General features: G+C 58.2%; 49 protein-coding genes and 3 pseudogenes (1 of these 52 running past the window's edge). 34 read left to right on the plus strand and 18 right to left on the minus strand.

The window, feature by feature from the left end:
- On the minus strand, positions 1-237 hold a 237-nt coding region (locus ASILVAE211_RS19435; RefSeq protein WP_227323025.1), incomplete at its 3' end, for a DUF3175 domain-containing protein.
- A gap of 1,415 nt (positions 238-1,652) precedes the next feature.
- On the opposite strand from ASILVAE211_RS19435, the pseudogene ASILVAE211_RS19440 reads away from it, so the two are divergent.
- The 6 genes and pseudogenes from ASILVAE211_RS19440 to ASILVAE211_RS19465 all read left to right on the plus strand — a co-directional run.
- Positions 1,653-1,859: pseudogene (locus ASILVAE211_RS19440) on the plus strand (IS6 family transposase); the annotation flags it as partial.
- Between the two features lie 522 nt (positions 1,860-2,381).
- The gene (locus ASILVAE211_RS26495) at positions 2,382-2,696 is read left to right on the plus strand and encodes a DMT family transporter (protein WP_227323026.1); all 315 of its coding nucleotides are present in this window, start codon (positions 2,382-2,384) and stop codon (positions 2,694-2,696) included.
- 57 nt (positions 2,697-2,753) lie between these two features.
- Positions 2,754-3,197, plus strand: a complete 444-nt coding sequence (locus ASILVAE211_RS19450; RefSeq protein ID WP_227323027.1) for a hypothetical protein — start codon at positions 2,754-2,756, stop codon at positions 3,195-3,197.
- Between the two features lie 389 nt (positions 3,198-3,586).
- Positions 3,587-4,135 carry a transposase gene (locus ASILVAE211_RS19455; RefSeq protein ID WP_227323028.1) on the plus strand — a complete coding sequence of 183 codons (549 nt, stop codon included), beginning with the start codon at positions 3,587-3,589 and terminating at the stop codon, positions 4,133-4,135.
- Positions 4,102-4,530, plus strand: coding sequence for an IS1595 family transposase (locus tag ASILVAE211_RS19460; RefSeq protein ID WP_264478990.1), 429 nt, complete (start codon positions 4,102-4,104; stop codon positions 4,528-4,530). Before ASILVAE211_RS19455 ends, ASILVAE211_RS19460 begins: the two co-directional genes overlap by 34 nt.
- 28 nt (positions 4,531-4,558) lie before the next feature.
- A pseudogene (locus ASILVAE211_RS19465) lies at positions 4,559-5,701 on the plus strand (ISNCY family transposase); the annotation flags it as partial.
- Positions 5,702-5,920: 219 nt separating this feature from the next.
- On the opposite strand, the gene ASILVAE211_RS19470 reads toward ASILVAE211_RS19465, so the two are convergent.
- The 4 genes from ASILVAE211_RS19470 to ASILVAE211_RS19485 form a co-directional block, all read right to left on the minus strand.
- Positions 5,921-6,550 carry an MlaC/ttg2D family ABC transporter substrate-binding protein gene (locus ASILVAE211_RS19470; protein WP_227323029.1) on the minus strand — a complete coding sequence of 210 codons (630 nt, stop codon included), beginning with the start codon at positions 6,548-6,550 and terminating at the stop codon, positions 5,921-5,923.
- Between the two features lie 373 nt (positions 6,551-6,923).
- Positions 6,924-7,346, minus strand: a complete 423-nt coding sequence (locus ASILVAE211_RS19475) for a response regulator transcription factor (RefSeq protein ID WP_227323030.1) — start codon at positions 7,344-7,346, stop codon at positions 6,924-6,926.
- A 60-nt stretch (positions 7,347-7,406) separates the two neighbouring features.
- Entirely contained in the window at positions 7,407-8,939 is a 1,533-nt protein-coding gene (locus ASILVAE211_RS19480) for a PAS domain-containing sensor histidine kinase (RefSeq protein WP_227323031.1), read from the minus strand.
- Between the two features lie 53 nt (positions 8,940-8,992).
- Positions 8,993-9,616: a response regulator transcription factor gene (locus ASILVAE211_RS19485; RefSeq protein WP_227323032.1), complete on the minus strand. Its 624-nt coding sequence runs from the start codon at positions 9,614-9,616 to the stop codon at positions 8,993-8,995.
- A gap of 183 nt (positions 9,617-9,799) precedes the next feature.
- Here ASILVAE211_RS19485 and ASILVAE211_RS19490 point away from each other — a divergent pair, with 183 nt between their 5' ends.
- Positions 9,800-10,546: a helix-turn-helix domain-containing protein gene (locus tag ASILVAE211_RS19490; RefSeq protein WP_227323033.1), complete on the plus strand. Its 747-nt coding sequence runs from the start codon at positions 9,800-9,802 to the stop codon at positions 10,544-10,546.
- Between the two features lie 311 nt (positions 10,547-10,857).
- Here ASILVAE211_RS19490 and ASILVAE211_RS19495 read toward each other — a convergent pair whose 3' ends face one another.
- Positions 10,858-11,415: a MarR family winged helix-turn-helix transcriptional regulator gene (locus ASILVAE211_RS19495; protein ID WP_227323034.1), complete on the minus strand. Its 558-nt coding sequence runs from the start codon at positions 11,413-11,415 to the stop codon at positions 10,858-10,860.
- A gap of 710 nt (positions 11,416-12,125) precedes the next feature.
- On the opposite strand from ASILVAE211_RS19495, the gene ASILVAE211_RS19500 reads away from it, so the two are divergent.
- The 4 genes and pseudogenes from ASILVAE211_RS19500 to ASILVAE211_RS19515 all read left to right on the plus strand — a co-directional run.
- Complete coding sequence (locus ASILVAE211_RS19500; RefSeq protein ID WP_227323035.1) at positions 12,126-12,371, plus strand: hypothetical protein; 246 nt, start codon at positions 12,126-12,128, stop codon at positions 12,369-12,371.
- Positions 12,372-13,226: 855 nt separating this feature from the next.
- Positions 13,227-14,258 (plus strand): 2-dehydropantoate 2-reductase, encoded by a 1,032-nt coding sequence (locus ASILVAE211_RS19505; protein ID WP_227323036.1) that lies wholly within the window; start codon positions 13,227-13,229, stop codon positions 14,256-14,258.
- 154 nt (positions 14,259-14,412) lie between these two features.
- Complete coding sequence (locus ASILVAE211_RS19510) at positions 14,413-14,655, plus strand: helix-turn-helix domain-containing protein (RefSeq protein ID WP_227323037.1); 243 nt, start codon at positions 14,413-14,415, stop codon at positions 14,653-14,655.
- Between the two features lie 24 nt (positions 14,656-14,679).
- Positions 14,680-15,468 (plus strand): annotated as a pseudogene (locus tag ASILVAE211_RS19515) (IS630 family transposase); the annotation flags it as partial.
- Between the two features lie 105 nt (positions 15,469-15,573).
- On the opposite strand, the gene ASILVAE211_RS19520 reads toward ASILVAE211_RS19515, so the two are convergent.
- From ASILVAE211_RS19520 to yfdE, 5 genes are all read right to left on the minus strand, one after another.
- Entirely contained in the window at positions 15,574-15,867 is a 294-nt protein-coding gene (locus tag ASILVAE211_RS19520; RefSeq protein WP_227323038.1) for a GNAT family N-acetyltransferase, read from the minus strand.
- A gap of 70 nt (positions 15,868-15,937) precedes the next feature.
- Positions 15,938-17,620: an oxalyl-CoA decarboxylase gene (gene oxc / locus ASILVAE211_RS19525; protein ID WP_227323039.1), complete on the minus strand. Its 1,683-nt coding sequence runs from the start codon at positions 17,618-17,620 to the stop codon at positions 15,938-15,940.
- A gap of 93 nt (positions 17,621-17,713) precedes the next feature.
- Complete coding sequence (gene frc, locus ASILVAE211_RS19530; RefSeq protein ID WP_227323040.1) at positions 17,714-18,982, minus strand: formyl-CoA transferase; 1,269 nt, start codon at positions 18,980-18,982, stop codon at positions 17,714-17,716.
- Between the two features lie 58 nt (positions 18,983-19,040).
- Entirely contained in the window at positions 19,041-20,342 is a 1,302-nt protein-coding gene (oxlT, locus tag ASILVAE211_RS19535; protein WP_227323041.1) for an oxalate/formate MFS antiporter, read from the minus strand.
- Between the two features lie 73 nt (positions 20,343-20,415).
- On the minus strand, positions 20,416-21,663 hold the full coding sequence (yfdE, locus tag ASILVAE211_RS19540) for a CoA:oxalate CoA-transferase (RefSeq protein ID WP_227323042.1): 1,248 nt from the start codon (positions 21,661-21,663) through the stop codon (positions 20,416-20,418).
- A 193-nt stretch (positions 21,664-21,856) separates the two neighbouring features.
- Between yfdE and ASILVAE211_RS19545 the strand changes: the two genes are divergently transcribed.
- The 5 genes from ASILVAE211_RS19545 to tnpC all read left to right on the plus strand — a co-directional run bounded on the left by ASILVAE211_RS19545 (position 21,857) and on the right by tnpC (position 27,876).
- The gene (locus tag ASILVAE211_RS19545) at positions 21,857-23,098 is read left to right on the plus strand and encodes a porin (protein ID WP_227323043.1); all 1,242 of its coding nucleotides are present in this window, start codon (positions 21,857-21,859) and stop codon (positions 23,096-23,098) included.
- A 530-nt stretch (positions 23,099-23,628) separates the two neighbouring features.
- Complete coding sequence (locus tag ASILVAE211_RS19550; RefSeq protein ID WP_227323044.1) at positions 23,629-25,311, plus strand: thiamine pyrophosphate-binding protein; 1,683 nt, start codon at positions 23,629-23,631, stop codon at positions 25,309-25,311.
- A 104-nt stretch (positions 25,312-25,415) separates the two neighbouring features.
- Complete coding sequence (gene tnpA, locus ASILVAE211_RS26500; protein WP_406566082.1) at positions 25,416-25,874, plus strand: IS66-like element accessory protein TnpA; 459 nt, start codon at positions 25,416-25,418, stop codon at positions 25,872-25,874.
- On the plus strand, positions 25,874-26,218 hold the full coding sequence (gene tnpB, locus ASILVAE211_RS19560; protein WP_227323045.1) for an IS66 family insertion sequence element accessory protein TnpB: 345 nt from the start codon (positions 25,874-25,876) through the stop codon (positions 26,216-26,218). The genes tnpA and tnpB overlap by 1 nt, the downstream gene beginning before the upstream one ends.
- A gap of 68 nt (positions 26,219-26,286) precedes the next feature.
- Positions 26,287-27,876 carry an IS66 family transposase gene (gene tnpC / locus ASILVAE211_RS19565; protein ID WP_227323046.1) on the plus strand — a complete coding sequence of 530 codons (1,590 nt, stop codon included), beginning with the start codon at positions 26,287-26,289 and terminating at the stop codon, positions 27,874-27,876.
- 454 nt (positions 27,877-28,330) lie between these two features.
- Here the strand turns inward: tnpC and ASILVAE211_RS19570 are convergent, their stop codons facing one another.
- From ASILVAE211_RS19570 to ASILVAE211_RS19580, 3 genes are all read right to left on the minus strand, one after another.
- Positions 28,331-30,763, minus strand: coding sequence for a phosphoketolase family protein (locus ASILVAE211_RS19570; protein ID WP_227323047.1), 2,433 nt, complete (start codon positions 30,761-30,763; stop codon positions 28,331-28,333).
- Between the two features lie 475 nt (positions 30,764-31,238).
- Positions 31,239-32,018, minus strand: coding sequence for an enoyl-ACP reductase FabI (gene fabI / locus ASILVAE211_RS19575; protein WP_456304498.1), 780 nt, complete (start codon positions 32,016-32,018; stop codon positions 31,239-31,241).
- A 1,235-nt stretch (positions 32,019-33,253) separates the two neighbouring features.
- Entirely contained in the window at positions 33,254-34,009 is a 756-nt protein-coding gene (locus ASILVAE211_RS19580) for a Crp/Fnr family transcriptional regulator (protein WP_227323048.1), read from the minus strand.
- Positions 34,010-34,481: 472 nt separating this feature from the next.
- On the opposite strand from ASILVAE211_RS19580, the gene ASILVAE211_RS19585 reads away from it, so the two are divergent.
- Positions 34,482-34,856, plus strand: coding sequence for a hypothetical protein (locus tag ASILVAE211_RS19585; RefSeq protein WP_227323049.1), 375 nt, complete (start codon positions 34,482-34,484; stop codon positions 34,854-34,856).
- Between the two features lie 18 nt (positions 34,857-34,874).
- Positions 34,875-35,519 carry a hypothetical protein gene (locus ASILVAE211_RS26505; protein ID WP_227323119.1) on the plus strand — a complete coding sequence of 215 codons (645 nt, stop codon included), beginning with the start codon at positions 34,875-34,877 and terminating at the stop codon, positions 35,517-35,519.
- A gap of 182 nt (positions 35,520-35,701) precedes the next feature.
- Here the strand turns inward: ASILVAE211_RS26505 and adhP are convergent, their stop codons facing one another.
- On the minus strand, positions 35,702-36,727 hold the full coding sequence (gene adhP, locus ASILVAE211_RS19595; RefSeq protein WP_227323050.1) for an alcohol dehydrogenase AdhP: 1,026 nt from the start codon (positions 36,725-36,727) through the stop codon (positions 35,702-35,704).
- A 191-nt stretch (positions 36,728-36,918) separates the two neighbouring features.
- On the opposite strand from adhP, the gene ASILVAE211_RS19600 reads away from it, so the two are divergent.
- The 9 genes from ASILVAE211_RS19600 to ASILVAE211_RS19635 all read left to right on the plus strand — a co-directional run bounded on the left by ASILVAE211_RS19600 (position 36,919) and on the right by ASILVAE211_RS19635 (position 46,114).
- Complete coding sequence (locus ASILVAE211_RS19600) at positions 36,919-38,310, plus strand: NAD-dependent succinate-semialdehyde dehydrogenase (RefSeq protein WP_227323051.1); 1,392 nt, start codon at positions 36,919-36,921, stop codon at positions 38,308-38,310.
- A 213-nt stretch (positions 38,311-38,523) separates the two neighbouring features.
- Complete coding sequence (locus tag ASILVAE211_RS19605) at positions 38,524-39,798, plus strand: IS256 family transposase (RefSeq protein WP_227323052.1); 1,275 nt, start codon at positions 38,524-38,526, stop codon at positions 39,796-39,798.
- A gap of 212 nt (positions 39,799-40,010) precedes the next feature.
- Positions 40,011-40,730: an IS6 family transposase gene (locus tag ASILVAE211_RS19610; RefSeq protein ID WP_227323053.1), complete on the plus strand. Its 720-nt coding sequence runs from the start codon at positions 40,011-40,013 to the stop codon at positions 40,728-40,730.
- 112 nt (positions 40,731-40,842) lie between these two features.
- Positions 40,843-41,241 (plus strand): ISAs1 family transposase, encoded by a 399-nt coding sequence (locus ASILVAE211_RS26100; RefSeq protein WP_264478995.1) that lies wholly within the window; start codon positions 40,843-40,845, stop codon positions 41,239-41,241.
- Positions 41,193-41,711: an ISAs1 family transposase gene (locus tag ASILVAE211_RS26105; RefSeq protein ID WP_264478987.1), complete on the plus strand. Its 519-nt coding sequence runs from the start codon at positions 41,193-41,195 to the stop codon at positions 41,709-41,711. Before ASILVAE211_RS26100 ends, ASILVAE211_RS26105 begins: the two co-directional genes overlap by 49 nt.
- A gap of 188 nt (positions 41,712-41,899) precedes the next feature.
- Positions 41,900-43,096 (plus strand): FAD-dependent monooxygenase, encoded by a 1,197-nt coding sequence (locus ASILVAE211_RS19620; RefSeq protein WP_227323054.1) that lies wholly within the window; start codon positions 41,900-41,902, stop codon positions 43,094-43,096.
- Complete coding sequence (locus ASILVAE211_RS19625; RefSeq protein ID WP_227323055.1) at positions 43,093-43,758, plus strand: acyl-CoA-like ligand-binding transcription factor; 666 nt, start codon at positions 43,093-43,095, stop codon at positions 43,756-43,758. The genes ASILVAE211_RS19620 and ASILVAE211_RS19625 overlap by 4 nt, the downstream gene beginning before the upstream one ends.
- A 167-nt stretch (positions 43,759-43,925) precedes the next feature.
- Positions 43,926-44,534, plus strand: coding sequence for a PAS domain-containing protein (locus tag ASILVAE211_RS19630; protein ID WP_227323056.1), 609 nt, complete (start codon positions 43,926-43,928; stop codon positions 44,532-44,534).
- Positions 44,535-44,581: 47 nt separating this feature from the next.
- Positions 44,582-46,114 carry an IS3 family transposase gene (locus ASILVAE211_RS19635; RefSeq protein WP_227323057.1) on the plus strand — a complete coding sequence of 511 codons (1,533 nt, stop codon included), beginning with the start codon at positions 44,582-44,584 and terminating at the stop codon, positions 46,112-46,114.
- Between the two features lie 66 nt (positions 46,115-46,180).
- Here the strand turns inward: ASILVAE211_RS19635 and istB are convergent, their stop codons facing one another.
- Positions 46,181-46,984 carry an IS21-like element helper ATPase IstB gene (gene istB, locus ASILVAE211_RS19640; RefSeq protein ID WP_227323058.1) on the minus strand — a complete coding sequence of 268 codons (804 nt, stop codon included), beginning with the start codon at positions 46,982-46,984 and terminating at the stop codon, positions 46,181-46,183.
- Positions 46,974-48,494: an IS21 family transposase gene (gene istA, locus ASILVAE211_RS19645; RefSeq protein ID WP_227323059.1), complete on the minus strand. Its 1,521-nt coding sequence runs from the start codon at positions 48,492-48,494 to the stop codon at positions 46,974-46,976. The genes istB and istA overlap by 11 nt, the downstream gene beginning before the upstream one ends.
- 285 nt (positions 48,495-48,779) lie before the next feature.
- Between istA and ASILVAE211_RS19650 the strand changes: the two genes are divergently transcribed.
- The 7 genes from ASILVAE211_RS19650 to ASILVAE211_RS19680 all read left to right on the plus strand — a co-directional run bounded on the left by ASILVAE211_RS19650 (position 48,780) and on the right by ASILVAE211_RS19680 (position 56,934).
- The gene (locus tag ASILVAE211_RS19650) at positions 48,780-49,013 is read left to right on the plus strand and encodes a hypothetical protein (RefSeq protein ID WP_227323060.1); all 234 of its coding nucleotides are present in this window, start codon (positions 48,780-48,782) and stop codon (positions 49,011-49,013) included.
- A 157-nt stretch (positions 49,014-49,170) separates the two neighbouring features.
- Positions 49,171-49,716, plus strand: a complete 546-nt coding sequence (locus ASILVAE211_RS19655; RefSeq protein WP_227323061.1) for an ImuA family protein — start codon at positions 49,171-49,173, stop codon at positions 49,714-49,716.
- Positions 49,713-51,218, plus strand: a complete 1,506-nt coding sequence (locus ASILVAE211_RS19660) for a Y-family DNA polymerase (protein ID WP_227323062.1) — start codon at positions 49,713-49,715, stop codon at positions 51,216-51,218. Before ASILVAE211_RS19655 ends, ASILVAE211_RS19660 begins: the two co-directional genes overlap by 4 nt.
- Positions 51,215-54,466, plus strand: coding sequence for an error-prone DNA polymerase (locus tag ASILVAE211_RS19665; RefSeq protein ID WP_227323063.1), 3,252 nt, complete (start codon positions 51,215-51,217; stop codon positions 54,464-54,466). Before ASILVAE211_RS19660 ends, ASILVAE211_RS19665 begins: the two co-directional genes overlap by 4 nt.
- Before the next feature lie 200 nt (positions 54,467-54,666).
- On the plus strand, positions 54,667-55,497 hold the full coding sequence (locus ASILVAE211_RS19670) for a hypothetical protein (RefSeq protein ID WP_227323064.1): 831 nt from the start codon (positions 54,667-54,669) through the stop codon (positions 55,495-55,497).
- A 119-nt stretch (positions 55,498-55,616) separates the two neighbouring features.
- Entirely contained in the window at positions 55,617-56,411 is a 795-nt protein-coding gene (locus ASILVAE211_RS19675; protein ID WP_227323065.1) for a DNA/RNA non-specific endonuclease, read from the plus strand.
- Between the two features lie 10 nt (positions 56,412-56,421).
- Complete coding sequence (locus ASILVAE211_RS19680; protein ID WP_227323066.1) at positions 56,422-56,934, plus strand: hypothetical protein; 513 nt, start codon at positions 56,422-56,424, stop codon at positions 56,932-56,934.
- A 246-nt stretch (positions 56,935-57,180) separates the two neighbouring features.
- Here the strand turns inward: ASILVAE211_RS19680 and ASILVAE211_RS19685 are convergent, their stop codons facing one another.
- A protein-coding gene (locus ASILVAE211_RS19685; RefSeq protein ID WP_227323067.1) for a LysR substrate-binding domain-containing protein crosses the window boundary here: on the minus strand, positions 57,181-57,671 show its 3' portion. It continues 481 nt past the right edge of the window; 491 of the gene's 972 nt are visible here — the last part of the coding sequence; its start codon lies off the right edge, out of view; the stop codon is at positions 57,181-57,183.

Below are 57,671 nucleotides of genomic sequence, written 5' to 3' on the forward strand. Positions count from 1 at the left end.
CGTTTTACGTCTTGAGGCTGGCAAATTTGTACCAGCACGATTGATATAAAATGTCAGCATCGATAATGCGGAGCGAAACGGATTAGCTTTGCGTCGATGGCTGCGTTGTGCTGAAATTTTTAGTGACTGTGCAATATTCTTCGGATTATCTGATTTAAAAATGTCTTTTTTTAAATCGAGAGCATCACTGTGGTCGGTTACATCGCTAGACCATTTTTTGCCTGTTCTCGTGTGCATCGCACTCTCTCGCAAGGTTTAACAAGGCCGCTAATTGGTAAGATGGCACTCAAATTCCAAGAGAGTTTGACGTTGATCAAAACGTTATATCGATGAAGTGATGCAAACAACGATCTCTTCGCATTCTCTGTGTTGAAGCTTAACCGTGAGGTGCTATCTCACGTGAGGCTTGAAGGGGTATTTTACTGTGGTCAGCGATCGATTTCTCCAACGTTGGACCAATATGATGTGGACAAAATTTGCTGAGATGCTGTCGTTATGGGGACGTCGAAAACCCAAGCGCGCAAGTAAAGGGGATTAATTTATGCCAAAACCACAGCGCAAGCTTTCCGAGGCGCAGCAGCCAGAGCTGAAATCGCTCCAAGATGATAATACTGCTTTACTTTACGAGGTCTCTCGGCTGAATGCTCAGCTAGAGTCTGTCAGGATCGGGATGAAAGCGATATTGGACACGCTTGTGGAGCCATCCGATGAATTTGAACCCTAAGGATAAAGCTGGAGTTTGTTGCTTTTTCTGATGACTGGAACGTAAATCTAGACAGGATTCCCCATGTTCTCGGCATGGGGTGAGTGGTTCTGATTGTGACGCGGGGAGATGGGATCGGGCGCCAGGAAACGCAGACGGGTCTGAGGAGGTGGCGACGTAGCTTGCGCCGTTCCGTAACGCTTTCACTTCATAGCGCCGACATGGCACCGTGTACTGGTGCATATGTCGGCGCAATTCTTTCTTTGGACGCAGGACTGTCTGTTTAGCGTTACGATCGACGGGATTGTCAGATTACGTAGGACTTTTCATCGTTCCACCGGATTCTCAACTGCAATCGCTGGAACGTAAGTGCTCTCGCTCGGCCTCTGTTCGTTTGGCTAGTTTCCGTCTTTGTTCTCGATGGCCGGTCATCGGGGATGGACGACACATTTGATCGATGAAAGGGCCGCCAGATCGCGGCACACGGAATTTATCGTGACCGGTTCGCCCCTCACGCAGACATTTCGTCGAAGCCAGTGGCCTGCGTGGGCAAGTTTTCATGCCGCTCACATCCGTCCCACTGACCGGACGGACCTGGCGATTGCCGTTTTTGACACTGCTATGCCCTTCCGAGCGTTACGCACGCGAACGTGGCAGTCCACTCAAGAAGCTGACGGACCGGACGCGGAAGGGCCTTCTGCAGTTCGCGCGATGGCTGTCGGATCTGCAGATCGTCGTGGTGAGCGACAGTTCTTATGCGTTGATTGATCTGCTTAATGGTATGAGGCATTGTGTCTGTATGATCAGCTATCTCTGCCTCGATGCGCCTGTTTGATCCTCCACCAATCCGCCGTGCCGGGACAGTGGGGCGTCCCAGGCGAACAGAAAGCAGACAGCGGCATTGTCACGTTAACTGGTGGTTTGCGGTTAACTCGGTGAGGATAGGGAGATGAAGAAGCCACCGAGCCCTCACTATCGCCACCGCTTCCCGGCGGAGCTCATCAGCCACGCGGTATGGCTCTATCATGTATTCAGCCTGAGCTTTCGGGACGTCGAATTGCTCCTCGCTGAGCGCGGTATCATCGTCTCCTATGAAAGTTTTCGGCGTTGGTGTGGGAAGTTCGGCTCGAGCTTTGCAGCCAACCTACGTCGCCGCCGGCCACCTCCAACGAACGACACCGTGGATGGCAGGCGTCGGGCCGCTCTCGATGATGCCAATCAAGGCCTTGCGGTGGTCGTCGTTGAGCAGCGGTGCTTTCCCAGGAGCCTTCCGGTCGATCAGCCCATCCGGCCATGTGTGTTGAATTTCTCTACCCAATCGCGAACGATCTGCAGCGTCACGCCACCGATCACCGCAGCCTCCGACCTTGTCGCCCCATCGTAAATCGCAGCCACGGCCAACAGCCTTCTGGCCTGGGGACCATCCTTGGTCTGGCGGGCAGCGGCCCGCGTCTTCTTCGCGTCATAATCAACCCGCAGAGGCAAGGGAGGCATGGCGACATCCTTCGTTCGCCATGTTGAATCAGGTCAGCCGCCCTTTGGAAAGCCTCCTGAGTCACGCTCTATGGACCTTGGTATAAGTAACCCAATTCAGTCAGCGGCTAATGCCGCGGCCAATAAAGTTCTTGGCCAGCCGATCGCTGCGGCCATACTTGTTTAGGCCGTAGCTATCGCCGGATTGATTTTCTGTGCTGCCGGTGCCGCACTGACCGGAACATCCTTCGGAGCAATCGCCGGCAAAATTGGCGGATTGCCGTGGTGGGCCGTCGTCGGTGGGCTTTGTCAGCTCATTTTCACGATAACCGCAGCATCGGTTACACAAAAAATCGGTTCCGCCGGATTTACCGTCACTGTGCTAGTCGTTGCCGTGATCCTGTCCCTCTTCCTTGATGCATTCGGCGTAATGGGTTTGCCGGTTCGAGATCTAACCTGGCCTAGGTTGGTTGGCGCTGCGCTCGCCGTTTGTGGCGTAACGTTAGTGTCGATTTTTTAGGCAGTGACCACGCTTAATCGACATTTCAAGCTTGCCACTCACCAATTGCGTAGCCGGATGACAGCGCCCGGCGGCCGGTTCCTGGATCAGTGGCGCGTCACCCAGGCTGCTTTCAGCGAGACGGAGCAGGGTCGGGACGTCTCGCTCAATCGCTTTGGCATCCTACAATGCGGCGCGGCGGCTCTGTCCGTTTTTCTCGATCGCAATTTCGTCATTTGCCGGATCCGTGATCGGGGTTTGAAGGTGATGGGGAATGTCGCGAAAGGCCGCGTTTATGGCCGATTTACAAATGGAGGGCTGCCGCTGGCTGCCCGCCATGTCTTTGTCGTGGAATACGACATCCAGATTGGTTGGCTGATCGAGAACATTCTCGACGATGCCCATTGCGCCATGATGGGTCCGGTCACGACCTTGACTGAAATAATCGAGACGCCCCGGGTTCAGAAGATGGATCTGGCGTCGCTGGATGTAGATTGGGAGATGGTGCCTTCTATCCGATAGCGGAGGTCTTAGAGGCGCGAGACGTTCCATTTCTCTTGATGTCTGGCGTGGCGCCGCTGCTGTGGCACCCGAGCATCCAGCTTGGCCTGTATGTTCAAAACCATTCCGACCTGGAAAATTGATCGAGCATATGCAGGAATTACTAGGACAGGGACGTCCACAGCTAATTTGCTTGAGACAATACCTACGCGACCATCCAATAAATGTTTGCATAATGGGGCTCGCGATTAGCGCGTCCGTGCCTAGCACGAGGTTGAGGTGCAAGTCCTCATAGCTCCACCAATTCCTTCCCTTGAAATCAAGGCTCTTATTGGGTTCCGGGGTGGTGGCTCGGGAGGCTTGTACGAGGGCTCGGAGGGTGGGATAAGTGAGGGCGCATCACGGATCACATGGCTGTCTCTGAACTGGTCAATTTGGCGGGTCTACTGGATGACCGGAAATGTTTTGCTCTCGTTCGAGAGCATCGCTGGCCGGAAGGCATTCGCTGTCCTGGTTGCGACGGTGATGCCATCATCCGGGATGGCCATGACGATACCCAGCCGGAGCGGCAACGGTATCGATGCAAGACATGCTCAAGACGTTTTGACGATCTCACGGGAACGGTTCTGGCTGGCCAACATCAGCCGCTGCGCGTTTGGGTCCTCTGCCTCTATTTCATGGGGTTGAACTTGTCGAACCGGCAGATTGCAGCGGAGCTGGGTGTGAATACCTCCGACATACATATGATGACCGAACAACTACGTGGAGGACTTGTTGCAAATATGCCCACGACCACGCTGCACGGCAAAGTCGAAATTGATGAAGTCTACGTCGTGGCCGGGCACAAAGGGCAGCCTGGACAAGTCTCAAAAAGGGGCGCCGTGGCCGCCGCAGACGGCTGGCAGGTGCGCCGGGACGCGGCACGCTGGAAAAGGAGAAGCCGCCCATCCTCGGTTTGATCGAACGTGGCGGCCAGGTGATCCTGCATATGCTGTCAAACGTGCAGCAGCGCACCATCGAACCACTCATCCGTCACGATATTGCACCGGGCACCCTCGTTCACACCGATGAGTATGCGATCTACAGCCGTCTCGAGCAATGGGGTTACCCGCACAAGACGGTCTGTCATGGACGGGGTGAATATGCCCGGGACGAAGATGGCGATGGCTTCTGTGAGGTCCACGTCAACACAATCGAAGGGTTCTGGTCGCTGTTACGCTCTTGGCTCCGTCCCCATCGCGGCATCTCCCAGGAAAAGCTCCCTCATTATCTCGGCTTCTTCCAATTCGTTCACAACGCCCGCCGCCGCGGAAAAGCGCTGCTCAACGCCCTCATCGCAGGTATCGTATCCTGACGGAATTTCACCACCCCGGAACCCAATAAGAGCCTTGAAAGATATCAGGATCAGCGCCACGGGACCGCGGCGGCGTAAAGCCTCCACGGCAACCCGGCGCAGCGTGCCGATCCGTACATTCTCTGATTGGGATAACCCCGCGCCCGGGTTTGTCGAGGCCGATTTGGTATCGCATTCGGGCCCGTTTGCTAAAGGGGCCTTTACGCAGACGCTGGTGTTGACCGATGTCGCCACCGGTTGGACGGAGTGCGCGCCGTTACTGGTGCGCGAGCAAACCGTATTGACGACAGCGCTGACCGAGCTCCGAAAATTGTTGCCATTTCCGCTGTTGGGCTTCGATACCGTCAACGACAGTGTCTTTATGAACGAGACCGTCCGAGACTATTGCCTTCGTGATGGAATAGAACTGACGCGCTGCCGATCATATAGGAAGAATGATCAGGCTTTTGTTGAGCAAAAGAACGGCGCGATCGTTAGAAAAATGGTCGGTTATCGGCGGTTTGAGGGCCTGAAAGCGACCCGCGAACTTGCGCGGCTTTACGCTTTGACGCGCCTGTTCATAAATTTCTTTCAACCGTCCTTCAAGTTGAAGGAAAAACATCGGGACGGCGCCAAGGTGGTCAAACGATATCATCGCCCTGCGACGCCTTATCAGCGGCTGCTTGCAGACGAGCGCACTTCAGAAAAGACTCGCAGTTGGCTGAAGGCTCTCTACGTGACGCTGGATCCGGTCCTTCTTCTGCGAGACATTCGCCGTGCTCAGGAGAAGTTGGTTGCCATTGCAGATACAGCCCCTGGGGATGCTGTGGTCGAGAATGGGGCGATTCCCCTCGAAGCGTTTCTTGACGGGCTCCGCGTCGCCTGGCGTGGTGGCGAGGTCCGGCCCACAGCGCTCGTCAAACCAGCAGCAAAGCGTGAACGCCGGCGCCCCGATCCTATTCTCGCAGTCAGCGCAGAACTCAAAACCTGGTGGGATGCTGAACCGTGGCGAACATCGAGAGAGTTGCTCGAACGAATGCAAGCCGAATACCCGAACATGTACCCCGACGGATTAATCCGCACCGTGCAGCGCCGCGTCAAAATATGGCGTGCAGCGACAGCGCATGAGTTGGTGTTCGGTCCCTTCGCAGGATCTGAACGGACAATTGAAGCTGTCGATGCTCCGTTATGACGGCTGTCGGCGCCGGAGTGGGGGGCTGCTTCGCTTCGCGCAGCCGATGGCTACGCTACGCAGCCCCCACTCCGGCGACATTCGGGTGACAAATGAATGGACGTGGGCCGAATCTTCGGGAACATTTACATGAGGCAGCCGGCTCAACGTTCGGGAGCATTGCTGGATGAGGCAATACGTTTCCGGTCCAGAGCGCCGCGCCACAGGAGAGGCCATTGCTCAGGAACCAGATCGAAAGCGCGCCAGCTGATGATGCATGGCATCCAGCAGCGCCTCAATTTGTCCACCATGCTGGGAAATGACGCCCGCGTAATCGTTGCGCTCCGTCAAACGCAGGCTTGTGCCTTCAGCGATGATGTCGATGATCTTCGGCTCACCGCCAACGGTCGCCACGACCCACTGCACTTGCGCCTCCGGCTTGCCGGGAACCAGCACATCGGTATCGACGACGATGCCAGCGTCACGCTGGGCGGCTTCGCCCACGTTGAACTTCGCGCCCTGGAAGGTGCTCGCCTGGCCAGTGACGGCATAGACCAGCAGCTGGCGGAAGGTCTGCATATAGTCCTGCTGCTGCGCCGGGGTCGCGACACGCCAGTAGCGGCCGAGGACGAAGCGGGCGACCCCGTCGACGTCCACCGCGCCCCGCACCAGCTGCTGCATCTGCACCTGTTTCTGCGCATCGCTCTGGGACGAGTTGATGACGCCCAGGAGCTTCGAGGCCGTCGTTTGGATCAGGCCACGCGCGTCGGACACATCGTCGGCCCGGGCCTGAACGGTCAGGCCCACAGAGCTGACGAGCAGTATGGCAGTAGCAAGGAAGGTCATTACTCCACGGCGGCGGATGAGCATATTCGTCTCCGAGTCTAAAAGCGCGGTCCGGTTTTAGTTCTGCGCGGCCGGCGTCGCCGGCTGCGGGAACCAAGCTGGAATCGTATGGCGGTTATCATCGCGGGCAGCCTGGATGGCGGCTTCACGATGCTGGTGGTACAGGCTCCTGAAAGTCGCATAGCGATCGTGCGCCCAGCCCTTGACCTCGTCGGTCGGCTTCAGAGATTGCCACCTGACTCACCTAGAAAAGAGTCGATCTTTATCACGCGGCTTTCAGTGTGTGCAATCTACCTGGGATCTCAAACAGCCCTGAATACTCCGCACTATGCTTCGATACAGCTATCGTTTACTAAAATCCTGTCTCAAATGCCCTAATCCGTTCTCACCAACTAGTCTAGCTTTCTAAACTGACGGTAACAAATTGTAGAAGCTCCTCCTCATTGGGGGGCTTTTCGAGAACCTCGGTGATGCCAAGTTCGGCTGCCCGTGCCCGAATGGCCGGCGTTGGCACAGCCGTTATAAGCATGATCGGAATCTGGCTCTGCTGCTCTCGCAACGTCTGAGCAAGTTCTAACCCCGTCATCAGTGGCATATGCTGGTCCAGAATCATGCAACGTGGCGGGGCAGCAGTAGCCTCTAGAAATTCAAGCGCAGACGTAAAGGCCGCGACCTGAAAGCCCGCGAGTTCAAGCATGAACTGGTAGGATTCGAGCACGGCGACATCGTCATCCACCACAGCGATCTTGCCTGTTGTTGCTCTGACCATTAGCCTGTTGGTTTTCCGTGGAAATGCGAAAAGTGAATTGAGGGTATTCAATTACAACAACTTCCGCGAGCCAAGCGCTTTGATCTAGATCAGTCCGGGCTGGCAAAAAGATCAAGTGGGCAGGTCGAACGCGGGAGCGGGTGGGTTTACGGGAACACTGAAGAGGAAGGTTGTGCCCTTTCCTGCTTCGCTCGCCACGGTCAGCTGCCCATCATGGGCTTCCACAATTGTGCGACAGATCGAAAGTCCGACGCCCAGCCCCTCTGCCTTGGTCGTGACGAAGGGTTGGAAGAGACGGGCGCGCACCGCATCGCTCAGCCCAGGTCCCGTATCGGTGACGGCGATCTCTATCCGTTCGCCGATGGCCTGGGCGCTCACCTTGAGGCGCTGTTCGGGGGAGCGTTCCATCGCCTCAATTGCGTTACGCATGAGATTGAGTAGGACTTGCTGCACTTGCACCCGGTCAACGAAAGCAATCTGTGCATCTGACGCAATATCCAGGGAGAGCGCCACGCGGCGGTTCTTCCCCGCGAGCACGAGAGCTGCCGTCTCGATGACCAATGCCTCTAGATCCTCCGCCGTTCGGGGATGCTCCTCCTTCTTCACCAGTCGGCGGAGGCTCCCAACGATACCACGCGCACGCTCGGCCTGTTCGGCAACCTTTTCGAGGCCCTGGCGTAACAGTGGGTGCGAATTATCGTCCAGCAGTCGCCGCATGCCGCGCAGATAGTTCGCGACGGCGGTAAGCGGCTGGTTGACCTCATGGGCAAGTGCCGATGCCATCTGGCCGAGTTCGCTGAGGCGCGCAACGTGCATCAGTTCCGCCTGGAGTTCGGCAAGCCTTCGGTCGCGATCCTCGCGATCGGTCAAATCGCGGACAAAACCTGTAAAACAACGTTTACCCGGAACATTCGCCTCCCCAATCTGCAGATCCATGGGAAAGGTCGTGCCGTCCTTACGCCGCCCGGCCACTACGCGGCCGATGCCGATGATCCGCCGCTGCCCTGTATCCCGATAGCGCCTGAGGTAACCATCGTGAGCTGTGGCATATGGCTCCGGCATCAGCATCGAGACATTGCGCCCGATGACCTCCGCGGCCCCATAACCGAACATCCGCTCGGCGGCGCGGCTAAAGAATTCTATCATCCCGCTCTCGTCGATAACGACCAGACCATCTGGGTTACTATCGAGGATCGTGCTTAGCAGCGCTTCCCTCTGCTGCAGAACCCCATTGAAATGCTGCGTCTCACTTAGGTCACGGGCGATGTCGGAAATGCCGATGACTGTCTGGTCGTGTCCCAGGATCGGCGAAAGGGTCAGCGAAACAGGGATAGTTCGACCGTCCTTGGTGATCCGCTCGGTCTCAAAATGGGCGAGATGCTCACCTTGGCCGACCCGGTCCAGGATCGACATCTCCTCAACTATACGATGCGGCGGTATGATGCGGCGGATGGACTGGCCGATGATCTCTGAGGCTGGATAGCCGAACAACCGCTCTGCGGCTGCATTCCAGTAAGTTACCTTTCCTGTCCGATCCTTGCCAACGATCGCATCATTGGATGACGTGGCGATGGCTGCCAGAAATGGCCAAATGTGATCTCCAATCGGCCCTCGCGGCGCTGTCGGATCATCGAATCGCGGCATGCAATACCTTTCCTATCGGCGGGTCGCGGCCAAGGCATAAAAATGTCGGGGGATCAGCTTGACTGGCCTGACGATCCGGCGGCCAGCACCAGTCGCACCAGATCCGGGAGCGTCTCCACGTTAAGCTTTCGCAGGACGCGAGCGCGATGGACGTCAATCGTCCGCGGGCTGGTTCCCAGCAAACGGGCCATCTCTTTATTCGAACGCCCCTCCGACAGAAGGCCGAGCACCTCCCGCTCGCGTGGGGTGAGCGCTGCGATGAGGTTGGCAGCCGTTTTCGTGATACAGGCGCTGCCCAGCGCCCGCCGATTATCCTCCAGCGCCCGCTGCAACGCCGTCAATAGCTGATCGTCGGCAAAGGGCTTTTCGATGAAATCGAGCGCCCCGGCCTTCATTGCTTGGACCGCAGCGGATACATCCCCAAATCCAGTCATTACGATGACCGGAAGATGCACGCCATCTTCCGCCAGCCGAGCTTGCAGCTCCAGGCCGGTCATCCCGGGCATGCGAAAGTCAGTCAGAATGCAGCCGGCAGGGGATAACGGAGCATTTAACAGTTGTTGCGCACTCGCATAGATCGCGGTTGCCATGCCCTCCGACTTCAACAAGAAGTCGATCGAGAGCCGGACTCCTTCGTCATCATCGACGATATGGACCGTCTGCGCCACTTCCATCATTACCTCATCGGTGACATCCGCCGCATGAGCCGATGTCTTATCTACGGAGGGCGGCAGAGCGCCATCCGCGTCGCATCATCAGAATGAGAAGACCATAGGTAATTTCACGTACGCGACCAAACGAATTTTACCCGAAGACCCACAAGTGCATCCTCCTTCTGCCAGCAGCATTCGGAGCCCATAATGTTTGCATCATTGCCCGCATCCACGATCATTTACAGCCCTGGCCGCCACAAGGCCGATCAAGAAGCAATGCCTTTGTCTTCTAGCGGGACATGCATTGCTAAATCAGCCTCCCCGATCGACAACGGTTATCTCAGGGGACGACTGGATGGCGTCGGCTCCTCAGTCGAGGTCGCCAAGGGCCAAGAAATTGTCGGCCAAGGTGACAGGGCAGACTCCTGTTTCGAGGTGATCCACGGCTGTGTGCGAACACTGCAGCGTCTAGAGGACGGACGCTCCCAGGTGAGCGAGTTCCTTTTGCCGGGCGACATCTTTGGGCTTGATGCCAGCGGCGAGCATGAGTTCGCCGCCGAGGCGGTGACAGCCGCGACTATTCGTCGCGTGCGCTTATGCACGATTGACCTTCTGACGCGGGAAGACGCAGCCTTTGAACAAGATCTGCGCCACCACCTGTGCTATCAGATCAAGGCCGCTCGCCGGCGCCTCGTGGCCCTCGGCCGCATGACGGCCGCAGAGAAAATCGCAGGCTTCCTTCTCGAGATGAGCGGGCGCCTGGATGCGTCAGAGCAGGGAGCGGTGAAGCTGCCGATGTGCCGTGGGGACATTGCGGATTATCTCGGTCTGACAATCGAGACCGTTTCCCGTTGCATGACTGACCTGAAGCGCCGGAATGTCATCAGCCTCCACGGATCGTTGATCGCAATCCTTGATCGGCGGCTGTTGGCGACGAAAGAGACCCTTCACTGACCTAAAGCACCGATAGCTAAAGGAAAATCCCGCTTACCCAGCAAAATCGCCTTTTGCTCACCGACGACCGATGAGAACAAAGCACTGACCTTTCTGTCAAGAGATCCTGCAAGTCGAGCAATTATCAACATCAAGGACGCGCGTTCTGTCCTATTTCAGATGATCTATGCGATTGTGCCCTCAGCGAACGCATCTGCATAGTCAGCCGAAAACCGACTGTCCTTATGCTTATGCTCGACCAACCAGCCCCGCCGCACAGGTTCGAGCGCGCCTCGAACGGTCCCCCCTGCGGTTAGGCAGGAGCGTCGTCTTCAGGTGACTTTCTTACGAGAAGGCAATTTCGGCACCGTGTCCTTCAAACTGGCCGTCGACCGCGCGAGGGCCGTCAGAAGGCTGATCAGGCTATCGACGTCCTTAACAGAGAACTGCGAGAGAAGCTGTTCTTCACGGACCAAGGCGACCTCCGCGATACGATCATACAAGCGACGTCCCTTAACGGTCAGGGATGTCACGCGTGAACGGCCGCTGCCATTCCGCGAAGCCACAAGCTTCTGCTCTTCCATCCGCGTCAATCCGCGACTAATCGCCGCCTTGTCGAGCCCGGCCGCCTTGGCAATCTCAGGCGATGAGATCCCAGGGGCCGCGGCGAGCGCCGCCAGCATGTACCACTCGCTCAAGCCGATGCCATAGTGCATACGGAGAAAACGGGATGTTCCCCCTTCCAACTTGTTCGCGACGGCTCGAAGCAGACCCGGCACGTAACGGTCCGCGGAAATGACCGGACCCGTTCCCGCCTTGCTGGAGACCGATGTTCCATCACCTTGCGATGGCGCATGATGCTTTGCTTTAGAAACTTTGAGAACCGCCACGGGCCTAATCCTTCACGCTTTCGTTTATCCCAAACGGATGTGTTTGGGTGACATCGGCCTTGGACTTGGCAGTTCAAGCTCCGAATTGCTTTCACATCCTTGCGCCTCACGGCAAAATTATGGCACTCGGGACGTCCATTCCCGACATCTGGGCTACAGCCCACCCCATCAGCCTCGTCCGAGGTGCGCGCCGGCTATCTCCTGCAAAGACATCGCCTATACGGGACGCCATCCTCCTGATGCCCTCGCGCTTCGGTGGTCGCAGAGTAGTGTGCAGCAACGGACCTGCTGCTCGAGCAGCAGGTCCCACGAAAACCTCCATCCGAGTAGCTCGTCCAAACTCACTTAGGCCAACTCAACGACACAAACGGCAAATTCCTTCCGTCATTTCTATGTGGCGGGGTGTCGCACTTCCTAGCTGCTCGTGCCATCATCTCCAGGCGGTTCAGCTGCGACGCTCCCGAACGGCCGCACGCCGAAAAACCAACAAAGGGGATCTGGGTGCCGATCTCTCGCTGCAACCGAACCTGTTGGTCGATCGGCAGTATCCGACCTCAGAGCAGACAGGATTGATCAACGAAACCTCTTCCATGCATGTTCGCGAGGACATTTGCTATCTAAACCGTAACGACCGTTCCAAAGGTGCCCGGCTTCGGTCTGCCGATTAGTCTGACAAATCTCCGATGATCCTAGGGAAGACGGTGCAAGCCATGAACGTGATGGACAACAAGCGACTCGCTTGTGAGCTTGTCGAGGCAGCAGCCCAAGCCATGGCAACGCTCGACGGTGGCCCTCCGACCGATCGTGTGCTCCAGGCCTATCGCGGAGACGCGAAGGCGATAGCAACGGCTGTGATCGTGCGGCTCGCAGGATCGAGCAGGGCGTCTGGTTTTCCGAAGGGTGCCCTTGTGGCCAAGGCTCTCGCATTCCTGGCGGAAGAGATGAGAAAGCTTTAACGGCAAATGTAAACTTACTGACCCCGCTCGCCTGGGCTTTGCTCAATATGACGACAGGCGCTCTGTCCGACCAGGACGAGCCGACGGAACAAATCCCGAGAAACTTCCAAGAGGACGTCTGGAGACGCCCCAAAGGAGGAACGCGTAAAAGGCGGCAACAGCGCGTGTCCCACACTGATCAAGAGGGGGCGGTCAAGCAGAAGTGCCCATTCCTGCCTCGTTACCTCGAGTTGATGCCGGACGATCTGCCTTGGCCTCACTATTCGATGGTCGTCTCCATTTTCTCTTTGTAACGCTGACGTTACCAGATCATCGCCCAGAGTGCACCGTCACTGGTTTGGCACTCGCCGCTGCCATGCCCCACCGTCTTGTTGTGGCCCCGGCAAACGATCTGGATGTGCGGCCCAGTGGCAAGAAACCAAGCAGACCCATCCGTGGTAGCTGGCGTTGGGGTTGACTGACCATCGAAAATGGATCCGCCATTCCTGAAGGCCACACGGTAGCGACCCTTCAGGATCTCTCCATTCCTCATCGTAATTGTGACTGGCCCGCTTCCCATTCCCGTTCGAATAAATTCAATCTTAAGCGGTCCGAACTGCTTGGCCTCCGCGTTCAAGGGAAAGGTAGTCGCCGTGTCAGTACAAGCGCACAGGATGACCATAAGAGCAGTGACAGCCGATTCAATGGCGGCCCACATCGACGTCTCCCTCAAAGGACGATACGATCACACGCTCATCCCGCATAGGGAAGCCGTTTTTCATCCACGCGAGTGTTCGGGGCATAATCAGCACTCGGGCCCTTCAGCACAAGCAGTTACACATGTATGGCTCACTGCGAACATAAGGCCGGAACAGAATGAAAATCTGTATTTTTGGTGCTGGCGCGATCGGTGGCTACCTGGCGGTGGAGCTGTCCCTTGCAGGACATAACGTTTCAGTCATCGCCCGTGGCGCGCACCTTGCGGCGATCCAGCAAAACGGCCTGACATTACTGACGGGTGACGTCACAAAGCATGCTGAAATAGAAGCGAGTGATAATTCAGGGCGGTTTGGTCCGCAGGATCTCGTTATCTCCGCGCTTAAGGCCCATCAAGCGCATGCGAGCGTGACACAATTTCTTCCGCTTCTGGGGAAAGAGACACCTATCGTCGCCGCGGTGAATGGGATTCCATTGGATTCCATGTGGTACTTTTATAAGACCGGCGGTCCATTCGACGGTCTCCCTGTCGAATCAGTGGATGCCGGCGGACGCCAGTGGACGATCCTTGGTCCGGAGCGAGCCATCGGATGTGTCATCGATCCCGCCTGCGAGGTCATTACACCAGGGATCATAAAGCACACTATGTTCAATCGATTCACGCTTGGAGAGCCTGACGGGACACGGTCCGAACGCGTCCGGGTTCTAAGCAAGATATTGTCCGAAGCTGGGTTTGACGCGCCAATTCGTGACAATATTCGCTGGAATGTTTGGCTCAAGCTGTGGGGAAACGTATGCTTCAACCCGATTAGCGCTCTTACCTACGCAACGCTTGATCGAATAACGACAGAAGCCGGCCTATTAACTTTATGCAAAGCCATGATGGCTGAAACTCAGTCTGTCAACGAGGCGCATGGCATTCATATTCCGCACGAAATGGCCGATCGGCGCTTAGCCGCTGCTGGCTTGGTCATCGGGCATAAGATGTCCATGCTCCAAGATCTCGAGCGCGGCCGGTCGATGGAAATTGATGCACTCGTGACGTCCGTTCAGGAGCTAGGCCGCCTTGCGGGATTGCGAACACCGTTGATTGACACCGTACTATCCTTGATACAGGAACGCGCGAGAACCGCGGGACTTTACCCCACAGATAGTCCGAAATCATCGTCAATGTCACTTCGGAATGAATGACTACTGGAATGTCGCGGCCCCCTTTCCCTTCATGGCAGCAAACGCCGACTTTTCAGGAGCGACATTCCAAGACCAAAACCCCGAAAGCTGCGATCAACTATCAACCTTTCCAAAATAGATGCCATGACCGCAGGTATCTGCTAAAGTTGTGGGCATGAAGAGAGACGGTCGTGCCCTGGATCATTCGATATTGACGGAGCTGCGCAAGCGCGGCGTTGCCGCGGTACAGTCGGGTGAAAGCCCGGTGCAGGTCGCTGCGGCGTTGGGCGTCAATCTTCGGACTTTATTTCGTTGGCTGGCGCTGTATCGGCGTGGTGGGTGGGATCAGCTCGACGCCAACAAGCGTGGCGGTCGCCCACCCAAGCTTGACGGGCGTGCGCTGCGCTGGATTTACTAGACCCTTTCGACCAAGAACCCGTTACAGCTGAACTTTCCGTTTGCCCTTTGGACGATCGCGATGGTGCAAGCACTGATCACCGAGCGCTTTGGCGTGAAATTGGGGCATAGTTCCGTCGCCCGTTTGCTGCATCAGTTAGGCCTGAGTGCTCAGCGCTCTCTGTGGCGCGCCTATCAGCAAAATCCGGAAACAGTGAAACGGTGGCTGGAAACAGAATATCCCGACATTCGTAGGCAGGCGAAGCGTGCAGGCGCGCAGATTTTCTTCGCCGAAGAGGCTGGTGTGCGTTCCGACTTCCACAGTGGCACGACCTGGGGGCCCCGTGGCCAGACGCCAATCGTATCCAGCACCGGCGCGCGCTTCGGTGTCAATCTGATCTCGGCGATCAGCGCTCAAGGGCAACTTCGCTTCATGCTGACCGAGGGCCGGGTAACCGGGGCCGTGTTTATCGAGTTTCTCAAGCGATTGCTGGCCAACGCAACCGCTCCCCTCTTCGTCATTGTCGATGGTCACCCCACACACCGCGCGAAAGCGGTTACCCAGTTCGTGGCGGCCCAACAAGGTCGGCTGGCCTTGTTCCACCTGCCACCCTATTCGCCGGATTTGAACCCGGACGAGTTGGTACGGAACGATCTGAAAACCCACGGCACGGGGCGGAAGCTGATCACTTCGCCAACTCAGCTGCGCCAGGCAGTCCTTTCCCAAATGCGGCAGTTGCAGAAGCACCCGCGTTGGTGCGCAGCTTCTTCCATGCTCCGACCACGCTATACGCCCGGCTTTGATGGCAACTATTATGGGAAGGTTAATAACTAAGTTCTTCCCTTGGTTCCAGAAAAGCTTGCCACAAGCCGAGCATTCTGGAGTGGAATGCGGAGCGCATAGAGCGTCAGTCATGGCGTGCTCTCACACCCCAACACCTCAAGCGCGATCTTCACGCGGCTGCGCGACGAGATCCTCATATTCCGGATGTCGTCTAATGAACCCAGCGATGAACGCACATTCCGGCACCACCAACTGGTGCCGGTGTCGTACCTCGTCCAGGACCGCCCGCACAAGCGCTGAACCCAGCCCTTGGCCTTCGAGTGCACGCGGAACGTCGGTATGTATCAAAACCAGCTGGCCTTTCTCTTGCCGATAGCTCACGAAGGCTGTCGCTCTATCTTTGGTCAGCTCAAACCGGCGGAGATGGATATTGTCTGTCACGTCATTCACGAACTGTCTCCTGGCGCACAAGGCGATGCCGCCGAGGAGGAGTTGCTCCCTCACCCAGCCGGCCGCGACATTACGTCTTCAAAGCGCTTTTGGGATTGAGGTTCTGGATATGGCCGCTTTCTGTGCCGGCCGTCGGATCAATGACACAGTTGATCAGCGCCGGTGTGCAGCTGGCCAAAGCCTCGGACAACGCTTCGCCAAGCCCTGCCGTATCGGTGACATGATATCCCCCGCCGCCGAAAGCCTCGATCATCTTGTCGTAGCGTGCATTCTGCACAAAGCCGGTCGGTGACGGCCGCTCGCCAGGCTTGTCACCGTGATAGATGCCGCCATTATTGAGGACGATGGTAACGATCGGCAGCTTGTAGCGGCAGATGGTCTCAATCTCCATGCCGCTGAAGCCGAAGGCACTGTCGCCCTCGATAGCAACCACGGGCTTGCCGCTCACGGCGGCCGCCGCAATCGCATAGCCCATGCCGATGCCCATGACCCCCCAGGTGCCGCTGTCCAGGCGCTTGCGCGGCACTGTCATATCGATGATGTTCCGCGCAAAATCGAGCGTATTGGCGCCTTCATTAACGATGGTGACGTCTGGCCGATCCGCCAGCACGTCGCGCACCGCACGAAGAGCACTTGAGAAATTCATCGGGCTGGGCTCAGCCGCGAGGCGTGCTGCCATGCGCTCAACATTCTTCTTCTTATGGACCTCAAGCACGTCCAGCCAATCGGCTGGCGCCTTGACCTGTCCGGGCTGAATGGCGCCAAGCAAAGCGGCGACAGCAGATTTGATGTCGCCCACCACCGGCGCCGCAATAGGGCGGTTGCTGTCGATCTCCGTGGGTGAAATATCCAGCTGGACAAATTGCGTCGTCTCAGACCAGAGCGGCGGCTTGCCATGAGAGAGTAGCCAATTGAGGCGTGCGCCGATCAAGACTACGACATCCGCCTGGCCGATGGCGAGAGAGCGCGCCGTGGCGGCCGATTGCGGATGGCTGTCCGGCAGCAATCCTTTGGCCATGGACATGGGCAGAAAGGGAATTCCGGTTGTCTCGATCAATTGCCTGATCTCGGCCTCCGCCTGCGCATAGGCGGCCCCCTTGCCCAGAATGATCAACGGGTGCTTCGCATGCGCCAAAAGATCAATCGCCCGCGCGACCGCATCGGGCGCCGGGATCTGGCGTGGTGCCGGATCGACGACCTTGACCAAGGACCTCCGCGCGCTGTCCAGATCCAGCGTCGCGCTCAAGGCCGCGGCTGTTAGGTCCAGATAAACCCCGCCTGGCCGCCCCGACAGCGCCGCGTGAATGGCCCGCGCGATGCCGATGCCGATATCTTCCACCCGATTGACACGGAAGGCCGCCTTGGCGAAGGGCTTAGCCGCGTTCATCTGGTCCAATTCTTCATAATCCCCCTGCTCCAGATCGACGATCGCGCGATTGCTGGAGCCACTGATCAGGATCATCGGAAAGCAGTTGGTCGTCGCATTCGCCAGCGCCACCAGACCGTTGAGAAATCCCGGGGCCGAGACAGTCAGGCAAATGCCCGGTTTCTGCGTCAGATAACCCGCGATGGCCGCAGCATTGCCCGCGCTTTGCTCGTGACGGAAGCCGAAATATCGCAGGCCCTCGGCCTGGGCCAACCGCGCTAGATCTGTGATCGGTATGCCGGCAACCCCGTAGATGGTGTCGAGGGCGTTTAGTTTGAGGGCGTCCACCACCAGGTGGAAGCCGTCCGTCATCATCTCGCTGTTCATGTCTCTCTCCGTCCTGCCGATGCCGGACGGCGTCCGGCCAGGCTCACCAAGCTTGACCGGCCCGCCACCAGCAGGTGCCGGGCCGGCTTGTCGTCACACCACCTTAGTCTCATGCAGTTTCGCGATTGCCTCGGCGCTGTAACCAAGCTCGCCAAGCACTTCGTCCGTATGCTCGCCCAGCAGGGGCGCACCGGTAATTGCAGGCGTGAAGTCCGAGAATTTAATCGGGCTGCCGACGGTCAGATAGGTGCCACGCTTTTTCTGGTCCACCTCGACGATAGTGCCGCTGGAGCGCAGCGTCGGGTCCTCAGCGATTTCCTTCATGCTCAGCACGGGCGAACAAGGAACCTCATACTTGCGCAGGATATTGACCGCCTCGAACTTGGTTTTGTCCGCCAGCCACGTTTCGATATAGGCAAAGATGTCGAAGATATGCGGCTGCCTCGCATGGGCGGTGTTGTAATTCGGGTCATGCGCCCATTCTGGCTTGCCTATCGCCTCGCAGGTCGGGCCCCAATCCTGCTCCTGAATAGTGAAGTAAATATAGGCATTGGGATCCGTTTCCCAGCCCTTGCATTTGAGCACCCAACCCGGCTGACCACCGCCGCCGGCGTTACCCCCACGCGGCACGACATCCGTGAACTTGCCGTATTTTCCGTCTTCACGGATAGGATATTGCGGATATTCCTCAAGAAAGCCCACGCGTTCGAGGCGCTGCTGATCCCGCAGCTTGACGCGGCAAAGGTTGATCGTCGCGTCTTGCATCGACACCGACACTTTCTGCCCTTTTTCAGTTTTTTGGCGCCCAATCAGCGCGGTCAAAATCCCAATGGCGAGATGCATGCCGCTGTTGCTGTCGCCAAGGGCGGCCGCGCTGATCGTTGGCGGCCCATCCCAGAAGCCAGTCGTAGAGGCTGCGCCCCCCGCACATTGGGCAACATTCTCATAGACCTTGATATCTGAGTAGGAGGATTGGTCGTTAAATCCTTTGACCGATCCGAAGATGAGTTTGGGATTGAGCTCCTGGATATGCTCCCAGGTAAAACCCATGCGGTCCATAGCGCCGGGGGCGAAGTTCTCGACTAGGACATCCGCCTCCCGGATTAGCTTCGACAAGATCTCCTTGCCTTCCGGTGTCTTGGTGTTCAATTCGAGCGAACGTTTGTTGCTGTTCAACATCGTGAAGTACAGCGCGTCGAGATCCGGGATGTCACGCAACTGGCGACGCGTGACATCACCTACGCCCACGCGCTCGACCTTCAGAACCTCGGCACCAAACCAGGCAAGAAGCTGGGTGCAGGCAGGCCCGGCCTGGACGCCCGTAAAGTCGATCACTTTAATTCCAGCGAGAGGTAAGCTCATGGGTCAGAACTCCATAATGTCGATTATTGAAATTGTGAGCACTGTTTGATCAAGCATTTTATGGAGTGGCCGATGCTGCGGTCTTGTCCATCTCATGATGCCGATTAGCAGCTGGGCGAAGCACCGTCAGAACCAGGACGAAAGCCACCAGATTGATGCCGGTCGCAAGGAACAGCACGTCATTCCAATTGCCCGTCAAAGTCGCGGCAAGCGCACCAAGCGGCACGAGAAATGCCGCGGCGCCCTTCGCGGTATAAAGCATGGAGGTATTTGTCGTGGCGTATTTCGAACCGAACAGATCCGTGCACATCGCCGGAAAGAGGCTGAAGATTTCGCCCCAGCAGAAGAAGATCATGCCCGTGAAAAAGACGAAGCCCGCGGGAAAGCGCCCGAAGAGATAAAGACAGAAATAGCTGATAGCTCCGAGTGCGAAAGCAATCGCCATGGTCTGCCAAAGACCAATTTCATCCGACACCCAGCCGAAGAAGGGCCGCGCAACGCCGTTCATGACATTGGCGAAAATCAGGGCGACGGATAGTGTGCCGGCGCTCATGAAGACCGCAACATTGGCGATGTGATAGGAGGTCGCAATGGGTGCGAGATAGGCCGTGACGACCAATCCGCCCGCACACATCAACAAGTCCAGTATATAGAGAACCCAGAAGACGCGGCTGACGATGACTTCACGCGCCGTATAGCTGCGCGCCGTCTGCTGGAGCTTTGCGCTTTTGACGCTCGGCGCTTCCCCGGGATGCGGATTGCGGATGAACTGCGATACCAGCAAAACCACGCCACCCTGGATCAGCCCGAACCAAAAGAAAGCGGCGGCATAGCCGGCTTGCGCGATTACCATCTCGATCGGGATGATCGTGATCGCCGCACCGGCGCCAAATCCGCCGGCCACGAGGCCAACCGCGAGACCTCGCTTGTCCTTAAACCATTTGACCGCGGTGCCAACTGCCGTACAGTAGACGGCACCGGAGCCAAGGCCGGAGAGCGCACCCCCGATATAGAGAGCCGTCAGCGAGCCCGCATAAGCATCGAGGAGCCAACCAAGGCCAACCAGAATGCCGCCAACGCCCATGACGGTACGCGGACCTAAGTTAGGCCCCAGCCTGTCAGCAATCCATCCATTGATTGGAGTCGCCCAGGTTTCCAGCGCCACAAAAATCGTAAAGGCTATTTGGATGCCCGAGACCGGCCAACCATGAGCCTTTTGTAGGGGCAGAACAAAGACTGACCAGCCATATTGGAGATTGGCGATCATAATCATACAGACGACGCTCAAAATGAGATGTCGCCATCGCTGATTGCTAACGTGGCCTGTGGCAGCGGGGTTTGAGGTCGTCGTCGCGCTCATTTTACTCTCCGAATGCTCATTTTCTTACGCCGGTTTATTCGGTAGAAACTCCGTGCATTGCGAACACCATAGACTAATGATCAGCCAAACTGACTGCGACGGCGAATTCCCGCCGCAACGCATCTCCATGTTGGTTGAGCGACGGTGCTCCGGTGCGAACTGTCGGGTCCGGGTAGCCGGAAAGTTTCACGGGGTTCCCAGGCATTTTTATGCCGCCAGCCTCAATCAGCATGTTCCGTGCCTTCGCCTGTGGATGCTCCACCGCTTCCGCCACGTTCAACAGGGGGGCGACTGGAACACCTGCTTCATGGATTACCTGCAGCCAATGCTCCGCGGCCTGGGCCTTCAGTGACCGCTCAAGTTCCACCTTAAGCTCTCTTTGGTGTGCCGTTCGCATTTGGTTGGATGCGAAGCGAGGATCTTCTGGAAGATCCGGGCGTCCGAGCGTCGTACATAACTGAGCGAAGAGGTGATCGTTTCCCGCGCACATGACAATATCTTTATCCTTTGCGCTGAACACGTCGAAGGGCGTCATGAACGGGTGCCGGTTACCGATCCGTTCGAGCGGCTTTCCTGTCGCAACATATTCCATAACGCCATGCTCCAGGAATGCGAGGGTCGCATCGAACATGGCGACATCCACTTGAGCACCTTTTCCTGTCTTTTCGCGGGCATAAAGGGCACTCGCAATGCCACAAAACATAAAAACCCCCCCGCAGAGATCGGAAAGGGATGTGCCAACGCGCGTAGGCGGCCCATCGGGAAAGCCTGTCATGCTCATGATACCGCTCATTGCCTGAATGATCGTGTCATAGGCTGGATAATGGGCGAGCGGTCCTGTCTGTCCGAAGCCGGAGGATGAGGCATAAATCAAACGTGGGTTGATTTCGGAAAGTGTTTCATACGACAGGCCGAGCCTCGCCATGGTCCCAGGGCGAAAGTTCTCAGTAAGAACGTCCGCCTGCCGGACCATGTTCAAGAAGAGCGCGCGATCTGTGTCCTCCTTCAGGTTGAGAACGATGCTCTCCTTGCCTCGATTCACAAAACTGAAATAGAGTGACTGGTCGCCGACGAAGGGACCATAGGTGCGGGTGTCATCGCCATGGCCTGGCGGCTCGATTTTGACAACCCGTGCACCGAGATCCGCCAAGACCGTGGTGCCAAAGGGCCCGTTCAGAACATGTGTCAGGTCAATGACGAGCAATCCAGAGAACGGCCCTGAAGCTGCAGAACCTTCATTTTTTGTCACAATTGTCTCCAACGGATGCCAATTCACCGGGAATTCCAGTAAGAATTTTGTCTGGGCAACAGCTACGAGCAAGTTCGATCTCGGTAAATGATTTGAATCAATTTTCCGCCACCAAAAGTCGGCTATGGCAAATGTACGCACTGATGCTCGATATTGCTTTATCGCAATCTCTGGTGCACTCGGTTCGACTAGTAAATGGTTACATGACTCGTCCCTCCGCAACCGCTGTACGGCTGCGACTTTTCAACCGGAGGATATCTACTCGATGCGACAGTTTGTTCTGGTCAGTGCCGCGACGCTGACGGCTGCAGTCGGTCTCGCCGCCATCGCCAAGGCTCAGGTCACCACCCCCGACTTCACCCAGACGATTTCGCCCGGCTCCGTCGTGGCGCGTCTCGACGGCCGGGTGTCCCAGTGGTACGGCGTCAGCGGTTTCACGGGTCAGAGCTATGGCGGGACGAAATACTCTGGCTCAGGCTTGGCCGGTTATATGCGGCTCTTTCCAGGCTTTGACGGCGTTGCCGCCAACGGGTTGCAATATGGTGCCCAGGCTGAAATCCGTGAAAATACCGAGACCAGTGCTTCTGCAGGCGCCAGCACCGAAACGCTCTATGTGCTCCGCGACTTTGGCTATCTCGGCCTTCCGCAACTCGGTCTCGTCCGCTTCGGCCAGCAAGAGGGCGCTCTCTACCTTAACGATGCCGGCCGCTTCGAAAGCGGCAATGAAGCCTTCGATGACGGCGGCTGGAACGGTGATGTCGAAAATTTCTTCGTCAACTCCGCGCAGCGGCCGATCTATCCCTGGACATGGAGCAATAGTACCCGTACGGCGGACAAGATCGACTACATTACGCCAACTTGGAACGGACTGAATTTCAGCGCGAGCTTCGAACCAAACCAGACTGGCGAGAACTACAGCCCGGCTGTCACCTCGACCACGACTTCGACCGACATGCGTCGCAATACGTTTGAAATTGGCACCACTTACAAGACCAAGCTCGATGGCTTCGGCATCATCGTCGATGGCGGCTATATGAACGCCGGCGCAGTCGCGTACAACTCGACTGCGAATGGCCAATCATACCAAGGTCTGAGTGTCGGCAGCCTCGGCGCCACTGTGACATACGGTGGCATTACCGTCGGCGGAAATACCAAGTTCGGCAACATGAACGGTCAGTTCGAGCCTAACTACAAGGGAGGAGCAAACGCGATAGCCTGGCTGACGGGAGGCGTCTACACGATTGGCGCGCTGAGCGCCGGCGGTAGCTATTTTGTCTATGACAGCCAGGGCGACTATTCCACTCCAACCACCGAAGGCACGCGCCGCGAAATGGGTGCAGCTGCCGGCGCAACCTACGTGCTAGCCCCTGGTGTAAAGCTCTTCGCCTCCTATCTCTACGGCACGCGTCATCAGGATGGCTACGACTTCCTCTCCGGCACCGCCGGCAGTGCTAACAACAACACGATGGCCCAGGTCCTCGCGCTTGGAACTTGGCTCTACTGGTAAGAGCCGCGACGTCAAAGGATGGCTCGATAGCGGCTTGGTCAGGGGTAATTACTCAGAAATCGGTAAGTAGGCCGACACGTTAGATCCTACCTACAAGATATAATCAGCACTTTTCCCGTTGCTTGTCGGACAAATTGCGGCCCGCTGAGTAAAACAACTGGCGCCCCCGTATTGCCATCGGTTGTCAGCCTTATTGCCATACGCCCGGCTTGCCTGGTGCCATTTTATGCTGCGTCGCATGCAGTAAGGGCGGCGGCGCGACATTTTCTTGTGCGCGACGAAGACCAGGAGGCTGAAAATTGTAGCTAAGTGCGACCATGCTCTTACGCAGACGTCGGGCAAATATGACAATACACACCTTCAAAACTGGCCTGTCTGGCCAAAGACGCCTGCCTGACGGCCAACAGCTTACCATCCTCCAACTATTAGCAACATTAAGTTGCTGCCAACTGGCAGGACGCGCAGGCTATCAGGTATCAAGATGAAGGCCTGCCCTTTCCCACGTTCGGTAAAACGAGGAGTGCACTTTTGTGAATGGAAGCCAAGACAGGCATGAGGTATCCGGACTGCCCACCACCGCGAGGGACCTGCGGTATGGTCGGAGCGACGGCGCAACGCTGCTCGCTAAAACTTTAAGGAATCAAGCAGTCGACATAGTCTTCATTATGGAAGGGTGTGAGAATGCAGCGGTGCACTTCGCCTTCTCGGGGGTTGGTATCCGACTAATCGCTTTGCCGACTGCAAGCCTGGTCCTCAGCGTTGCCGATAGCTATTCGCGTATCACCGGCCGGCTGGCCTGCGCTCTCATTTACCGCAAACTTGATATTTCCACTGCTCTTTCTGCTATGGTTTTTGCATCGTTAGCTGAGAGTTCAATATTAATTTTGACTGGACGCGCCTTCCTCAATCGGCCCGAAGATGCTGCAACAGGAGATGCCCGACAGACGGATGCAATATCTGCTCTAACGAAATTCAGCGGGGTGGTCGCTACCGTTGATGCCCTGGCGAATATTATCACCCGTGCTTCTCTAGAAGCACTAAAGGATAGGCCGGGTCTAGCTTATCTTGAACTAGAGGCGGGGCTGTTTAATCAAGATGCTAGTGTCGAGCCAGCTTTTTCGGCTGATAAAATAGCAAGCTCTGAAACCCGATTGTACGACGAAGGCGCCGCTCAAACTGTTGCCATGCGTATCATGTCATCGATGCGCCCCTGCATTCTATTCGGCCAAGGACTTTGGAACCCTGAAGCAAGAAAGACCGCCCAGGAGTTTTGCCGCAAACTGAATGTGCCGGGTTATGCGTCCAGATTTGCGGGGGAGATTTTTCCTCCCGATGATCAATATCAAATTTTCTATTCTCTCCATCATGCTCTGACAAGAGCGGACCTTGTCATTGTTCTCGGTGCTCTGCCAAACCTTCTTTCCTCCCGAGGAGACACAACTATACCTGGACCCTCTTTAGTCCAGATCTCTCATGGCAACGAGGTATTCGATCCGGCTGATGATTTCGCCTTGCCACTCTTTGATGAGAGCAGGCTTCTGCGGGCTACTCTGGAAACTCTTGGCTATGCTGAAGACGATGGCGGCGCAGAACGTGAGCCATGGCTAGACGAACTTCACGAGGCTGAGCAACAGACACGAGCAGTTTTGACATCGACTTTTCAAAGTCACGCGCAGTCCATTCACATCAACGATCTTCTCTCTGAGATAACAATCTTTGCTAAGTCTACTACGACCCTCATCTATGATCCCTGCTTGGGACTTGAGCCTGTAGATATCCGCGCTGCACCAGGGCGATTTAACGTAAAACTCGCTCCCGTTCCTGGCATGGGCGTTCCACTTGTGCTAGCGGCGGATCTTGCGAGGCCTGGAACCGAGATCCTTTGCTTGACCAACGCATCGTCTTTCCGCGCATCCGGCTTCGATCTCGAACTTTGCGTTCGTCGGTCCATAGCAGCAATCTTTCTGATCTACGAGTCACCGGTCAGTAATGCCGGTGGCCGACCCGATTTCACCAACGTTGGGAAAGAAAGACCCCCTCACAATGCAATCGCCCGCTTGCCCGTGGTTGAATTCGCTCGCCTTTTGGGTGCTTCTGGCGAAAGAGTGCATGATTCTTCAAATATCCAGGCAGCTCTGCAACGCGCACGCTCCTACGGGAAATGCACGGTGATATATATAAGTGCAACTTCTGTTCAATTGAACACGCCATAAAGCAGGGCCATTCGCAGAAAGTTCTCGCGCTGGGCTCTTTTTGCGTAAGCGTCACGTGACCACCACCTTGCGTGCGGCCTGGCGAAATGGTGACGGTGCCGGTCATGGAAGAGATTCTGATTTCCGGTGATCGAACCGAGCGCACGAACGACGGTCGTAAGAGCACTCTTACGGATGATATCGAATTGCGGGTGCGACGAGAGCGACACCGCCGGTGGCGCCCGGACGAGAAGCTGCGGATTGTGCAAGAGACATTGCATCCTGGGGCGGTGATCGCGGCGGTCGCGCGGCGACATGGAGTTGGGACCGGTCTTCTCTACACTTGGCGCAAGGACATGCTGTCGACGGCGATGGCAGGCTTCGTCCCGGTAGAGGTCAAACGGGATATGTCACCAGAAGCGCCTACGCCAGCTCCTGTGGCGACGCTGCCGGTTCCGGCGAGGCAGAAGGCCGTGTTCGGGCGAATTGAGATTGAGTTTCCAAGCGGCATTCGTGTGCGGGTTGAAGGAGCGGCCGACGAGGTCGTTTTGCGGGGCGTCTTATCAACGCTGAACGGTAGCTGATGCTGCCCGCGGGAGAGGTCCGCATTTACCTGGCCTGTGGCGTCACGGACATGCGGAAAGGGTTCCACTCCCTCGCTGCGCAGGTTCAGACGGTGCTTCAGCATGACCCGTTTAGCGGGGCGATTTTCTTGTTCAGAGGTCGCCGGGGTGATCTCATCAAGTGTCTGTTCTGGGATCGTCAGGGCTTGTGCCTCTATGTGAAAAAACTGGATCGGGGGCGCTTCGTATGGCCGCAGGCCAAGGACGGTGTTGTGTCACTCACCATGGCGCAGTTCTCGATGCTTCTGGAATCGATCGATTGGCGCAACACGGCCTGGACCGCCCGGCCAGAGGTCGTGGTCTGATCGAAAACTTTGGCGGCTAGGTCTATCGAATCTTTGTACCGCGATGCTGGATCTGATAAGCTCGGCCCATGTCGGAGGTCGAAGCTCTTCACGAAGAGATTGCAAAGCTGCGAGGCCAACTGGCAGAGCGCGATGCCAAGCTGGTGGAACTCGCCGCCTCTGAAGCACGGCTGAAGGTGGCGCTGCTCGAGATCGAGCAGATCAAGATGCAATTGGCGGTTCTGCGGCGGCAACGGTACGGCCAATCCTCCGAGCGGCTCGACGGCGAGATCGTGCAGTTGGAGTTGCGCCTCGAGGATCTCGAAGAAACGGTTGGCGAGCAGATCGCGGCCAGCCCGAGGCCGCGGGAGGCAAAGGACCACGAGCGGAAACCCACCGGGCGCAAGCCCCTACCGCCGCACTTGCCGCGGGAGGTGGTGGTGCACGAGCCAGAGATCATCTGCCAGTGCGGCGGCTGTGACCCTGGCCGCCTGACCAAAATCGGTGAAACCACGACCGAGGTGCTGGAAAAGATCCCGGCCCGGCTGAAGGTCATCCGCCACGTTCGGCCAAAATATGCCTGCCGCCGCTGTGAAGCGGTGTTCCAGGCCCCGGCGCCGGAATTGCCCATCGAGAAAGGGCGGCCAGGCCCAGGGTTGTTGGCCCATATCGCCGTCTCGAAATACTGCGACGGCCTGCCTCTCTATCGCCAGGCGGGTATCCTGGCGCGCGAGGGCATCGATATCTCACGCGCCGTGCTGGCCGAGTGGGTTGGGCAAGTCGCCTGGTGGCTGGTCCCCTTGGCGGAGAGGATCGGCCAATACGTCATGGCTCAGTCTGTGATCTGGACCGACGACACACCCATCCGCACGCTGGCGCCAGGCAAGGGCAAGACGAACTTGTCGCGGTTCTGGTGCTATGCCGTGGACCCGCGACCCTATGCGGGGCCGGGGCAGCCCGCCGTGCTGTATCGCTACAGCGCCGACCGCAAGGGAGAGCGACCTCGAACGCATCTTGAGGGCTTCCGCGGCTATCTGCATGCTGATGCCTACTCCGGGTATGAAGCCCTTTATCGGCGAGTCGGCCGTAATGCCCCCCAGGTGCAGCACGTCGCTTGCTTAGCCCACGCCCGCAGGAAATTCTTTGAAGTCTTCGACGCCAGCCAGTCCGCAATCGCCGAGGAAGCCCTGCGACGCATTCAGGATCTTTATGTCGTCGAGGATGACATCCGCGGCCAACCGGCAGCGCACCGCCGATCTGAGCGGCAAGCCTGGGCCAAACCGCTGCTCGACGCCTTCCACGCTTGGGCGATCGCACAACGGCGGCGCCTCTCGAGCAAAGCGCCCCTTGCCAAAGCATTCCAATACGCCTTGAACCGTTGGGATGCCCTGACGCGCTACATCGAAGACGGCAGGCTCAGCATTGATAATAATCTATCCGAGCGACTGCTCCGCGGCATTGCCGTCACAAGAAAGAATTTCCTGTTCCTCGGCTCAGATCGCGGCGGCATCCGTGCCGCCACCATCTACACCATCGTCGAATCCGCAAAATTGAACGGCCTTGATCCCGAGGCCTATATTGCTGCCGTCCTCGATCGGCTTGCTCGCGGTCATCCCATGAACCGCATCGACGAGTTGCTGCCGTGGAACTTCAAATCAGCTCCTGCAGCCCCATCCTGACACGTCGATCAGCGTCAACCGTGCAAGCCACATGACGCTTACCTTTTTGCTGATCTAGAGGAGACGCCTGTTCGTCGCCGCGTTTTCCAATACGGTATGACAGAGACCAAGTCGCTTCCAGGAAGCGCGCCGTTCAAGTTTGCGTATCGTTAATGAGCCGATATCCCGGCTCATTTGTCCGACGTTTGCTATCCACAACGAGAGAGGGGGATTGGACACTCCATAGCAAAAGTGTGGGCTAGCATGCAGCATCCAAAATGAGACTGGTGCGCGCCATGGCCGTTAAGCATGCGCGGGCACCATAGCCTATTGTACGTCGCCGGATGACCGACTACCTCACTTCGATCGGTGCAACAAGTCTCAAGAGCAAAGTCGATGCAGATAATTTTCGTATTCGCTCTATCTCCTCAGTTGGGTGGGTGGCGAGCGCTGCTCATCCACCCAATCTAATCAATCAGATCGACCATTTCCAGTTGACGATGTCGGGCGCATCAATGCCCTCGGCGTACGCATAACGCCGACATTCGAGCTGCTCATTTTTTAGTGTGTCCCGAGTATGGGCGCCACGAAGCTTCAATGAAGGCACCCGATCGATGGCATCCATGGCCAGGGAGAACCGGTCAACTTGGTTCTGGATAGCGAGCTCCATGGGCGTGTTGATGTTACCTTTTTCTTTATAACCCCGGACATGAATATTGTGGTGATTAGTGCGACGGTATGTCAACCGATGGATCAACCACGGATACGCATGGAAATTAAAGATGACCGGCCTATCGGTCGTAAATAGAGCGTCGAAATCTGGGTCGGAAAAGCCGTGCGGATGCTCCGTATCTGGTAGCAGGCGGAACAAGTCCACCACATTCACAAAGCGCACCTTAAGGTCAGGAAAATGCTGGCGCAGGATCTCTGTGGCCGCCAAGGCCTCCATCGTCGCGACGTCGCCACAACCAGCCATAACCAAATCGGGCTCGCTGTCTTGATCACTGCTCGCCCACTGCCAAATCCCAGCACCCTTTGTGCAGTGCCGGACGGCCGACTCCATATCCAAATAGCAAAGATGGGGCTGCTTATCCGACACAATGACGTTGACGTAGTCATGGCTGCGTAGACAGTGATCAGCGACCGAAAGAAGACAGTTCGCGTCCGGCGGGAGATAAATACGAGTTACCTCGGGGCTTTTATTCGCCACGACGTCTAAAAACCCCGGATCTTGATGGGTGAACCCGTTGTGATCCTGGCGCCAAACAGTCGAGGTAATTAGAAGATTAAGCGACGACACATCTGCGCGCCAAGCAAGCTCGCGCGACTTCTCCAACCATTTCGCATGTTGGTTGAACATCGAGTCGATAACGTGAACGAAGGCTTCATACGTTGAGAAAAAACCATGCCGGCCCGTTAGCAGATATCCCTCGAGCCAACCCTCGAGCGTATGTTCGCTGAGCATCTCCATGACACGACCATCCGGCGTGATTTCCGTGCCGTCTGCGTCTTCGGGGAAATATTCGCCCATCCAGACCTTTTTCGTCGCTTCATAAATAGCCGTTAATCGGTTTGAGGCATTTTCGTCCGGACTAAAGACACGGAAATTGTGCACATTATCGCGGGCGATATCGCGCAGAAACTGGCCCAAAATCTCTGTTGGCCCGGCAGAGATCGTGCCTGGCCGCTCAACTTTGACCGCATAGTTTCGGAAATCGGGGATACGCAGCGACTTTCGGAGAAGCCCACCATTAGTATGAGGGTTGAGGCTCATCCGCCGCGTGCCCCCCGGTGGCAACGCTCGGAGCTCCGAATCCAGGCGCCCCTCCTTGTCGAAGAGCTCTTCCGGCTTATAGCTGCGGAGCCAAGCCTCAAGTTGAGCTAGATGTTCTGGCTTCTCATGCACTTCAGCAAGCGGCACTTGATGTGCGCGCCAAAAGCCTTCGACCTTGTGACCGTCGACTTCCTTAGGTCCGGTCCAACCCTTGGGGCTGCGCAGCACGACCATCGGCCAGCGTGGCCGGGTCACCTTCTCCGGGGCGGCGGACCGGGCCTCATTCTGTATGTGGCGTATCACCTGTACGCAATGTTCCAGTGTCGCGGCAACGGCCTGGTGCATAGTCTCCGGATCAGACCCCTCGACGAAGTAGGGCTCATAGCCATAACCACGAAAAAGATGCTCGATCTCGTCATGAGGGATACGTGCAAGAATAGTGGGATTTGCAATCTTGTAACCGTTCAGATGCAGAACCGGCAAGACGGCGCCATCGCGAACGGGATTAAGAAATTTATTCGAGTGCCAGGCCGTGGCCAAAGGGCCCGTCTCGGCTTCGCCATCTCCAACCATCACCGTCACGATCAGCTCTGGGTTGTCGAATGCAGCGCCGTAGGCATGGGATATCGAATAGCCAAGCTCGCCGCCCTCATGGATTGAACCTGGTGTCTCCGGGGTGCAGTGGCTTCCAATGCCGCCCGGGAATGAGAATTGCTTAAAGAGACGCCCTAGCCCCTCGGCACTCTCTTCGATGTCGCTGTATATTTCAGAGTATCCGCCCTCAAGATAGGCGTTAGAGATCAATGCTGGCGCACCATGCCCAGGTCCGGCCAGAAATATGGCGTCGAGGTCATACTTCTTGATGAGGCGATTAAGGTGAATATAGATGAGACTCATACCGGGATCTGAACCCCAATGGCCCAACAACCGGCGCTTGATGTGCTCGGGCTTTAACGGCTCCCGCAGGAGGGGATTATCCCGGAGATAAATCATGCCTGCGGACATGTAGAGCGATGCTTCCCAATAGCGATGCATAAGCCGAAGTTCCGCCGAGCTAAGCGGCTGATCAAGGATCGTTGAACGAGCTGGCCCGTAGGCACTGATCGATTTCGGTCTATCGGAAGTGGAATTCATATCTACCTCGGAGTTTGCCGGCCGGGCACTAATAGGTCCGGCCGCTTGTGCACTCATATCTGATCAGGCGTAAGGTCTACGATCTTAGCCCACAGAGCGGCAGCAATCAAAACTAACAGGGAATAATGCTAACAACCGGTTATGTCTCAATCGCAGAAGTACTTACTGGTTGGAACGGGCCGGCCGTTATACCAATCAAGTGTCTTTTGGATGGGAAAATCGGGACACCTCAATGAGCCTCCGATATGCAAGCTCACGCGGATATGTTTGTTTATGCACACAAAGTCTATGCCAGTTGTCAGATCGGAGGCCCGAATATTGGATCACTCCCATATCGAAGCCCCGCAATCCGGTTTCGTAATTGGATCGTAGCATAAGCAATAGGAGCGGCATGCCAGTCCATCCTAAGTTGAGTCAATCGTCTTGAACGGGAATCTATGGGCGTGCGGCGGCACTACCCCCGATCGCTCATTCGCTAAGCCAGAAGATGCTCCCCGCCGTCGACAGGAATAATCGTACCGGTGATTCGCTGTGCTGCGTCGCTCACCAGGAAGGCCGCCAGATTGCCGACATCCTCTATATCGACGAGATGATGTTCAGGAGCGCGCGCCGCAGCCGCATTCAGCAGATTGTCGAAGTTCTCGATGCCACTTGCGGCCCGGGTGCGAATGGGCCCGGGAGAAATCGTATGCGCTCGGATACCTTTCGGACCGAGTTCTGCCGCCACATAGCGCATGCTGCTTTCAAGAGCGGCCTTCACCGGCCCCATGATATTATAGTTGGCGACGACGCGTCCGGAACCAGAGAACGTCACACCAAGGAGACAACCACCGTTCGGCATCAACGGCTCCGCGAGGTGTGCCATGCGGATGAACGAGTGGCAGGAGATGTTCATCGCGATGTCGAAGCCCAACGCAGAGTAATCGGTCACCCGCCCATGAAGATCATCGGCCGGTGCGAAAGCGATGGCGTGAAGCAAAAAATCGAGTGCACCCCACCCTGCCTGCAACCGGTCGAACACGGCCTCCAATTGGCCCGGCTCGCGTACATCGCAAGGTAGAACGATAGGACAAAGAAGCTGATCAGTCACTTGCCGCACGAAAGACTCCGCCTTGGCGTTCAGATAGGTCGCAGCAAGCGTCGCTCCGACATCCGCGAAGGCGCGCGCACAGCCGGCCGCAATGCTCAGTTCATTGGCAATGACCCACGACCAGGCCGCGCTTCCCCGTAAGATCCACGATGTGTTTCCTTTGATCGGGCATAACGACTATCGCATCTTTGCCATGTGAGGAGCGAGCACCCAGGCATGTATGCGGACGTTTATGGCGTCCGCGATTTCTTGGGGGGTTTCAGGTTTCACGGCGCCCGTCTTCTCAAACGGCTGCGGTATGTATTCATGCAAGTTGCTGAGAAGCTTATCGCCAAATTGATGAAAATCGGCCAGCGCGGGTTCCGAGCGATCATGCCAGGTGATTGAGCGGCGGAAGCGGGCTTGCGTTAGGCTTGGTTTTGGCAGCGCCGGTTATGTCCTCGGCAAGATTGCAGCCGGAGCCAAACTGGGCCTTCACCCCTGAGGATAGGAATTTCACCAGGTCCTGATGTCGCCCGATCGAGTTGCCCAGCAATCTTTGAGTCAAAGCTGCCAGTAGGAGCCTAAGATCACTAAAGGGACTGCCTATCATATTGATCGGACTCCTTTTCGATATGAGCTTCAGAGGAGCTCCAACGCCCGTTAAGATGAACGGGCTGAGAGGCATCACCGCTGAGACTTCGGATAACGTAGCGACGAACCTAACCTGCAGTCTTACCCTTGCTTCCAGCCCGAGCCGGATTGCCGCCATCATCCCACTGAGGCCGCGTGGTTGAGATACGCTGCGACGACAGTTTCCGACGGCAAACCTGCTGCCCTCGGCAGATTGAACCGAGGGCGTTGATGATGGTTCCACTGGACCTATGGCAGTTCGGCATGCGAACAGCACAATTTTTCGCGGGGTGCTTGCACTTTGATGGTGCCGGCGGTGACCCTTGCCCATCTGATCGACGCGACGACCGTCAAAGACAGCGAGCTTCCTCTCTGGCTGCTTCTCTCTTACGATAGGGGTTTTCCCACGGCGACCAAAAAATACTAAATTGGAAAAGAAAAACACACTGTGCCAAATCATTTGTTCCCCAAGTTGGCGGGGGTCAGCGCATCGCCCCAAATGCCATGGATGGTGATCTTGCGGGTCAAGTCGGACTCAGCAAAAACAGGACCCAAAGGTACGTGGGATCGGTGTCTCCGGAGAGCTGAGCGAACAGCTTAACGTCCTTCTGAGCAATCATTCGAACGCTCCGAGCGCTATCTCCGGTTGCGACTGCTCGACGACGTGGTTTCCGTTCACGCGGGTGGTTACAGCGTTAGATCCATGGTCTCCTACTTCAACGCCACAGATGCCGGTCATAGCACCCAAGAATTCATGTACCTTCAAGAGCAAATTGCAGACTATGAGATCAGATCTCTCGAGCGGCACGGCGTAACTCTTGAATATTAAGAAGCTGCAACGCCCGAGGCCCCCGACGCTGAATGAGGCCGCCTGTCTCAAGTTGATGGAGAGCACGACTGATAGCTTCTGTACTCAATCCTAGGTAATCCGCGATATCGTGGCGAAGCATCGGCAGCGTCACTGTGGTGTCGTCTGTTAGGGCGGTCACTTCGCTGCGCCAAAGCCATAGAATGAATCCAGCAACTCTGGCTCGGGCATCATTGTGTATCGCGGTCACAGTATGTCGTTCCGCCTGGCGTAGTTCGTGACACAGTTTGCAAAGAAATACGACATCAAGATCTGGATCACGCCGCACCAGCCGCGCGAGATCTTCAAAGGGCATCTTGTAGGCAGTCAGTGGCGTCAGCGCCTGAGCCGTCGCAACATATTCGCCGTTCTCGCTTAAGCCAAGCAAATCAGAGGGAAAAAGGAAGGACGAAACTCGCCTCTCACCGTCCGGTAGAAGGCAGTATGTCTCTGCAACTCCAGAGATTACGTTATAAACAAAGCGCGACCGACCTCCTTCCGGATAAATCACAGTATGCCGGCGAAACTCCACGACCCGTGAGATCGCGATAAGCGCTGCCTGCTCATCCTCTGTTAGGAGCTGCACGACGCCAGGATCCGTCGACCGCGCAAACGGCTTCGCGAAAATGGAGGGCGGTGGGATTTTCGGCTTCGCGGCAACCGGTTGGCGGATCGTCAAATCATTATCCTTGTCCATGGCTGGGTATTCTCATAGCTCCGCCGCATAAAAGTTATCTACACGTACTCTCCTTGTCATAAATTGATTCAGGTCAGTTTTCTTCATCTCGATCTGTTCTAACCCGAGAAAAGAATAGTGCCTTGACCTATTCGCCTGTTAGCCGGGACGCCGCTATCGATTAAGGCTTCTGGCATTGCCTAGTGTCGCTGGCGGAGTAATGTGGGTTCTCTCGAACATTGCGTGCTGTTTGCCCTTGTACCAGGATGGCGGATGGGGGAGATGATGGATTCACGTTTATGGTGGTCCACCTCGTACCGTCTCCCTTGCTCTCCGTTCTACCCCGCTCGCTCGAACTGATTCGCGTATCAGCCTCGCCCGAGCACGTCACCGTTGAGGCCGTATTGCCCCGAAGCGTAGTGAGTTGCCCAGCCTGCGGCTTACCGTCACGACGCCTTCACAGCCACAATCCGCGCAAACTCCATGATCTGCCTTGGCAAGGGGGCCCGGCGACGATCTGTATTTAGGCGCGGCGGTTCCGCTGCCTAAACACAGCGTGTGCCCGCAAAACGTTTGCCGGACGACGCGGCTCGGTGATCTGCAATGGCAGGTTGCATTGGCTCTCGGTGGCGAAGCCGCCGCGAGCCTTGCAAAGCGGCTTGCCATTCCGGTCAGCCCTGACACGCTGTTGCGCATGGCAGCCAGAGCAGTTGAACCCGAAATGCCGCCGCCAGCTCCCAGGATTCTGGAGGTAAATGATTGGGCCTGGCGGCGCGGCCACCATTACGGTACCGTCCTCGTTGACCTGGAACGCAACGAGGTAATGGACCTGCTTCCAGATCGGCAGGCGGAGACTCTTGCCTCTTGACTGCGCCAGCATCCCGGCATTGAGGTCGTCTCCCGCGATCGTGCTGGTGCCTATACGGACGGAATTCACCAAAGCCCGCCGGAAGCGGTCCAGGTATCAGATCGCTGGCATCTATTGCGCGATCTCGGCGATGCAATCTGTGCCGTTGTCGATTGCCACCACAGCGCGATTCAACGCGCGGCCAAGCAGATCGGTGAACAACCACCCAGATCAGTTGCCGACGCCGGGCCGCTGGAAACAGCTATTGTAAAGATGACGACAGCTCAACGTCGGAGCCGGCACGCCCATGCTCGCCGCCACGAACGCTATGAAGAAGCTGCGCGTCTGCGGGCAGCGGGTGTTTCCATCTCAAGCATCGCCACGTCGATCGGGGCCGAACGCAAGACGATCCGTCGTTGGCTTCGTGTTGGCACGGCACCAGTCTGGACCAAGCCACCACGGGAAACTACCTTGACACCCCAAGAGAGCTATCTAGACGGCCGTTGGGCCGAAAGCTGCCGCAATGCCGCTCTGCTATGGCGCGAGTTAATGACCCGGGTTTTTTCTGGTCGGCCTGGGGTGATTCGTAGATGGGCCGGAACGCACCGCAAAAGCGAACCGCTGAATTGTGCGAAGCCAACCCCCCGTAGCCGGGAAGATTTCGCCTGGACGCCATGCGGCTAATAGAGCTGTGACGGAGCTGCAACGCGTTGCTGGCGCTCTCCGTTGGCAGCACAGCAATGAAGAAGGTCGTTCTTTGGCGTCCGAGGTCACAGGCGCGATCGCCCGTTCAAAATGACTCGCATAGTCCAATCTGCTCTTGCGATGAATTAGTGGTCCCCGCGACCCTGGCAACACTCTGGGCCTCAGAAGGTTAGGACCACGCGGCCTTCAACCTTACCCGCCCGCAAATTGGCAAAGATGGTGTTGATGTCCTCCAGGGGCGCCTTGGCAATATCAGCCCGCACCTTGCCCTCTACCGCGAAAGCGATGGCCTCATCGAGGTCACGACGGGATCCAACGATTGAGCCTCGTACGGTGATGCGCTTCAGGACCACATCGAAAATCGGGGTCGGGAAGTCACCGGGCGGCAGGCCGACGAGCGCGACAGTTCCCCTGCGGCGGACCATATGCAGGGCCTGGGCGAAGGCTGGGGGCGAGACGGCGGTGACCAGCACACCGTGGGCGCCCCCGCCCGTGGCCTTCAGGATGTCGGAGACGGCTTCGGGCGACCGCGCATCGACAGCAAAATCGGCGCCGGCCGACCGGGCCAGGGCGAGCTTTTCGGGCGCTATGTCAAGTGCCACAACATGAAGGCCCATCGCCTTGGCATATTGGATCGCGACGTGGCCAAGGCCGCCGACACCGGAGATGGCGACCCATTCGCCCGGTCGAGCCTCCGTCTCCTTCAGTCCTTTGAAGGTGGTAACGCCGGCACAAAGGATGGGCGCCATTTGGGCGAAATCCACGCCAACGGGCAACCGTGCGACGAAGGATGCGGCGGCGATGACATATTCGGCGAAGCCGCCATCGCAGCTGTAGCCGGTGTTGTGTTGGCTTTCACACACCGTCTCCCATCCCGTTTCACAAAATTCGCACTGCATGCACGCATCGTGCAGCCACGCGACACCCACCGGATCTCCTTCCTTGAACCCTTTCACGCCAGCACCGAGCGCCGCGACGACGCCGGCCACCTCATGGCCTGGAATGAAGGGCGGAGAGGGTTTCACGGGCCAATCCCCGTCCGCAGCATGAAGGTCGGTGTGGCAGACGCCGCAAGCGATCACCTTCACCAGGATCTCGCCAGGCCCAGGTGCTGGCACCGGCACGTCTTCAATAGACAGCGCCCCTCCGAAGGTATGGACCACCGCGGCCTTCATCATCTTCACCATGTTCGCATCTCCTGCGCGGGATATCGACGCGAGACCAAGATAGCCCGGCGCCTGCAAGCGTCTTTGATCGAGGTCAAGGCCATGACAGGAAATTAGTGTTGTTATGCAATTCGAAGCGATGACGAGTCGCGAAAAGGCCGCCGCGCACATTCGGCTGCGTTAGGCACGACCAAACCAAGGAAGGGCTGTACGTGACTTATGCAACGACTAATCCTTATACTGGCGAAGTCTTGAAGACCTTCGCGGATGCGACGGATGCCGAGGTCAATCAGGCGTTGGACGACGCACACGCTGCTTTTCTGGCGTGGAAGAACGTCAGTTTCCCCGACCGCGCGGCGGTGATGCAGCGCGCTGCAGATATCCTGTGCAAGGACAGCGAGAGCTTCGCGAATCTCCTGACCATCGAAATGGGGAAGGTCTTCTCCGAGGCCAAGGCCGAAGTCGAGCTATCCGCAAGCATCTTCGAATATTACGCCGAGAACGCAGAGAAACTACTCGCATCGGAGAAACTTCCAGTGCGCAGCCCAGCGGAAGGCGAGGCCGTTCTCGTCCACGACCCGCTCGGTGTCCTGCTGGCGATCGAGCCCTGGAATTTCCCCTACTACCAGATCGCTCGGATCATCGCGCCGCAGCTTTCAGCGGGCAACACCATCTTGCTCAAGCACGCATCCAATGTTCCCCAAAGCGCGGCCGCCTTTGAAAAACTGATGCTGGAGGCCGGCCTGCCGAAGGGCGGCTTCAAGAATCTTTATGCGACGCGGTCTCAGATCGAACTGATCCTCAATGATCCACGCGTCCATGGCGTCGCCTTGACCGGATCGGAAGGCGCGGGCGCGATCATCGCTGCGCAAGCGGGCAAGGCGCTCAAGAAATCCACCATGGAACTCGGCGGCGCGGACGCCTTCGTGGTATTGGCAGATGCCGACATGGAGAAGATCACGAAGTGGGCAGTCTTCGGTCGCCACTGGAACGGCGGCCAGGTCTGCGTGTCGTCCAAGCGCATGATCATTATCGACGACATTTATGACCAGTTCCTCGAGCGCTACACGGCGGGCGTGGGCGCCCTGCGCGCCGGTGATCCCTTTGATCCCGCCACAACCCTGGCGCCTCTTTCGTCGCAGGGCGCTGCGGATGAGTTGAAGGATAAGATACGCCAGGCCGTTAGCCACGGGGCCAAGGCGACCGAGGTTGGACCGCGCGTGCCGAACCAGGGGGCGTTCGTGCAGCCGACGATCCTAACCGATGTCTCCGAGGACAATCCCGCACGCTACTGGGAGTTTTTCGGACCGGTATCGATGCTCTTCCGCGCCAAGGATGAGGACGACGCCATTCGCATCGCAAACGACTCACCTTACGGCCTGGGTGGATCGGTCTTTACCTCCAACACCAAGCATGGCGTCGAAGTGGCGCGAAAAATTTCTACAGGCATGGTCTTCGTCAATCACCCGACGATGGTCAAGGCCGACCTGCCTTTCGGCGGCGTCCGCCGCTCGGGGTATGGTCGCGAATTGCTCGGACTCGGTATCAAGGAATTCGTCAACCACAAGCTCATCGACGTCGTCGATATAGACGCCGAATTCTGATGGCGTCCATTGGACCCCGCGACGCGAGTTGCGCGGAGATCGTGGTTTGATGATGGATCAAGTAGGCTTCATGCCGATCAAAATCGCGGTCCTCAAGGAGACAAGGGCTGATGAGGAGCTATGGCGGAATTTGGGTGATGGGGTGAAGTGAGAGGGCGGCGTATCGTGGCGGGTGAGAAGCCTGCCGAACCTCCAGAAGGAGCCGATACGCCTATGGACGACAATAGCAGAATCACCGCGCTGGTGCAGCCGGGATTGATCATAGACCCTCTGACCGAGATTGCCCGTGAGGGTGCCCGGCGGATGCTGGCCGAAGCCCTGCGGCGAGAGGTCGATGAATTCCTCGCTCTCCATGAGGGCGAACGGCTCGAGGATGGCCGGGCGCGGGTCGTGCGCCACGGGACTGGGCCGGAACGCGCCATTCAGACGGGCATTGGGCCGATCGCCGTGGCCCGTCCCAAGGTCCGGGACCGGGGACAAGGCGACGCGGCATCTGGAGAGCGGGTCCAGTTTTCGTCGGCCATTCTGCCGAAATGGGCGCGGCGGACGCGCAGTATCGATGCGCTGCTCCCAGTCCTTTATCTGCGCGGCGTCTCAATGGGGGACTTCCAGGAGGCGCTGACGGCCCTGCTGGGCAAGGACGCGCCGAACCTGTCGCCCGCGGCGATCAGCCGGCTCACGGCAGGCTGGCAGGATGAATATGATCGCTGGCAGAAGCGCGACCTTTCCGCCCGGCGGTATGTCTATATCTGGGCCGACGGCATCTATCTGCAGGCCCGGATGGAACCGGCGGCCGAATGCATCCTCGTGCTGATCGGGGCCACACCGGAAGGCAAGAAGGAGCTCCTGGGTTTTCAGGTGGGCGTCCGGGAAAGCGCCCAAAGCTGGCGGGAATTGCTGATTGGTCTCAAGGACCGCCGCCTGCACATTGCCCCCGAACTGGCGGTGGGCGATGGGGCGCTCGGCTTCTGGAAGGCCCTGGAGGAAGCCTTTCCCTCGACCCGGCATCAGCGCTGCTGGTTCCATAAGATCGGCAATGTTCTCAATAAATTCCCCAAGGCCATGATCCCGACGGTCAAATCCGATTTGCAGGATATCCATCACGCCGAGACCCGGGCGGCGGCGCAGAAGGCCATGGCTCTCTTCACCGATAAATACGGCGCGAAATATCCGGCAGCCACCCAGTGCCTGCAAAAGGACGCAGAGGCCTTGCTGGCTTTCTATGACTTCCCGGCGGAACACTGGCAGCATTTGCGCACGTCCAATCCCATCGAGAGCGTCTTTGCCACCGTGCGGCATAGGACCACCCGCACGAAGGGGAGCCTGTCACAGAAGACTGCAATACTGATGGTGTTCACGCTCGTGCAGGCCGCCTCGAAAACCTGGCAGCGCCTGCACGGCTCAAACCAGTTGCCTCGCCTCATCGAAGGCGTCATCTTCACCAATGGCGTCGCATCCATTGACGCTTCAACTCATCACGCCGCCTGATCGCGCCCGTCACCCCAATTCACACATAGCTCCTGATGAGCGGCGGGTGGCACTCGTGCCCGCCGTCGTCGACAAACTCAACAGGCTCTTATTGGGTTCCGGGGTGGTGGCTCGGGAGGCTTGTACGAGGGCTCGGAGGGTGGGATAAGTGGCTCTGGTGCAAACCTTAAGTGATTGATATTGTATCCCTAATTACGCACTGGATCACAGAGATGACGAAGTCATTTGTCGGCCTTGATGAGCTATTCAAAGGGCGCCACTTTGAACGCGAGATCATTATCCTGTGCGTCCGCTGGTATTTGCGGTTCAAGCTAAGCTTTCGGGATCTGGTGGAGATGATGGCCGAACGGGGTCTGTCTCTTGCCCATACGACAATCATGCGCTGGGTCCAGGGTTTTGCGCCGGAATTTGAGCGCCGTTGGAACCGTTTTGCCAGCCAATCAGGGGTTTCTTGGCGCGTTGACGAAACCTATATCAAGATCCGCGGTGTCTGGACGTATCTTTACCGTGCCGTGGACCGGGAAGGCCGGACCGTCGATTTCAGATTGAGTCGCCGGCGCGATGTAATGGCTGCCAAACTCTTCTTCCGTAAGGCGCTAAAGACACAAGGTCGCCCTCCTCGTGTCATTACCCTTGATGGCTATGCCGCCTCTCATAGAGCCGTCCGCGAATTACCTGACGAGAAGGACGTTTGGAAAGATACCAAGCTAAGGTCTTCAAAATATCTCAACAACATGATTGAGCAGGATCATCGAAGCGTGAAAGCCAGGATCGGTCCTATGCTCGGCTTCAAGAGATTTAAACGGGCAAAAATCACAATCGCCGGTATCGAACTCCTCCACCGTATTCGCAAAAACCAATTCGACCTCAGCAGACTTCAAATTCAGACCAAGTCCGCACCCGCCCTATGGACTGCTGCGCTTGCCGCATAAAAGCTAGCCAGAACATAACGGAGCACCAACCACTTCAGAAATTTGCACCAGAGCCCGTGGTATCGTCACCTTTATCGACGTCCACCGTGCCAAGCTGAACGCAGCCTTCGGGCTGACCTGGCGGCGCGCACCTGCGCACACCGCAATCCGCTACATTCTTCAGGGCCTTGATCCCGTCGCGGTGGAAGCCGTGTTTCGCCGCCATGCCGTCCAACTCCATGCAGCCTGCACCAAGCCCGGCCAGAGCCACATCGCGCTCGATGGCAAAACCCTGCGCGGCAGTTTCGACACGTTTCACGACCGGGCGGCGGCTCAGATCCTCAGCGCCTTCGCCACCGACACGGCCTTTGTCCTCGCCCATGTCGACATCGCCGAGAAATCTAATGAGATCCCCGCGGCCCAGGCCCTGCTGGCCGAACTCGGCGTCGACCCCGCTACCATCGTCACGCTCGATGCGCTGCATTGTCAAAAAAACTGTTCGAATGCGCAGCCGAAGCCAAAGTCACTCTGATCGTTCAGGTCAAAGACAACCAGCGCACCCTGCTCCAGAACTGCCGCGATATCGCCTCCGCCAGCAAGCCGCTCACTGTGGACCAAAGCCGCACCCGAGGCCGCAACCGCGACGAGCGCCGCACTGTCAGCGTCTTCGACCTGGTCAATGATCTCGCCGGCACACCGTGGCAGTTCTACGTTACCACCGTCATCCAGGTCGAGCGGGAGGTGTTTACCCGCAGTGCTGCAACTGGCCTGCTAGGCAGGACGACAGAGAGCGCCTTCTTCATCTGCAACGCGCCAACCGACGCCAAGCGCGCCGCCGCGGCCATCCGAGCGCACTGGGGTATAGAAAACACCTCGCACTACACCCGCGACGTGACCTTGGGTGAGGATAGCTCCCGCATCCGCGCACCAAACCTGGCGTGTTCGCCCGCCTGCGCAGCTTCGCGTTCAACATCAACAAAGCCAACCGCTCCGGAACCATGAACCAGGATCGCTATCGAGCCGCCCTCGCAGGCATCGAAAACCTTCTTCAGTTCAGAGGCGTGGCGGGGCGTTGAACAGCCCTGCACGTTCCTCGCTGGTACGGGGGCGTCGGAGAATCTTGCTTAACAGGCAATATTGCGCAATGCGCAAGTTTGTGGCACGGATCAATTAGCTAGTCAGAGAGCCGAATGTTGATCCCAAAAGCCCTAGTTTCTGGCGCCAGTCTTGCTGGGCCCGTGGTAGCCTTCTGGCTCCTCCGGGCAGGTTTCGAGGTAACGGTCGTAGAGCAAGCGCCGGGACCTCGCCGGGGCGGCAACGGAGTGGATATTCGCGCGGAGGCGTTGTCGGTGATCGGTCGCATGGGACTTAGCGCCGCGGTTCGGACGAAGTCGGTCGTCACGAAAGGTATGCGGTTTGTCGATCGTGATGACCGCCAGCGCGGCCGCATCGACAAGGCAGGTATGGAGAGGATGGTGGGGTCTGAGGATGTGGAGATCACGCGCGGCGATCTCGCGTCAATACTGTATGAGGCGACCCGGAATGACGTCGAATACGTCTTCGGTGACACCATCAAAGCGCTTGCCCAGGACCATAGCGAGGTCGATGTCATGTTTGCGCACGGCCCACCTCGACGCTTCGATCTGCTCGTGGGAGCCGACGGGTTTCATTCAAATGTCCGCCGTCTTGTGTTCGGGCCGGAAGAGCGCTTCAGCGTATTCAAGAACCACTATTTCGCCACCGCTGGCGCCGATTTCTTCATCGGCGAACCCTATTGGACAACGAATTACAGCGAGCCTGGTAAGTCGGTATCAGTATTTCGAGACGAGAATGGACGCGGGCAGGTCAATTTCATCTTCCGAAGCCAGCAACCTCTTGTCTACGAATTTCGTGACACCGCCGGGCAGAAACGTCTGTTGCGCAAAGCGTTTGCAGGTCTTGGCTGGCATGTTCCAGCTCTGCTCGATGCCGCTGAGGCCGCCCCGGACTTCTATTTCGACGCAATCGGCCAAATGCAGATGCCGTCGTGGTCGAACGGGAGGATCGCCCTGGTAGGGGACGCCGCCTATTGCGCATCGCCAGCGTCAGGAGCTGGCGCGCTGCTCGCGCTTACGGGCGCATACCGACTTGCAGGAGAATTGGCGGCAGGCGGCGATTTTGAGGCGGCCTTCGCTCGCTACGAAGCTGCTCAGCGCCCTCTGGTGGCGCGGAAGCAGGCGAATCTCTTCACCGGCATCTCGGTCCCGAGGACGCGGTTGGCCATCGCCGCCCGCAACCTCTTTGTGTCCTCGCCTCTCGTGCGCCTCGTATCGGGGCCCCAATCGGATAAGGGGGCTCGGCTTAAAGAGTATGCTTTTCCTGGTGACCGACTTACGTCTGCCGAATGACCGCTGACGAATCACAGATCGGACTGCGCGAGCGTAAAAAACGCGCCATGCGCGCCAGCCTGAGCAACATCGCGCTACGGCTCGCGATGGAACGCGGCGTCGCGCAGGTTCGCGCCGAGGACATCGCTGCTGAGGCTGGGGTCTCGACGCGCACCTTCAATAACTATTTCCCGAACAAGGAGGCCGCTATTGTCGGTATCGGGGTAGTTCGCGCCGATCTCTTTTGCATGGCCCTCCGGGCACGGCCCGCCAGCGAAGCACTACAGGATGCAATTTGCGCCGCCGTTCTCGCGCTGTTTGTAGATGAGCCTGACCGGGAATGGATTGTCCGCGCACGCCTGATCCGATCCGAGCCGTCTGTTTTTGCTGAGGAACGAAAATCCGACATCGAGATCGAGCAGATGATTGCGGCAGAGATCGGTCGGCGGACGGGCGCGGACCCCTCCGTCGATCTCAGCCCACGTCTATCGGCAGCCATGGTCCTGACAGCGATGCGCACGGCCATTCAGTTCTGGCTCGACACTCCCGTCGGTGGAACGCTGCGCGAAACGCTTATCGCGACGATGGGGAAGCTCTGTCTGAAGCGAGTGCTCCAACGGGCACCCGATGGAAAGAAAACCCGAGGTTTAACCGACCAATCCGCAATTCGAAGGCGAGCGTAGGCTCGCTGACGAGGGAGAATCATCAGGTCCTATCGTGGCCGCCGAGTTGCCGGGCTGGGCGTCGAATGGCATACCGATAACATGCGGCGACGGCGGGCGAATGCCTTACTGACGCGTGTTGGCGCGAAATCGAGCGTCAAGCTTTGATAACGAAGGATCCGGCCGCCTTGACAAACCAGACCGAGGAGTTGGCCGAACGTCGCCATCGCGCGATCTTCGACAGCGCCGTGGACTTCGCCATCGTGGCGACCGATATTGACGGCAACGTGACAGACTGGAATTTGGGAGCCGAACGGATCTTCGGCCGGTCGGCCGCCGAGATGGTCGGCAAGCCCGCGGACATCTTCTTTACGCCCGACGACCGGGCGCAAGGGCGGCCATCCTACGAAATGCGGCAATCCCTCGAGACGGGCCAAGCTCGTGATGAGCACTGGCACCTCCGCAAGGACGGCAGCCGGTTCTGGGCGTCGGGCGAGATGATGCCTCTCCGTGGTGAGGCCGGCGAACACCTCGGCTATCTGAAAATCGTGCGGGATCACACCCAGCAGCGCTTGGACATGGAGCAGCAGCGCGCCGACGCCGCGTTCATGCGGGGCGTCCTGGCCGCCTCCGGCGACTGTATCAAGGTGCTGGATCTGGCAGGCCATCTCCTCTTCATGTCGGAAGGCGGCATGAAAGCCATGGAGGTCCAAGATTTCGAGGCCATCCGCGGCTGCCCGTGGCCGGATTTTTGGCACGGCCAGAGCAAAGTGGTGTTGAGTTTCACTGAGAGCTGACCCGGAGGGGATGCGGATAAAAACTTGGACTGCCTAGGAGGTAGTCTATGTATTCGTATAAAGACAGGATTCAGGCAGTTGAGCTTTACATCAAGTTGGGGAAACGTGTCCGTCCAACAATTCGCCAGCTGGGCTATCCGACCAAGAACGCCCTGAAAGGCTGGTGTCGGGAATACGAGCAACGCCATGATTTGCCTTTGGGCTGCAAGGTCCGCGCTCCCAAGTTCACGCGAGCTCAGAAGGAGGCTGCTGTTGAACACTACCGCAGTCATGATCGGAGTATCGCTGCGACAATGAGGGCCTTGGGCTATCCCGGGCGTGGGACGCTAACTGCATGGGTTCGGGAGGCGTTTCCTGAAAGCAGAAAAGCTACCGTTGGGATCGCTGGCCGCCCAAGGTATGCCGAGGCCCTGAAGCAGGCGGGTGTCATCGAACTTTGCAATCGACAAGCAAGCGCTCAGGCTGTGGCTGAAAAGCTCGGCGTAAGCAGGCCGACATTGTATAGCTGGAAGAACCAGTTACTTGGCCGTGAGGCTCCCGCAATTATGAAAAGCAACAACAATCCACCACCGGAGCGAGAGGAACTGGAGCGCCAGCTCGAATCCTTGCGGTGCGATATCAGACAACTGCAGCTTGAACGTGATCTCTTGAAGAAGGCCAATGAACTCCTAAAAAAAGGCCTGGGCGTCGACCTGCACCTCCTGAGTAATCGGGAAAAGACAGTGCTGGTTGACGCCCTCAAAGATCTCTATCGGCTGCCGGACCTGCTTGGCCAGCTGAAGCTGGCGCGAAGCTCATACTTCTACCATCGGGCCCGTGTGAATGTAGCAGACAAATATTGTGACATTCGCCGCAGCATCACCGAAATTTTCGAGCAGAACCATCGCTGCTATGGCTATCGTCGGCTGCAAGCGTCATTGGACAGGCAGCACGTAACGATCTCTGAAAAAGTTGTGCAGCGGCTAATGAAACAGCAGTGCTTGGTCGTTGCCAAACCAAAGCGGAACCGGTACGGATCCTATCTCGGGGAGATCAGCCCGGCGCCCGAGAACCTTATTAATCGCGACTTCCAGGCTGCTTCTCCAAACGAGAAGTGGCTGACCGACATAACCGAGTTCCAGATCCCGGCTGGCAAAGTCTATCTGTCACCCATCGTCGACTGCTTCGATGGGTTGGTCATCAGTTGGTCCATCGGCGCGCATCCAGACGCTAAGCTCGTCAACACTATGCTGGATGCGGCTATCGAGACAGTGGTCGACACGGCCACCCGGCCTATTGTCCACTCAGATCGTGGCGCTCACTATCGTTGGCCAGGTTGGCTCTCACGGATGACGAATGCCAATCTTACTCGATCAATGTCTCGTAAGGGTTGCTCCCCTGACAACGCGGCTTGCGAAGGCTTCTTTGGACGCTTGAAAACTGAATTATTCTATTCTCGAGACTGGAAGAGCTCGACCATAGAACAATTCGTTGAGGCCGTTGATTCCTACATTCGCTGGTATAATGAAAAGCGGATCAAGATATCCCTCGGCGCTCTCAGCCCCCTTGAATATCGACAGAGTCTTGGCATTAAAGTTTAAAATTTAGTCCAAGTTTTTATCCGCATCCCCGGAATTTTCATTGAGAATTGACCCGGGCGAAAGTGGTTATGATCCCTGAGAGGGGGTCATGGTCAAGGTGAGTTTTTCCTTTTTGTGTTTTGGGGCTGCGGCACTAGCCCTAAAGCGGAAGCTGTCATTGCCGGTTTCGAGAATATGGCAATGATGAGTAAGACGATCGAGCAAGGCCGTTGTCATCTTGGCATCGCCGAAGACGCCAGCCCATTCGCTGAAGCTGAGATTGGTGGTGATAACGATGCTTGTGCGCTCATAGAGTTTGCTGAGGAGGTGAAAGAGCATGGCGCCCCCAGAGGAGCTGAACGGCAGGTAGCCCAGTTCGTCGAGAACAATGAGATCGAGGCGGAACAGACGCTCTGCGAGCTGTCCCGCTTTGTTGGCGCCCTTTTCTTGTTCGAGTGTGTTGACCAGATCGACCGTTGAGAAGAAGCGTACCTTCTTACGAAGATGCTCGACCGCCTGGACCGCAAGGGCGGTTGCGATGTGACTTTTGCCTGTGCCCGGGCCGCCGATCAGAACGACATTGTCAGCGCTAGCCATGAAGTCACCGCGATGAAGTTGCCGAACGAGGGCCTCGTTGACCTCGCTGGCAGCGAAGTCGAAGCCGGCCAGATCCTTATAGGCGGGGAAACGCGCCGCCTTGATTTGGTAGGCGATGGAGCGAACTTCCCGCTCAGCCATCTCTGCCTTGAGCAATTGGGACAGTATCGGCACGGCCGCCTCGAAGGCAGGCGCGCCCTGTTCGATGAGGTCACCGACGGCCTGGGCCATGCCGAACATCTTGAGGCTGCGCAGCATAACCAAGACGGCAGCACTTGCGGGATCATGACGCATGACGCGCCTCCCGCAGCGTGTCGTAGCGTTCGACATCGGCCACCGGCTCCTGATCGAGGCGAAGGGCTTGCGGCGCGTCAACAGGGGCCGGCGATAGCACCTTCCCATCAATCAGGCGATGAAGGATGTTCAGCACATGGGTTTTGGTCGGCACCCCGGCCTCAAGCGCCAGTTCGACGGCGCAGAGCACGGCCTGCTCATCGTGGTGAAGCACCAGGGCGAGAATTTCCACCATCTCCCGGTCACCGCCGGGACGCTTCAGCAAAGACCCCTGCAAGGTCCGGAAGGCCTCGGGCATCTCCAGGAAGGGCGCGCCATTGCGGAGCGCTCCGGGCTTGCGCTGCAAGACCGCTAGATAGTGCCGCCAGTCATAGACGGTTCGACCCGGCGTCTGGTGGGAGCGCTCGATGATCCGACCGTGCTCGCACAGGATCTGCCCCTCGGCGGCTATGACAAGGCGCCACGGGTAGACGCGCAAGCTGACAGGGCGGTTGGCAAAGGAGGCTGGGACACTGTAGCGATTGCGTTCGAAAGTCACCAGGCACGTTGGAGATACCCGCTTGGTATGCTCCACAAAGCCGTCAAAGGGCTGCCCCAGCCTCATTAGGCTTGCGGCCTCCGCAGCATGGACATCGGCAATGGTGCCTGGCAGGAGCCCATGCGGGATCTGTCCCCATTGCACGATACATTGCTCCTCCAGCCAGACATTGAGCGTATTGAGGTCTGGGAAGCTGGGCGTCTTGTGCCATAGGCGGCGGCGGGCATCCTGCACGTTCTTCTCGACCTGACCCTTCTCCCAGCCTGAAGCAGGATTACAAAACTCCGCTTCGAACAGATAATGGCTAGCCATGGCAGCGAAGCGGAGATTGACCTGCCGGGCTTTGCCCACGCCGATTTTGTCCACTGCGGTCTTCATATTGTCGAAGATGCCGCGATCCGGCACGCCGCCCAGCACCCGGAACGTCTCGGCTAGCGCATCGAACAGCATCTCGTGGGTCTGCATCGGGTAGGCACGGACGATGAAGGCGCGGCTATGGGCCAGCTTGGTATGGGCAACCTGGAGCTTCACCGGACGGGCCGCCAACACGGCATAGTCCTCGCTCCAGTCGAACTGGAACGCCTCGCCAGGCGCGAAGGCCAACGGCACGAAAGTGCCCCGCCCGCTGGTTTGATGGTCTCTCTGCCGCTCAGCCTTCCAGCCCCGCACGAAAGCCGCCACACGAGCGTAAGATCCTGCATAGCCCAGCTTCACCAGATCGACGTGCAACTGCTTCGTCGTTCGCTTCTGCTTGCGCGACTTCCGTGCCTCTTGAAGCAGCCATGCGGTCAGCTTCTCGGCAAATGGATCAAGTTTGCTCGGCCGGCCCGGCGTTCGGAACCGCGGCACCGATACGTCCGAACGTAAATATCTACGGATCGTGTTCCGCGACAAACCCGAACGCTGCGCAATCTCACGGATTGGAACGTGCTGCCGGAAATGCCACCGGCGGATCACACTGAGAAGATCCATTTTTATCACTCCGAATGCCCCCCGACAATTCCGTCGAGGGAGAGGTCAAAAAGTGGGTCAATTCTCAGCGAAAATATTTAGCCTTCCCGGGTCAGCTCTCAGTGAAACTCAACAATCAGGCATGCTCCCGATCGGCTGTGCGGGAAGGTGGGCTTGCAAGGCTGTGATTCTGCGACATCAACGTAGATGGGATTTGGCGGATAGGGCCGAGTCAATGCCAATTCACCTCTACGGTCGCGAATCTTGTTCTTGTTTTGTTCGTGCGGTCTCGCCTAGTTTGCCGTCATGGCCGATGACCCTCCCTCTCCACCTGACCTCGCCGAACTCACCGCCGCGACGGCAGAGGAGATTGCGGAGGCCTTGTCCTACGCGCTTCGCTACGACGAGCGCGGCAAGCCGCGCAAAGGCGGTTGGGATTTCGCGGCGAAACTTGCGGCTGACCGTTTGGCGGAGCACTTGCGGCGATCAGGGCTGATCGTCATGCGAGCCCGCCCCGGCCGTCCCCATTCGGCCGGTTGAAGGGCAGCCTATGTCGAGCGTGCTCGAAATGCTCCGAGCGACGGTCGCTCGCATTGAGGGCCATGCTTCATCGACCAGGGGAGACACTATTCCGCTTTGCCCCCAGATCGATCGGATCCTACCGGGCCATGGTCTGGCACGGGGAGCCTTTCACGAGGTGCTCGTAGCGGACCCAGGGGCGGCGACTGGCTTCTGCGCCCTTGTCCTGGCGCGGGCAGCCGGTGCCGTGATGTGGATCGGCGCTGAACCCGACATCTGGCCCGATGGGCTCAGTGCATTCGGCCTCCTCGCTTCCGACCTGATCCTGGCCAGCGCTCGTCGCGCCCAAGACGGGCTTTGGGCTTTTGAGGAAGCGTTACGGTCCCCCGGTATCGCCGGCGCGGCGCTCATGCTCGACGGACCTGCCCCTGACCTGATTGCCGCCCGGCGATTGCAACTCGCCGCCGAGGCCGGCGGTGGTGTGGGTCTCCTCATCCTCCCCGACACCGATCGCATGCCGCCCTCCGCCGCGCGCAGCAGATGGCGTGTCGAGGCGATGCGCTCTGCAAGTGAGCCTGCCTGGGATCTGACCCTGCTCCGCGCGTCAGGCGGCCGCACAGCGCGTTGGTCGGTTGTCTGGGATCGCCAGGCACAGGATTTGCGCCTGGCGGCGGCAGAGTTCTCACCTCTATCGCGCGCTGTTGCCGGCGGCCGGTTGCCATGATGGCGCGCCGCTATCTCGTGCTGCACCTCCCGCTCCTGCAGACAAACCGCGTCCGTCAGCGCGAACCGGACCTCGCCGGCAAGCTGGTGGCGACATGGGCGATGCTGGGTAACCGCCGCCTGCTGACCGGCGTCGACGCGCCGGGGACCAACCTGTACGTGGGACAGGCACTCGCCGACGCGCAGGCGATGCATCCTGACCTCGAGCTACGCGACGCCGACCCAGAGAGTGACGCGGCGTTTCTGGAGCGTTTGGCGCTCTGGGGCACGCAGTTCACACCCATCGCCGCGGTCGACGGTTCGGACGGTCTCGTGCTTGACGTCACGGGTTGCACAGACCTGTTCGGTGGTGAGGCCGCTTTGCTAGCACGCGTCAGCGATGACCTCTCTCGCGGTGGCCTCACCGTTCGCAGCGTCGTCGCCGGCATCGTTGAAGCCGGCGCCGCCCTGGCGCGCGCTGGCCACCACACGCGGATGGTGCCGCCAGGTCAGGATCGGGCCGTCATCGCGGACTTGCCGCTTGGTGTTTTGCGGCTGTCGCCCGATTGCTTGTCCGGTCTGGGCCGGCTCGGTCTGCATCACATCCGTGATCTTTTGCACCAGCCGCGCGGGCCGCTCTCCCGCCGCTTCGGGCGCGCATTGATGGATGTCCTCGACGCGCTGACCGGCGATCGCCCCCGTAGCCTCTCGCCGGTGCGGCCGCCGCCTGCCTTTGCCGAGGCCGTCAACTTCCTGGAGCCGATTGTCACCCGCCCGGCGATCGACCAGGCGCTCGACGCCCTGCTCGAACCGCTCTGCCAGCAACTGGCCGATGCCGGCCAGGGCGCGCGGTCAGTGACGCTCCGCGCCTTCCGGGTCGATCGCGACGTGCAGGAAATCACTGTCGGCACCGGCCTGCCGACGCGCACGCCCGACCATTTGCGCCGCCTATTTGCCAATGAACTGGAACGGTTGGAGCCGGATCTTGGTTTCGAGCGCATGACCCTGGAAGCAGGCGCCACCAACACGATGGAAGCCGCCCAGAAGACCATGGCGACGGCCGGTGTTGATGAAGCCAGCCGTGGTGAAGCCCTCGCCCAGTTGATCGACCGCCTGTCACAGCGGCTGCCCGTCTGGCGGCTGGCGCCTGCCGAAAGCCACTGGCCCGAGCGCTCCGTCACGCGTGTCGGACCTTTCGATGTTGTGCCGGAGGCAGATCCATCGCGATCGAACCTGCCTGCACCGGTGCGGCTGCTCAAGCGTCCTGTGCCGTTGATGGTGCTCGCAGAAATCCCCGACGGGCCGCCCCTCCGGTTGCGCCTCAACGGCGCTGTCCATGATGTTGCCCGATCGGACGGTCCCAAACGGATCGAACCGGAGTGGTGGCACGACACAGCGCGACGAACCGGCCGGGACTACTACCGTGTCGAACTAGACTCCGGATCCCGGCTTTGGATCGGTCGTATTGAAGCGCTCCGCGCCGATCGCCCGCCGCGCTGGTTTCTGCATGGGTATCTGGCGTGACAACGATCGGTTTTGCCGAGGTCGGCGCCCGCACGAATTTTACATTGCTCGACGGTGCCTCACACCCGGCCGAGATGGTGGCGACCGCCGCCGCGCTCGGCCATGCCGGCATCGGCGTCTGCGATACCAATAGCCTCGCCGGCGTCGTGCGCGCGCATGTCGCGGCGAAGGAGGTTGGCCTACCGTTCATCGTCGGCACGCGGATGGTGCTGGATGACGGCGCGCAATACCTCGCCTGGCCGACGGACCGCGCCAGCTACGGACGGCTGACCCGGTTCTTGTCACTCGGCCGCATGCGGTCGCCCAAGGGCCAGTGCCAGCTCGGTCGGCACGAGATGATCGATCATGCCGTGGGCTGGGCGATGGCGGCCATCCCGCCCCCTTTCCCGGATGCCCCCTTCGGCGAGCGTTTGCGACGGGACGCCCGCGATCTGGGGGACGGCCTCGCCCTGCCCCTGCTCTGCTCCGCCCCGGTCCTCTATGACGGCGCCGACCGTCAGCGGCTCGAGACGCTGCAGGCGATGGCCACTGCCGCGGGTGCCGGTCTGCTGGCGACCACCGCCCCGCGCTACCATCACCCGGATCGTCGGCGTTTGGCCGATGTGCTGACCGCGATCCGGCTCGGGGTCCCGGTCGATCGCATCGGCTTTGCCGCCGACCGCAATGGTGAGCGCTGCCTCAAGAATGCGGAGGAGATGGGCCGGTTGTTCAAGGCCTACCCAGAAGCGCTTGAAAATAGTCTCGACGTGCTCGCGGCCGGGTCCGGCTTTTCGCTCGACGAGTTGCATCATGAATATCCGGACGAGATTCTCGAGCCTGGCCGGCCACCGCTCACCACGCTGACGGACCGTGTCCACGCGGCGGCCGCGGCGCGGTGGCCTGATGGCGTGCCGGCCGATATTCAGACGCGCATCGCCCACGAACTCAAGCTGATCAAGCAGCTCGAATACGCGCCCTATTTTCTAACGGTTCATGAAGTCGTGCGCTTTGCGCGGTCAAAGGGCATCCTTTGCCAGGGTCGCGGTTCGGCCGCCAATTCGACCATCTGCTACGTGCTTGGCATCACCGCGGTCGATCCCTCGAAGCACGACCTGCTCTTTGAGCGCTTCGTCTCGGCCTCGCGCAATGAGCCCCCGGACATCGATGTCGATTTTGAGCACGAGCGGCGCGAAGAGGTTATCCAGCATATCTACGACCGCTATGGTCGCGATCGAGCTGCGATCGTCGGCACAGTCATTCGCTACCGGGGTCGTAGCGCCATTCGCGAGGTCGGCAAGGCGCTCGGTCTCTCGGAAGACATGACTGGCCGCCTCTCGAAAGCCAGTTGGGGGCCAGGCCGCGACGACGGTTTCGCGGAGCTTGCTGAGGAGGAGGGTCTCGACCTTTCAGACCGTCGCTTGTCCCTCACGCTCGATCTTGCCGCTGAAATTCAAGATTTCCCCCGACACTTGGCGACCCATGTGGGCGGTTTCGTTATGAGCCGCGGGCCGCTGACCGAAATGGCTGTGATTGGCAATGCGGCCATGGAGGGGCGTACTGTCCTGGAGTGGGACAAAGACGACGTAGATGCTTTGAAGCTCCTCAAGGTCGATATCTTGGCCCTAGGCATGCTCTCCTGCCTGCGTCGAGGTTTTGATCTTCTGCGCCGGCATCACGGCCGCGATCTCGATCTCGCTGGCGTGCCACGCGATTGTCCCGAGACATATGCCATGCTGCGTCGGGCGGATTCCATCGGTGTTTTTCAGGTGGAAAGCCGTGCGCAGATGGCAATGTTGCCGCGCCTTAAGCCCGAAGTGTTTTATGACCTGGTGGTGCAAGTCGCGATCATCCGTCCGGGCCCAATCCAAGGCGACATGGTTCATCCTTACCTCCGCCGTCGCTGGGGTGTGGAGAAGCCGGTTTACCCACATCCTTCTCCAGAGCACGGGCCGCGAGATGAGCTGAAGAAAGTTCTCGGCCGCACGCTCGGTGTGCCCCTCTTTCAAGAACAAGCGATGAGGGTCGCGATCGTTGCCGCTGGCTTCACGCCGGACGAGGCCGACAAGTTGCGCCGGGCCATGGCGACTTTCAAACATACTCAGGGGGTCGGCGTTTACCGTGAGCGGTTGATTGGCGGCATGGTCCGGCGCGGGTATGACCCGGACCTGGCGGAGCGCGTCTTCAAACAGATCGAGGGGTTCGGTTCGTATGGCTTTCCAGAAAGCCATGCCGCGAGCTTTGCTCATCTTGCCTATGCGTCATCCTGGATCAAATGCCACCATCCGGCAGTTTTCGCGGCGGCATTGCTGAATAGCCAACCCATGGGCTTCTACGCCCCGGCTCAAATCGTAAGAGATGCTCAGAACCATGATGTTGAGGTGCGTCCGGTAGACATCAACGCGAGCGATTGGGACAGCACGCTTGAGCATGAACTCACAAGCGCCGATGGGCATGCCCTCAGGCTTGGTCTCCGGCTGGCTTCGGGTCTTCCGGAAGAAGAGGGACGACTCATCGTCAAGGTGCGTCGTTCTGGTAACGGTGCGCCCTATGGTTCGGTTGAGGAGGTCGCGCGCCGGGCTGGCGTCAGTCGTCGGGCCATCGAGGCGCTTGCGGAGGCCGATGCTTTCGCGAGCCTAGGCCAAGGCCGTCGCGCTGCCATGTGGGACGCGAAGGCTATTGAGCGTGATGTGCCACCTCTCCTTCGCTTGGTCGAAAACTCCCTCGGCGATCCACCTCTGATCCAGGAACCAGCTCCGGCTCTTCCCCAAGAGGCAGCCGGGCAATCGGTGGTTATGGATTACGCATCCACGGGCCTGACGCTGCGCCAACATCCCCTCGCGCTATTGCGCCCGATGCTCACCAAGCTTGGCTACCATGACACCCGGCGCCTCAACACCACCCGTGCTGGCACTCCCATTCGGCTGCCTGGCATTGTGCTGATGCGACAGCGGCCGGGCACGGCAAAAGGCGTCGTCTTTGTCACGCTGGAAGACGAGTTTGGCATCGCCAATCTCGTTGTCTTCACCAACGTGGGGGAACGAGATCGGTCTGCATTGGTGGGATCGCGCCTTATGTTGGCCGAGGGAACGATTGAACGCGAGACCGACCACTCGGAGGTACCGATAACGCATCTGATCTGCCGCAAATTGACTGACCGAAGCGATCTTCTTCAGATGCTGACGCAAGACGAAGGTTCGACCGCGCGCCGTTCAGGGGTCCCAGGAAAAGCAGATGAAGCTCGGCTGCCGCCCAGTCGGGATTTTCGCTGAATTGCTTCTGCCAGGGGCCTTTGCCATTAGCGTCGTCTAGCGGGCTTAGCCATGCTCCGTGCGCCACCAAGGTCACGCACGCACGACTTATGGCTGACCGTTCGCAAAAATGACCGATACTTCGAATGCTGTTCTCCGGCCCAAGGTCCATGGGGCGGTCAGGGTCGGTGGCGTTATCAAAGGAATGGGAGCTTTCGCGAATGCGCCTTCATCATGCTTTGCAGCTAATACAAGTAGGCCACTTCGACGGGCTAAAGCATTGGAGCGCTGAAGAGGTCACGGCCATCAGCGAAGACGTGATGCGCGAGGCTGCCGATGCCGCCGAATTTCGCATCATCTCCGAGACCGATGCCGGCGACAGCCTCGGCACATTTCAGCGATTCGGGTTCGATTTGTGGTCGTCGGGATTGGCCCAGGCGCCTTATAGCCGGTTCTGGCTTTCATGGTCGGAGCTGACTCAGGGGCCGAGTCATCCGCCAACGTCCCTTGCTGCCATGTGCCACCACATACCGGCGGCAACGGAGATCGGCCGGGCCGGCATCGGCCTCTACGTGATGGCCTTCCTCCCGCGGTCCAAATCGGGCTTCCAGGAAGATCGGGTCATCTTCACCAGCCGCCTCACCGCTATGTGGCTCGGCGACACCACTATCCGGGTCAGCCGCCATGACAGTTCGCTCGCTGGTATTGAGAGCGTGCGAAGTGCTTATCGCGCCGTCGCCGCGCTGATCGGCGCGCTTGGAACGCCGTTGGCCTGGCGGCGCGCGGAGCCGGCGCCAGAGAAACTGAACCGTCAACGGTTGCTCAAAGGGCGGCCGGAAATCCGATCTCAGATCCTCATCGACCTGCGGCCAAGCCACAACCGGCCACGCTCAGAGGACCAGCCTCATGGCGGCTGGTCCGTGAAGCCACACTGGCGGCGTGGGCATATAAGGGCCCTTTCTGATGGCCGTCGTGTGCCTATTCCACCGTGCTGCGTGAATATGGAAGAAGGCATCCCGGTGAAGCCTGAATATGTTTTGAAAACTGCGTAGCTCAAAGCGAATTTCATGGCCCCGCAAAGCGCAGCCGTTCGCAAAAGTTCTCGGTAGCTTCCACGGCAGATTTTGTCATGGAGTGAGGAATGAGGATGAGGGGCAAGCGGATGAGGTCGGTGGCGGCGCTGCTGGCCCCCGCCGTGCTGGCAGTCTTGCTGGCGGTCGGGAACGAGGCGTGTGCAACTCCGCAGCCGTTCGGCGGATGCTTGAATGAATTCTGGCATCAGGTGCCGCCCGCCGTGGCGGCACAAGGGCCGCTCTACGCGCTCTGCGCCAGCCATTTTGCCACACTGTACTCAAGCCAGACGGAAACCCCGCTTTACTCGGCCGAGCACCTGACGGGACGGCAAATCGAGGATGCGCTGCGCATGCCTCGACACGACGCGTTCCATGACGATCGCCGGCTGCCCTACGCGGACGCCTCGACCTTGGAAGATTATAGGGGCTCCGGATTTGATCGTGGCCACATGGCGCCCTCGGGTGATGAACCCGACAATTCATCGCAATACGAAAGCTTCGCGCTATCGAACATGATCCCGCAAAACTCAAACGACAATCGGTATCTCTGGGCCGACATTGAAACCGCCGTGCGCGAACTGGTGCTGGCCAACCAGGATGAAGTCTACGTCGTCACGGGACCACTGTTTGACACTTCCGGCGTGCGGGCGCTCCAGGGTCGGATCGAAGTTCCCGCCTACATATATAAAGCCGTCTATGACCCCGAAGCCGGCATTGCGGGTGTTTTCGTCGTGCGAAATGCGCCCGGTAATGAATTCTGGCGGCTTTCCCTCGCTGACTTTCGAAACAGGTCTGGCGTTGATCCGTTTCCCGGCCTACCGGCGAGTATCGCGGCGGACGCCTCTAAATTGCCCGAACCGATTCACGTGTGGCACGCGCGGCCGCAAGGTTAAGGAGGCTGACTTGAAGACTATGAGACCGCAGCAACACGCGGCGCTGAACCGACAGAACACCGGTAAAAAAAATGCTGACAAGGCAGACGAACAGACACTCGTTCGACGATCGCCGCGCGCTTCAAGTTGGGACCCGTCTCACTCGTGGCGAAACAGAAGATCTGATGAAAAACGTTTTTTGACTTCGCTTGAGCGTCGTTATCTTCGAGATGCGTTTCTAAGTTTGGAAAAGTCCCACAAGGCCTTCAACGAGGGTTTTGTTGTGAAGCCTCAGGGCGATCGAGATGTGGCGGATACGAAGCTTCCTCCCCCCCTAGCTAAGTTGGTGGAGAACGGTCTGATAAATATTGAAAAGTCCGGGAATGAAATGCGGTGTTACTTAACAAATCCCGGATTTGCCGCCATCAAATATTGGCTCCTAACCCAGCCACCAAATTTCCGCGTAATGTTTCCGAGACTCTATCAACAACTCACAACGACATCTGCTAAGACCAAAATTGCGGCAAAGGTCAGCCCCAAATGACATCCGGCAATCGCATCTGAACAGCGGCGCTGCTCAAAAATGATAGTTAGGGCAAATGCGGTGTCCGGCGAGCTTGAGCAGGCGCCAGGCCGGCTGTTTCGAAGTCCCTCCAAGCCGGCACCGTCTTGTAGGAAAGCGTCTTAGAGAGCAGGCTACGGAACGAATTAAAAAGATCAATCGCATTTAGAGACGGACAGTACGGGGAATTTGATCTTCGCCCTCGCGTTCAGAAGGTTTCAAAATTCATCAATGGTCGAGTGCTTCTGTAACCGCCGCAATTTGTTCGAACAGCCATGCGAGCCCCTGATCGTTATCATGCGCTTTAGTGTAGATTGCTTGCAGACCGAACTTCAGGGGATCGTAAGGCGGGGTTAGTATAACAACCTTGCCCCTTTCTGCCTCTAAAATTGCCAAGCGTCGCGGCAGCGTCGCCGCCATATCAGTAACAGCAACGACCGCAGCTAAGGCGCTGAAATAGGGGACTGTAACTGCGGGCCGCTTGATCGTCCCTTCGTCGCCCTGTTCCGAGTCAACAAAGAACCGGGTCATCCAAGTGCGACGGAGCACCCGTCCCTCATGGTGGAAGCCATCAGGGGACGCGTCCGTATCGCCTCCAAGGTCTACGACGACCTGCAGATATGAGAGCACTTGCCTAGTGGTTGGCGTGCCGTTTAGGAGGGGGTGTCCAGGTCGAACAATCAGTACTTCTTCATCTGTCAAAATAACCCGGCGGGACA

This window comes from Acidisoma silvae, assembly GCF_020618775.1.
GTDB classification, from domain to species: domain Bacteria; phylum Pseudomonadota; class Alphaproteobacteria; order Acetobacterales; family Acetobacteraceae; genus Acidisoma; species Acidisoma silvae.

What these genes read in the sequence shown, in the direction of transcription:
- ASILVAE211_RS19450 (WP_227323027.1), top strand. Translation starts at nt 2,754, where the DNA reads ATGACAGCGCCCGGCGGCCGGTTCCTGGATCAGTGGCGCGTCACCCAG.
- ASILVAE211_RS19455 (WP_227323028.1), top strand. Translation starts at nt 3,587, where the DNA reads ATGGCTGTCTCTGAACTGGTCAATTTGGCGGGTCTACTGGATGACCGG.
- ASILVAE211_RS19470 (WP_227323029.1), bottom strand. Translation starts at nt 6,550, where the DNA reads ATGCTCATCCGCCGCCGTGGAGTAATGACCTTCCTTGCTACTGCCATA.
- ASILVAE211_RS19480 (WP_227323031.1), bottom strand. Translation starts at nt 8,939, where the DNA reads ATGCCGCGATTCGATGATCCGACAGCGCCGCGAGGGCCGATTGGAGAT.
- ASILVAE211_RS19485 (WP_227323032.1), bottom strand. Translation starts at nt 9,616, where the DNA reads ATGATGGAAGTGGCGCAGACGGTCCATATCGTCGATGATGACGAAGGA.
- ASILVAE211_RS19490 (WP_227323033.1), top strand. Translation starts at nt 9,800, where the DNA reads ATGTTTGCATCATTGCCCGCATCCACGATCATTTACAGCCCTGGCCGC.
- ASILVAE211_RS19500 (WP_227323035.1), top strand. Translation starts at nt 12,126, where the DNA reads ATGAACGTGATGGACAACAAGCGACTCGCTTGTGAGCTTGTCGAGGCA.
- ASILVAE211_RS19505 (WP_227323036.1), top strand. Translation starts at nt 13,227, where the DNA reads ATGAAAATCTGTATTTTTGGTGCTGGCGCGATCGGTGGCTACCTGGCG.
- ASILVAE211_RS19510 (WP_227323037.1), top strand. Translation starts at nt 14,413, where the DNA reads ATGAAGAGAGACGGTCGTGCCCTGGATCATTCGATATTGACGGAGCTG.
- oxc (WP_227323039.1), bottom strand. Translation starts at nt 17,620, where the DNA reads ATGAACAGCGAGATGATGACGGACGGCTTCCACCTGGTGGTGGACGCC.
- frc (WP_227323040.1), bottom strand. Translation starts at nt 18,982, where the DNA reads ATGAGCTTACCTCTCGCTGGAATTAAAGTGATCGACTTTACGGGCGTC.
- oxlT (WP_227323041.1), bottom strand. Translation starts at nt 20,342, where the DNA reads ATGAGCGCGACGACGACCTCAAACCCCGCTGCCACAGGCCACGTTAGC.
- ASILVAE211_RS19545 (WP_227323043.1), top strand. Translation starts at nt 21,857, where the DNA reads ATGCGACAGTTTGTTCTGGTCAGTGCCGCGACGCTGACGGCTGCAGTC.
- tnpA (WP_406566082.1), top strand. Translation starts at nt 25,416, where the DNA reads ATGGAAGAGATTCTGATTTCCGGTGATCGAACCGAGCGCACGAACGAC.
- tnpB (WP_227323045.1), top strand. Translation starts at nt 25,874, where the DNA reads ATGCTGCCCGCGGGAGAGGTCCGCATTTACCTGGCCTGTGGCGTCACG.
- tnpC (WP_227323046.1), top strand. Translation starts at nt 26,287, where the DNA reads ATGTCGGAGGTCGAAGCTCTTCACGAAGAGATTGCAAAGCTGCGAGGC.
- ASILVAE211_RS19570 (WP_227323047.1), bottom strand. Translation starts at nt 30,763, where the DNA reads ATGAATTCCACTTCCGATAGACCGAAATCGATCAGTGCCTACGGGCCA.
- ASILVAE211_RS19580 (WP_227323048.1), bottom strand. Translation starts at nt 34,009, where the DNA reads ATGGACAAGGATAATGATTTGACGATCCGCCAACCGGTTGCCGCGAAG.
- adhP (WP_227323050.1), bottom strand. Translation starts at nt 36,727, where the DNA reads ATGGTGAAGATGATGAAGGCCGCGGTGGTCCATACCTTCGGAGGGGCG.
- ASILVAE211_RS19605 (WP_227323052.1), top strand. Translation starts at nt 38,524, where the DNA reads ATGGACGACAATAGCAGAATCACCGCGCTGGTGCAGCCGGGATTGATC.
- ASILVAE211_RS19610 (WP_227323053.1), top strand. Translation starts at nt 40,011, where the DNA reads ATGACGAAGTCATTTGTCGGCCTTGATGAGCTATTCAAAGGGCGCCAC.
- ASILVAE211_RS19620 (WP_227323054.1), top strand. Translation starts at nt 41,900, where the DNA reads ATGTTGATCCCAAAAGCCCTAGTTTCTGGCGCCAGTCTTGCTGGGCCC.
- ASILVAE211_RS19625 (WP_227323055.1), top strand. Translation starts at nt 43,093, where the DNA reads ATGACCGCTGACGAATCACAGATCGGACTGCGCGAGCGTAAAAAACGC.
- ASILVAE211_RS19635 (WP_227323057.1), top strand. Translation starts at nt 44,582, where the DNA reads ATGTATTCGTATAAAGACAGGATTCAGGCAGTTGAGCTTTACATCAAG.
- istB (WP_227323058.1), bottom strand. Translation starts at nt 46,984, where the DNA reads ATGCGTCATGATCCCGCAAGTGCTGCCGTCTTGGTTATGCTGCGCAGC.
- istA (WP_227323059.1), bottom strand. Translation starts at nt 48,494, where the DNA reads ATGGATCTTCTCAGTGTGATCCGCCGGTGGCATTTCCGGCAGCACGTT.
- ASILVAE211_RS19650 (WP_227323060.1), top strand. Translation starts at nt 48,780, where the DNA reads ATGGCCGATGACCCTCCCTCTCCACCTGACCTCGCCGAACTCACCGCC.
- ASILVAE211_RS19660 (WP_227323062.1), top strand. Translation starts at nt 49,713, where the DNA reads ATGATGGCGCGCCGCTATCTCGTGCTGCACCTCCCGCTCCTGCAGACA.
- ASILVAE211_RS19670 (WP_227323064.1), top strand. Translation starts at nt 54,667, where the DNA reads ATGCGCCTTCATCATGCTTTGCAGCTAATACAAGTAGGCCACTTCGAC.